The sequence below is a fragment of the Psychromonas sp. genome (assembly GCF_047632995.1).
Classification (GTDB): domain Bacteria; phylum Pseudomonadota; class Gammaproteobacteria; order Enterobacterales; family Psychromonadaceae; genus Psychromonas.
The window spans coordinates 1-41,524 of record NZ_JBLIEK010000027.1 but is presented as its reverse complement, the minus strand read 5'-3'; the positions used below and the strand labels follow the sequence as shown (position 1 = coordinate 41,524).

At 40.3% G+C, this 41,524-nt stretch carries 41 protein-coding genes and 3 tRNA genes; 30 read left to right on the top strand and 14 right to left on the bottom strand.

Annotation, left to right across the window (positions count from 1 at the left end; genetic code table 11):
* From ACJAT7_RS07055 to ACJAT7_RS07035, 5 genes are all read left to right on the top strand, one after another.
* Positions 1–923: helix-hairpin-helix domain-containing protein (locus ACJAT7_RS07055; RefSeq protein WP_415226093.1), on the top strand; the 923-nt coding region annotated here is incomplete at its 5' end.
* A gap of 132 nt (positions 924–1,055) precedes the next feature.
* A complete protein-coding gene (pgsA, locus tag ACJAT7_RS07050) occupies positions 1,056–1,604 on the top strand; it encodes a CDP-diacylglycerol--glycerol-3-phosphate 3-phosphatidyltransferase (RefSeq protein WP_415226092.1) in 549 nt (182 codons plus the stop codon).
* Positions 1,605–1,956: 352 nt separating this feature from the next.
* Positions 1,957–2,031: transfer RNA gene (locus ACJAT7_RS07045), tRNA-Gly, on the top strand.
* A gap of 102 nt (positions 2,032–2,133) precedes the next feature.
* Positions 2,134–2,207: transfer RNA gene (locus ACJAT7_RS07040), tRNA-Cys, on the top strand.
* A gap of 15 nt (positions 2,208–2,222) precedes the next feature.
* Positions 2,223–2,308: transfer RNA gene (locus ACJAT7_RS07035), tRNA-Leu, on the top strand.
* Between the two features lie 131 nt (positions 2,309–2,439).
* Here ACJAT7_RS07035 and arcA read toward each other — a convergent pair.
* On the bottom strand, positions 2,440–3,159 hold the full coding sequence (gene arcA / locus ACJAT7_RS07030; protein WP_415226091.1) for a two-component system response regulator ArcA: 720 nt from the start codon (positions 3,157–3,159) through the stop codon (positions 2,440–2,442).
* A 699-nt stretch (positions 3,160–3,858) separates the two neighbouring features.
* On the opposite strand from arcA, the gene thrA reads away from it, so the two are divergent.
* The 4 genes from thrA to tesB all read left to right on the top strand — a co-directional run bounded on the left by thrA (position 3,859) and on the right by tesB (position 9,563).
* Entirely contained in the window at positions 3,859–6,321 is a 2,463-nt protein-coding gene (thrA, locus tag ACJAT7_RS07025; protein WP_415226090.1) for a bifunctional aspartate kinase/homoserine dehydrogenase I, read from the top strand.
* Between the two features lie 78 nt (positions 6,322–6,399).
* The gene (gene thrB / locus ACJAT7_RS07020) at positions 6,400–7,356 is read left to right on the top strand and encodes a homoserine kinase (RefSeq protein WP_415226089.1); all 957 of its coding nucleotides are present in this window, start codon (positions 6,400–6,402) and stop codon (positions 7,354–7,356) included.
* Positions 7,353–8,630, top strand: coding sequence for a threonine synthase (gene thrC, locus ACJAT7_RS07015; protein ID WP_415226088.1), 1,278 nt, complete (start codon positions 7,353–7,355; stop codon positions 8,628–8,630). The genes thrB and thrC overlap by 4 nt, the downstream gene beginning before the upstream one ends.
* A 72-nt stretch (positions 8,631–8,702) precedes the next feature.
* A complete protein-coding gene (gene tesB / locus ACJAT7_RS07010; RefSeq protein WP_415226087.1) occupies positions 8,703–9,563 on the top strand; it encodes an acyl-CoA thioesterase II in 861 nt (286 codons plus the stop codon).
* Positions 9,564–9,633: 70 nt separating this feature from the next.
* Here the strand turns inward: tesB and grcA are convergent, their stop codons facing one another.
* On the bottom strand, positions 9,634–10,014 hold the full coding sequence (gene grcA, locus ACJAT7_RS07005; RefSeq protein ID WP_415226086.1) for an autonomous glycyl radical cofactor GrcA: 381 nt from the start codon (positions 10,012–10,014) through the stop codon (positions 9,634–9,636).
* 342 nt (positions 10,015–10,356) lie between these two features.
* Between grcA and ung the strand changes: the two genes are divergently transcribed.
* On the top strand, positions 10,357–11,007 hold the full coding sequence (ung, locus tag ACJAT7_RS07000; RefSeq protein ID WP_415226085.1) for a uracil-DNA glycosylase: 651 nt from the start codon (positions 10,357–10,359) through the stop codon (positions 11,005–11,007).
* A 148-nt stretch (positions 11,008–11,155) separates the two neighbouring features.
* Positions 11,156–11,695 (top strand): hemerythrin domain-containing protein, encoded by a 540-nt coding sequence (locus tag ACJAT7_RS06995; RefSeq protein ID WP_415226084.1) that lies wholly within the window; start codon positions 11,156–11,158, stop codon positions 11,693–11,695.
* Between the two features lie 302 nt (positions 11,696–11,997).
* Here ACJAT7_RS06995 and ruvX read toward each other — a convergent pair whose 3' ends face one another.
* From ruvX to rsmE, 4 genes are all read right to left on the bottom strand, one after another.
* On the bottom strand, positions 11,998–12,435 hold the full coding sequence (ruvX, locus tag ACJAT7_RS06990) for a Holliday junction resolvase RuvX (protein WP_415226083.1): 438 nt from the start codon (positions 12,433–12,435) through the stop codon (positions 11,998–12,000).
* Positions 12,436–12,526: 91 nt separating this feature from the next.
* Positions 12,527–13,165, bottom strand: coding sequence for a YqgE/AlgH family protein (locus tag ACJAT7_RS06985; protein ID WP_415226082.1), 639 nt, complete (start codon positions 13,163–13,165; stop codon positions 12,527–12,529).
* A gap of 69 nt (positions 13,166–13,234) precedes the next feature.
* A complete protein-coding gene (gene gshB, locus ACJAT7_RS06980; RefSeq protein ID WP_415226081.1) occupies positions 13,235–14,191 on the bottom strand; it encodes a glutathione synthase in 957 nt (318 codons plus the stop codon).
* A 28-nt stretch (positions 14,192–14,219) separates the two neighbouring features.
* Complete coding sequence (rsmE, locus tag ACJAT7_RS06975) at positions 14,220–14,948, bottom strand: 16S rRNA (uracil(1498)-N(3))-methyltransferase (protein WP_415226080.1); 729 nt, start codon at positions 14,946–14,948, stop codon at positions 14,220–14,222.
* A gap of 237 nt (positions 14,949–15,185) precedes the next feature.
* On the opposite strand from rsmE, the gene ACJAT7_RS06970 reads away from it, so the two are divergent.
* From ACJAT7_RS06970 to ACJAT7_RS06950, 5 genes are all read left to right on the top strand, one after another.
* Entirely contained in the window at positions 15,186–16,142 is a 957-nt protein-coding gene (locus ACJAT7_RS06970) for a methylenetetrahydrofolate reductase (protein WP_415226079.1), read from the top strand.
* Positions 16,143–16,180: 38 nt separating this feature from the next.
* The gene (locus ACJAT7_RS06965) at positions 16,181–16,957 is read left to right on the top strand and encodes a threonine/serine ThrE exporter family protein (RefSeq protein WP_415226078.1); all 777 of its coding nucleotides are present in this window, start codon (positions 16,181–16,183) and stop codon (positions 16,955–16,957) included.
* On the top strand, positions 16,945–17,082 hold the full coding sequence (locus ACJAT7_RS06960; protein WP_415226077.1) for a hypothetical protein: 138 nt from the start codon (positions 16,945–16,947) through the stop codon (positions 17,080–17,082). Before ACJAT7_RS06965 ends, ACJAT7_RS06960 begins: the two co-directional genes overlap by 13 nt.
* A 113-nt stretch (positions 17,083–17,195) precedes the next feature.
* Positions 17,196–17,660, top strand: a complete 465-nt coding sequence (locus tag ACJAT7_RS06955; protein ID WP_415226076.1) for a threonine/serine exporter family protein — start codon at positions 17,196–17,198, stop codon at positions 17,658–17,660.
* 54 nt (positions 17,661–17,714) lie between these two features.
* Positions 17,715–18,050 carry a PBPRA1643 family SWIM/SEC-C metal-binding motif protein gene (locus ACJAT7_RS06950; RefSeq protein ID WP_415226075.1) on the top strand — a complete coding sequence of 112 codons (336 nt, stop codon included), beginning with the start codon at positions 17,715–17,717 and terminating at the stop codon, positions 18,048–18,050.
* A gap of 101 nt (positions 18,051–18,151) precedes the next feature.
* Here the strand turns inward: ACJAT7_RS06950 and ACJAT7_RS06945 are convergent, their stop codons facing one another.
* Complete coding sequence (locus tag ACJAT7_RS06945) at positions 18,152–19,141, bottom strand: DUF2333 family protein (RefSeq protein WP_415226074.1); 990 nt, start codon at positions 19,139–19,141, stop codon at positions 18,152–18,154.
* A 206-nt stretch (positions 19,142–19,347) separates the two neighbouring features.
* Here ACJAT7_RS06945 and folA point away from each other — a divergent pair, with 206 nt between their 5' ends.
* Positions 19,348–19,839: a type 3 dihydrofolate reductase gene (gene folA / locus ACJAT7_RS06940; RefSeq protein WP_415226073.1), complete on the top strand. Its 492-nt coding sequence runs from the start codon at positions 19,348–19,350 to the stop codon at positions 19,837–19,839.
* 59 nt (positions 19,840–19,898) lie between these two features.
* On the opposite strand, the gene ACJAT7_RS06935 is transcribed toward folA, so the two are convergent.
* From ACJAT7_RS06935 to lptD, 5 genes are read right to left on the bottom strand one after another with little or no spacing between them, the layout of a single operon-like run.
* A complete protein-coding gene (locus tag ACJAT7_RS06935; protein ID WP_415226072.1) occupies positions 19,899–20,720 on the bottom strand; it encodes a symmetrical bis(5'-nucleosyl)-tetraphosphatase in 822 nt (273 codons plus the stop codon).
* A 5-nt stretch (positions 20,721–20,725) separates the two neighbouring features.
* Positions 20,726–21,535 (bottom strand): 16S rRNA (adenine(1518)-N(6)/adenine(1519)-N(6))-dimethyltransferase RsmA, encoded by an 810-nt coding sequence (rsmA, locus tag ACJAT7_RS06930; protein WP_415226071.1) that lies wholly within the window; start codon positions 21,533–21,535, stop codon positions 20,726–20,728.
* A 24-nt stretch (positions 21,536–21,559) separates the two neighbouring features.
* Positions 21,560–22,543, bottom strand: coding sequence for a 4-hydroxythreonine-4-phosphate dehydrogenase PdxA (pdxA, locus tag ACJAT7_RS06925; protein WP_415226070.1), 984 nt, complete (start codon positions 22,541–22,543; stop codon positions 21,560–21,562).
* The gene (gene surA / locus ACJAT7_RS06920; protein WP_415226069.1) at positions 22,543–23,862 is read right to left on the bottom strand and encodes a peptidylprolyl isomerase SurA; all 1,320 of its coding nucleotides are present in this window, start codon (positions 23,860–23,862) and stop codon (positions 22,543–22,545) included. The genes pdxA and surA overlap by 1 nt, the downstream gene beginning before the upstream one ends.
* 10 nt (positions 23,863–23,872) lie before the next feature.
* The gene (gene lptD / locus ACJAT7_RS06915) at positions 23,873–26,239 is read right to left on the bottom strand and encodes an LPS assembly protein LptD (protein ID WP_415226068.1); all 2,367 of its coding nucleotides are present in this window, start codon (positions 26,237–26,239) and stop codon (positions 23,873–23,875) included.
* Between the two features lie 225 nt (positions 26,240–26,464).
* Between lptD and djlA the strand changes: the two genes are divergently transcribed.
* From djlA to dapD, 3 genes are all read left to right on the top strand, one after another.
* Positions 26,465–27,271, top strand: a complete 807-nt coding sequence (gene djlA, locus ACJAT7_RS06910) for a co-chaperone DjlA (RefSeq protein WP_415226067.1) — start codon at positions 26,465–26,467, stop codon at positions 27,269–27,271.
* Positions 27,272–27,799, top strand: coding sequence for a DUF2937 family protein (locus ACJAT7_RS06905; RefSeq protein WP_415226066.1), 528 nt, complete (start codon positions 27,272–27,274; stop codon positions 27,797–27,799).
* A gap of 236 nt (positions 27,800–28,035) precedes the next feature.
* On the top strand, positions 28,036–29,064 hold the full coding sequence (gene dapD, locus ACJAT7_RS06900; RefSeq protein ID WP_415226065.1) for a 2,3,4,5-tetrahydropyridine-2,6-dicarboxylate N-succinyltransferase: 1,029 nt from the start codon (positions 28,036–28,038) through the stop codon (positions 29,062–29,064).
* A gap of 40 nt (positions 29,065–29,104) precedes the next feature.
* On the opposite strand, the gene ACJAT7_RS06895 is transcribed toward dapD, so the two are convergent.
* Positions 29,105–29,569 carry a DciA family protein gene (locus tag ACJAT7_RS06895; RefSeq protein ID WP_415226094.1) on the bottom strand — a complete coding sequence of 155 codons (465 nt, stop codon included), beginning with the start codon at positions 29,567–29,569 and terminating at the stop codon, positions 29,105–29,107.
* A gap of 19 nt (positions 29,570–29,588) precedes the next feature.
* Here ACJAT7_RS06895 and ACJAT7_RS06890 point away from each other — a divergent pair, with 19 nt between their 5' ends.
* The 3 genes from ACJAT7_RS06890 (at position 29,589) to ACJAT7_RS06880 (ending at position 34,166) form a co-directional block, all read left to right on the top strand.
* Positions 29,589–30,512, top strand: coding sequence for a M23 family metallopeptidase (locus ACJAT7_RS06890; RefSeq protein ID WP_415226064.1), 924 nt, complete (start codon positions 29,589–29,591; stop codon positions 30,510–30,512).
* A gap of 51 nt (positions 30,513–30,563) precedes the next feature.
* Positions 30,564–33,284: a preprotein translocase subunit SecA gene (secA, locus tag ACJAT7_RS06885; protein ID WP_415226063.1), complete on the top strand. Its 2,721-nt coding sequence runs from the start codon at positions 30,564–30,566 to the stop codon at positions 33,282–33,284.
* Between the two features lie 126 nt (positions 33,285–33,410).
* Positions 33,411–34,166, top strand: coding sequence for a DUF4197 domain-containing protein (locus ACJAT7_RS06880; protein WP_415226062.1), 756 nt, complete (start codon positions 33,411–33,413; stop codon positions 34,164–34,166).
* A 66-nt stretch (positions 34,167–34,232) separates the two neighbouring features.
* Here the strand turns inward: ACJAT7_RS06880 and suhB are convergent, their stop codons facing one another.
* Positions 34,233–35,021 carry an inositol-1-monophosphatase gene (gene suhB / locus ACJAT7_RS06875; protein ID WP_415226061.1) on the bottom strand — a complete coding sequence of 263 codons (789 nt, stop codon included), beginning with the start codon at positions 35,019–35,021 and terminating at the stop codon, positions 34,233–34,235.
* 418 nt (positions 35,022–35,439) lie between these two features.
* On the opposite strand from suhB, the gene trmJ reads away from it, so the two are divergent.
* From trmJ to hscA, 7 genes are all read left to right on the top strand, one after another.
* Positions 35,440–36,228 carry a tRNA (cytosine(32)/uridine(32)-2'-O)-methyltransferase TrmJ gene (gene trmJ / locus ACJAT7_RS06870; protein WP_415226060.1) on the top strand — a complete coding sequence of 263 codons (789 nt, stop codon included), beginning with the start codon at positions 35,440–35,442 and terminating at the stop codon, positions 36,226–36,228.
* 111 nt (positions 36,229–36,339) lie between these two features.
* Complete coding sequence (gene iscR / locus ACJAT7_RS06865; protein ID WP_415226059.1) at positions 36,340–36,816, top strand: Fe-S cluster assembly transcriptional regulator IscR; 477 nt, start codon at positions 36,340–36,342, stop codon at positions 36,814–36,816.
* 27 nt (positions 36,817–36,843) lie between these two features.
* The gene (locus tag ACJAT7_RS06860; RefSeq protein ID WP_415226058.1) at positions 36,844–38,058 is read left to right on the top strand and encodes an IscS subfamily cysteine desulfurase; all 1,215 of its coding nucleotides are present in this window, start codon (positions 36,844–36,846) and stop codon (positions 38,056–38,058) included.
* Between the two features lie 143 nt (positions 38,059–38,201).
* Positions 38,202–38,588, top strand: coding sequence for a Fe-S cluster assembly scaffold IscU (gene iscU, locus ACJAT7_RS06855; RefSeq protein ID WP_415226057.1), 387 nt, complete (start codon positions 38,202–38,204; stop codon positions 38,586–38,588).
* 95 nt (positions 38,589–38,683) lie between these two features.
* Positions 38,684–39,007 carry an iron-sulfur cluster assembly protein IscA gene (gene iscA / locus ACJAT7_RS06850; protein ID WP_415226056.1) on the top strand — a complete coding sequence of 108 codons (324 nt, stop codon included), beginning with the start codon at positions 38,684–38,686 and terminating at the stop codon, positions 39,005–39,007.
* 103 nt (positions 39,008–39,110) lie between these two features.
* Complete coding sequence (gene hscB / locus ACJAT7_RS06845) at positions 39,111–39,620, top strand: co-chaperone HscB (protein ID WP_415226055.1); 510 nt, start codon at positions 39,111–39,113, stop codon at positions 39,618–39,620.
* A gap of 15 nt (positions 39,621–39,635) precedes the next feature.
* On the top strand, positions 39,636–41,507 hold the full coding sequence (gene hscA, locus ACJAT7_RS06840) for a Fe-S protein assembly chaperone HscA (RefSeq protein WP_415226054.1): 1,872 nt from the start codon (positions 39,636–39,638) through the stop codon (positions 41,505–41,507).
* Positions 41,508–41,524 lie beyond the last annotated feature (17 nt).

Below are 41,524 nucleotides of genomic sequence, written 5' to 3'. Positions count from 1 at the left end.
TGTCTGGTCAAAACGGCAGGGCTGTCCCTAAAGAGATATTACTCAGCGATGATTTTTCTGAACGTTCTATTTTCACTGAGCTTTTTAGTGAATATTGTGGATATAAAGTTGCCTTAAAAATTGAGATGCGTGGAGAACGTACGAAATTCACTCAATTGGCAAAAGCGAATGCAAATATAGCGTTAACCACACATCTTGGTAATAAAAAAAACATATTGCATCGTTATCAATTGTTGGAAGAAAAATTAGAATTGACGCGGCCCATTAAGCGTATGGAGTGTTACGATATATCGCATATGATGGGGGAAAAAACAGTTGCATCTTGTGTGGTATTTAACCGTGAGGGAGCAAATAAATCTGCATATCGACGTTTTAATATTACAGGTATAACCCCTGGCGATGATTATGCGGCAATGGCGCAGGTCTTAGCGCGGCGTTTTAAAGATCTGCAAGCACCTGAAAACATACCGGATATTATATTTATTGACGGTGGCATAGGGCAACTAAGCCAAGCTGAGGCGATTGTTAGCTCGTTAGAGCATAACTTTAGCGGTCAATATCCTTTGTTGATCGGGATAGCAAAAGGCGTTGCCCGAAAAGCAGGCTTAGAAACATTAATCTTAGCCGATAGTCATGAAATATTAGAAATATCATCGGATTCGCCTGCATTACATCTGATTCAGCAAATACGTGATGAATCGCACCGTTTTGCAATTATGGGGCATCGCCAGCAACGCGATAAAAAGAGGCGAACCAGCAGCTTAGAAGGGATAGCGGGTGTGGGAGCAAAACGTCGGCAAGCACTGTTGAATAATTTTGGCGGTTTACAAGGTGTAAAATCTGCAACTGTTGATGAGTTGACAAAAATCACTGGTATCAGTTTTTCTTTAGCACAAAGCATATATGAAGCTTTACATCAGTAGAGATATTTAATAATAACCGAGTTAACTATTTGCATTATTAAACAATAAAATGCAAAAATAGATGACTACTTAAATCGTTGTGAAATAGATATTTTCCAGTGTCTTGGGTACCGGCCATCAAAGGACATTTTAATGCTAAACATCCCCAACATTTTAACGGGTTTTCGAATTTTCTTAATCCCAATCTTTGTACTGTTTTATTACCTACCTGTGTTATGGGCAAGTGCCGCCGCCGCGTTTATCTTTTGCTTAGCGGGCATTACGGATATTTTAGACGGTTATCTGGCTCGAAAACTCAACCAGCAAACTGCTTTTGGTGCGTTTTTAGATCCTGTTGCCGATAAAATTATGGTCTCCGTTTCATTGGTGATGATTGTTGAACATTATGCTGTTATTTGGATAACTATTCCTGCGATGATTATGATTTGCCGTGAAATCATCATTTCAGCGTTGCGAGAGTGGATGGCGGAGTTGGGGCAACGTGCGAGCGTTGCTGTCTCGTGGGTGGGTAAAATAAAAACGGTTGCACAAATGATGGCACTATTTTTACTGATTTGGCAGCACTCAATAGCGATGGAGCGGGTCGGATTTGCCTTTTTATATATAGCAACCGCATTAACACTTTGGTCTATGGTTGTGTACTTAAAAGCAGCTTGGCCTGCATTGAATGAAACTAGCTAGTTTTTTGTTGAATAAACAAACGCTTCGTTTGAAAATGCAGCGAACAGCATGAAACTAATAAAAAAGTTGTTAAAGAGTGTTGACTCAGTTCAGAAAACCATTAAAATGCGCACCCATCGAAAGGGGAAAAGTTTACTTCAAACCTTAAGATGTAGTTAAAAATTTGATGCGGTACTAGCTCAGTTCGTTGAGGGCAACTTTGACAAGAATTGACTGGAGTTACGAGTTTACTCGTGATTGTTAACCGTAAAAAATGTGATGCGGTATTCACTCAGTTCGTTGAGGACAACCTTGACAAGAATTGATAGGAGTTACGAGTTTATTCGTAATTGTTAACCGTAAAAAATGTGATGCGGTACTAGCTCAGTGGTAGAGCACAACCTTGCCAAGGTTGGGGTCAAGAGTTCGAATCTCTTGTACCGCTCCAAATTTGAAGTGATAGGTGTTCAATTTATTGAGCACGACCTTGACCATAATAGTCGGGGTCATGAGCTGTTTTTAGTCTCATGTACTGCTCCAATTAAATTATGGCGGAATGGCAGAATGGCCATGCAGTGGATTGCAAATCCATCCATCTCGGTTCGACTCCGGGTTCCGCCTCCAATTTATAAAAGTTTTGCCCGGATGGTGGAATCGGTAGACACAAGGGATTTAAAATCCCTCGCCTTATGGGTGTGCGAGTTCAAGTCTCGCTCCGGGCACCAATTTTAGAAAGCCTCAATATTTATATTGAGGCTTTTTTTTGCCTGAAATTTAGCGTGAGTGGAATTGAGAGCAATAAAAAAGGCACTATAAAAGTGCCTTGATGAATTACTTGATCTCTCTAAATTGAATGTTACTCAATTTCACCACAGAAACGGTAACCTTCACCATGAATGGTGGCGATGATCTCTGGCGTTTCAGGAATGCTTTCAAAGTGTTTACGGATACGACGAATTGTGACATCTACTGTGCGATCATGTGCTTTTAATTCTCTTCCCGTCATCTTCATCAACAGATCCGCACGTGTTTGAATTTTTCCTGGGTTTTCAATAAAATGCAGGATTGCTCTAAACTCGCTGCGCGGTAATTTAAAGAGATCGCCATTTGGGCTGATTAGTGAACGACTATCAATCTCAAGTGTCCAGCCATTAAATTTATAGTTTTCTACTTTTTGACGTTTCTCTTCAAAATGGAGATTATCCTGCATAGTACGCGTCAGTAAATTGCGGATGCGGATAGTTAATTCACGCGGATTGAATGGTTTGGTGATGTAATCATCTGCACCAATCTCTAACCCTAATATTTTATCCACTTCATTGTCACGACCCGTTAAGAAAATAAGCGCAATGTTTTTATTTTCACGCAACTCTCTGGCTAGTAATAAGCCATTTTTACCAGGTAGGTTGATATCCATAATAATAAGGTTGATATTGCTATTGTTTTTGATGACTTGCTGCATTTCATCACCGTCATTTGCCTCTAAAACGTTGTACCCTTCAGCTTCAAAGACACTTTTTAACGTATTTCGAGTGACTAATTCATCTTCAACAATAAGTATGTTTACTGTGGACATAGTGGATTCCTATTTTTTAATTCTGTACATCCCATCGTTTTAATAAGGGACGTTTTAAAAACGTAAAGTTAAAACAGATAAAAAGTTGCTATTTTGTTACGCCTGTTTCGCTCAAAACAGTTAACGTTTAATGTTTTTTATAAACAATTTATTTACATTTAGCTGTTTTTGGAGGAGAAACTCGCCGCAAATTATAAAAAACATTTATAAAGTACCTATAAAGGGATGTTGAGCGCGTGTTTACTCTTCTGCAATTATGCGAATCACTATAAATAATTAACATTCAGATAACAACTGTGATCTAAGCAAATAATCATAAATATAGATTGATCATTGATGTGCATCAACTGCTTGCTAGTGTAGGACGAGACTTTGCACTATCTGACTATTGTAAATGTAGTAATCATTGCATAAATTAGAAACGCACTAAGGTACTTTTGTGAATTAAAGTTGCATTACTAAACAGTCAATTGTTTCAGTCAAGATAAAGCTTTGTTATAATAACTTCCTAACTATTTCAAATAATGATTAAAGTAAAAACAACACTATGGTTTATCTCTTATCTCATCAATTTAACTTCTATTCAGACCCTTTTTATAAGAGGTTTTCATGTTTTTTTGAGTTTATGAAATAAATCATACTTTTTATGAACCCGCGTCTAACTGCGGGTTTTTTTGTATTACAGCAGGGATCGTTCAAATGCGCGTACTTAAATTTGGCGGCACATCATTAGCAAATGCCGAACGTTTTAATCAAGTTGCTGATATTGTTATCAATAATCAGCAACAATCACAAATTGCTCTGGTTTTATCAGCACCCGCGGGAGTCACCAATAATCTCGTTGCGGTTGTCCAAAAAACCTCTCATGGGTTATCTGCAGAAACTAATTTAGTTGATATTCAACGTATTTTTGCCGATTTGATTAAAGACCTAAAAAGCACTTATTCAGAATTTGCCGATGATCTGCTAAAAACAGTTTTTGAACAGGAATTATTGCATTTAAGTAATTTACTTGAGGGGGTGCGCTTGTTGGGACAGTGTCCAGCAAGTATTGAAGCGCAAATTTTGAGTAAGGGAGAGTTGCTAAGTATCACGTGTATGAAACAACTTTTAATTGCTAAAGGTCATCTGGTCGAGGTGATTAAACCGCAAGAAATGTTAATTGCCTACAAAGGCGGTTATCTTGAAGCGCAGATAGATATTGAGGTTTCGGCCGCCCTGTTTGCAAAACAGCCGCTTATTAAAAATGCGATTTATTTAATGCCAGGCTTTACAGCTGGAAATGAACAGGGAGAAACACTTGTGCTTGGGCGCAATGGCTCTGATTATTCTGCTGCAGTATTAGCGGCTTGTTTAAAAGCGGAATGTTGTGAAATTTGGACGGATGTAGATGGCGTTTATAGTTGCGATCCACGTTTAGTGAAAGATGCAAAATTACTGAATTCATTAAGCTATGCGGAAGCGATGGAGCTTTCCTATTTTGGTGCAAAGGTATTACACCCGAAAACAATCGCACCGATTGCACAGCACCATATCCCCTGTTTAATTAAAAATACGAATAAGCCACAAGCAAACGGCACGCTTATTGGCGTTGGAAATGACGATCAAAAATTAAAAGTAAAAGGTATCTCGGATCTCAAAGGTTTAACCATGTTAAGCATTTCAGGTGCTGGGATGAAAGGTATTGTTGGTATGGCTGGGCGTATCTTTACGACTATATCTCGTGCCAGTGTGTCTATTATTTTGATTACCCAATCTTCATCTGAATATAGTTTAAGCTTCTGTATTGCTTCAACTGATACACAAAAAGCACTAGATGCATTAAAGGAAGAGTTTGCTTTAGAATTTAAAAATAAGTTATTAGAGCCAATCGATTTAGTTGAAAAACGGGCCATTATCTCTTTGGTAGGGGATGGAATGAAAAAAGCAAAAGGCGTTGCCGCACGCTTCTTGAATGCGTTAACAGAAGCATCAATTAATATTACTGCGATTGCACAGGGGTCATCTGAACGTTCTATTTCGGTCGTTGTTTCTGAAGAAAAAGCCAAGCAAGCAGTTATCGCCTGCCATCATAAATTTTTTGGCAGTGTGCAATATATCGATATGTTTTTAATTGGCAGTGGCGGAGTTGGCGGGGCATTGGTTGATCAAGTTTACCGTCAGCAAGCGCGTTTAGCTGAGCGCAATATTCAAATCCGAGTGTGTGGTATTGCCAATAGCCGCGCGATGTTAATGAATGAACAAGGTATCGATTTATCAAACTGGCGCGATCTGTTAAAAGATGCAACAGAGACGTTATCACTGTCAGCTATGCAAGCACTAGTCAATGATTCACATATTATTAACCCTGTGATTGTTGATTGTACCAGTGATGATGCCATATCTGCGCGTTATATTGACTTTTTTGGGGCGGGTTTTCACGTGGTAACGGCCAATAAAAAAGCCAATACAAGTAGCATGGATTATTATCATCAACTGCGTTTAACAGCATTAATGCAACGCAGGAAATTCTTATATGATACAAATGTTGGCGCGGGTTTGCCGGTTATTGAAAACATGCAGAACCTGTTTAACGCTGGTGATCAGTTAGTTAAATTTAATGGTATTTTGTCGGGATCATTATCATTTATCTTTGGCAAATTAGATGAGGGTTTATCATTCTCTGATGTGACCTTCGAAGCACGTAAACTAAATTTTACTGAACCCGATCCGCGAGATGATCTGAGCGGCACTGATGTTGCGCGTAAATTACTGATTTTAGCTCGCGAAGCGGGTATGGATTTGTCACTTGAAGATGTTGAAATAGAGCAAGCATTGCCGCCTGGTTTTGACGATAGTGGTACGCCTGATGAATTTATGAGTCGTTTACCTGAAGCGGATGCGTATTTTAAAGAGCTGCAACAAAAGGCCACTGAAAAGGGCCAAGTATTACGTTATATTGGCAGTATTGAAGATGGTAAATGTAAATGCAGTATTAAAGCTGTCGATGCCGATGACCCGCTTAATAAAGTGAAAGATGGCGAAAATGCCTTGGCTTTTTACAGTCAGTATTACCAGCCAATCCCATTAGTATTGCGTGGTTATGGCGCGGGCACGGAAGTAACTGCCGCGGGCGTATTTGCTGATCTATTGCGGACATTAAACTGCAAGCAGGAATTATAGAATGTGCTGTATAAGCAATCTAGTCCGGCCATTTTTTGTATTACGTACAACTGAAAAATTCACAAACAGGAATTATAAATGAGTGTTGTAGCATATGCACCTGCCTCGACGGCCAATGTCAGTGTAGGTTTTGATGTATTAGGTGGTGCATTAGCACCAATCAGTGGTGAATTACTCGGTGATCGCGTCAAAATATCAACCGGTGATGATGATTTTTCGCTTGAGTGTATCGGTCGTTATGCAGATAAACTGCCAACAGATTCCCAAAGTAATATTGTCTACCAATGTTATTTAGGCTATAAATCTGCGTTAAGAAAACTTAATAAAGAGATTATGCCGATTAAGATGATCCTGGAGAAAAACTTACCTGTAGGCAGTGGTTTAGGCTCCAGTTCAAGCTCCATTGTTGCCGCGCTTGAAGCGCTTAACGCTTGGCATGATTACCTGCTTGATAAGACAACCATGTTGACCTTGATGGGAGAGATGGAAGGGCAGATCAGTGGTAGTGTCCATTATGATAATGTTGCGCCTTGCTACTTAGGTGGTATGCAGCTGATGATCAATGAAGGCGGTATTATCAGTCAAACCATTCCCTCTTTTAAAGAGTGGTACTGGGTGGTTGCTTATCCCGGTATCACCATTTCGACCTCTGCTGCGCGCGATATTTTACCTGCACAATACCGTTTAAGTGAAGCACTTACTTACGGCCGCCGCTTAGGTGCATTTGTACATGCAAGTCACAGCAACCAGCCCGAATTAGCGGCAAAAATGCTTAAAGATGTGATTGCTGAACCTTATCGTTCGCAGTTAATTCCTGGCTTTAAAGAAGCACGTACCTTTGCAGAGCAAAGCGGTGCGTTGGCGATGGGTATTTCAGGATCGGGTCCAACAGTCTTTGCTGTAGTGAGCGATCTTAAACAGGCAGAAGCACTACAAAATTGGTTAACGGAAAATTTCCTTCTCAATGAAGAGGGATTTTGTCATATTTGCCGTCTTGATGAACAAGGCGCACGCGTGTTAGGAACAGAACTATGAACTTATACAACATCATCGATCACAGCGAAAAAGTAAACTTTCAACAGGCTGTAAAACAAGGTTTAGGACGTGGGCAAGGGCTTTTTTTCCCTGAGGTAATCACGCCGCTTGAAAATATTGATGCACTATTAGAAATGAACTTAGTTGATCGCTCAACTGAAGTTTTATCACATTTAATAGGTGATGAACTAAGCAAGGACGATATTCATAGTATTGTAGAAAAAGCTTTCACATTTGCAGCGCCCGTTAAAAAAGTGACTGAGAAGATCAGTGCATTAGAGCTTTTCCATGGCCCGACTTTAGCGTTTAAAGATTTTGGTGGACGTTTCATGGCGCAATGTTTAGCGCAGTTTAAAGATGACGGGAAAATTACTATTTTAACGGCAACATCAGGAGATACAGGTGCTGCGGTTGCCCATGCTTTTTACAATATGGAAAATATTAATGTTGTTATCCTCTATCCGAAAGGAAAAATTAGTCCGTTACAAGAGAAACTATTTTGTACGCTAGGCGGTAATATCACAACCGTTGCGATTGAAGGTACATTTGATGATTGTCAGGCTATGGTTAAACAAGCATTTGATGATCAAGAATTAAAACAAGCGATTGGCCTAAACTCGGCAAATTCAATTAATATCAGCCGTTTATTAGCCCAAATTTGTTATTACTTTGAAGCGTTTGCGCAGTTAAGCGTTGAGCAACGTAAAAATTTGGTTGTTTCTGTACCAAGCGGTAATTTCGGTGATTTAACTGCTGGTTTATTAGCTAAATCTTTAGGTTTACCGATCAAACGGTTTATTGCTGCAACCAATGAAAACGATACAGTACCACGCTATCTGCGTGACGGTACCTGGACTCCTAAGACAACCATTGCGACGCTTTCAAACGCGATGGATGTGAGCCAGCCTAATAACTGGCCACGTATTGAAGAACTGTTTAAAGTCAAAGGCTGGTCTTTATCTGAACTGGGGTACGGAAAATTAAGCGATGCAGAAACTAAAGTTACTTTAGTCGAGCTAGATAAGCTAGGCTACTTATGTGAGCCTCATGGCGCAATTGCATACAGTGAATTAACAAAACAGTTGCAAGAGGATGAAACAGGCTTGTTCTTATGCACAGCGCATCCAGCTAAATTTAAAGAGAGTGTGGAAGATATTTTAGGGCGTAAAATTTTTATTCCTGAAGAGCTTGCTTCCCGTGCTGATTTAGCGCTGCTTTCAAAAGAATTTCCGGCTGATTTTGCAAAAGTACGTGAACTATTAATGTCGCTATAGACCTTGAAATAGGCGATAAGAAATATGCAAAGAATTGGGGCGTGAAATACGCTCCTTTTTTGGGAGCTTACAATGAGTAAAGTATTAAATGATCTTTTAAGTCAGCTTAGATTAGAGAAACTTGAAGAAAATTTATTCCGCGGTGAATGCCAGGATCTTGGTTTAGGCGTTGCTTTTGGTGGACAAGTGATGGCACAGGCACTTTCTGCCGCCAAAGAAACCGTACAGAATGAACAGCAAGTACACTCTTTTCACTCCTATTTTCTACGCCTAGGCCAAACTGACAGGCCAATTATTTATGATATTGAACGTATTCGTGACGGCCAAACACTTGCAACTCGGCGTATTAAAGCGATTCAAAATGGGCAGCCTATTTTTTACATGACCGCTTCTTTTAAAGCTAAAGAGACAGGTTTTGAGCATCAAAATAAAATGCCGAGTGCCCCCGATCCTGAAGATCTGATTTCTGAACAGGATATGGCATTGATGCATACCGAAATGTTGCCTATTTCAATTCGTGATAAACTGGTCGCTGAAAAACCGATTGAAATGCGGCCTGTTAGTTTTGTAAACCCAAGTGATCCCGAAATTGAACCCGCGAAACGTTTAGTCTGGCTTAAAGCAAATGGAAAAATGCCCGATGATTTACGTATTCACCGTTATTTATTAGCTTACGCTTCTGACTTTAACTTTTTGCTAACCGCATTGCAGCCTCATGGCGTCTCATATTTTAGCGAAGGTATGCAAGTGGTAACTGTGGATCATTCAATGTGGTTTCACCATGATTTCCGCTTGGATGAGTGGTTATTATATGCGATAGAAAGCACCGTTGCATCAGATGGCCGCGGGTTAGTAAGAGGGCAGTTTTTTACACGCGAAGGGAAATTGGTGGCATCAAGTATTCAAGAAGGTTTAATGAGAAAAAGATCTTAATGACATCGAACAACAATAAAAAAGGGAAGTTTAAAACTTCCCTTTTTTTGTTCTTATAAACTATCTGAAATCAGAGAGATTCAGTAAATGTACGTGTTAACACATCTTGCTGCTGCTCTGGAGTGAGAGAGTTAAAACGCACGGCATAACCAGAAACACGAATTGTTAATTGTGGATAATTTTCAGGGTGTTTGATTGCGTCTTCCAATGTTTCACGACGTAAAACATTAACGTTCAGATGCTGTCCACCTTCTTGTGCTGCAGGTACTTGAACGGCAACCTCTTTGTATTCGATAGCGCCTAAATCAGCGATAGATACAACTTGATCTTCAGCGTAAACATTATCTTTAACACATAAACAACGTGCTTGTGCATTTGCTTCATCTAATAACCAGAATGAGTTAAGTAGAGATGCATTTTCAGATTTAGTGATTTGGATTCCAAAAGCCATGGGAAGCTCCTTAATTAAGATTGATAATGAAAGTAACAAATTAGTAAATAACCAGCGTATTGTGCAGTGCTTAATTAACTTGAAATTATTATATGGGTTAAAACTATTGATGTAAATCAATTATCACATGTTTTTTTTATGGGTTAATTTTTATTTATTGATAATAATCAACAAACCCTTGTTTGACGGGGCTTTATCAGTATTTAAATTGTTTTATATCAATTCTCAATATTGCTTTTAGCGTCATTTTGGTTGTTGCGTAGATGTTAAATATTTTACATTAAATTAACATATGTTGAGTTTGAAATGTGTCCACAAGAAAAATTGATATAAGGAAAGTTAATGAGTTGGAATAAATTTATAGCGCAGCAGGCGAAGCTGGATTATTACAAAAACCTGCAACTATTTTTACAAGAGCAGGAAAGGGCAGGAAAAACTATCTATCCTCCCAAAGCGCTCCGTTTTCATGCTTTGGATTTAACGCCGCTGGAAAATGTCAAAGTAGTTATTTTAGGGCAAGACCCATACCATGGAGAGGGGCAGGCACACGGTTTATGCTTTTCTGTTCCAGAGGGAATAAAAACACCCCCTTCATTACGTAATATTTATAAAGAATTATCACTCACTATCCCCGGATATGAGATACCTGAATCGGGAAATTTAGAGCATTGGGCGAAACAAGGAGTTTTACTCTTAAATGCTGTATTAACGGTCGAGAAAGGCGCTGCTGGTAGTCACGCTTCTAAGGGGTGGGAGATTTTTACTGATAATGTTATTAGCGAGATTAATAATAGGGAAGAGGATGTTATTTTTTTATTATGGGGTAGTTATGCACATAAAAAGGGAAGGTTGATCGACGCACAAAAACATACTGTTTTAAAATCTACCCATCCATCTCCTTTATCTGCATACCGCGGTTTTTTGGGATGTGGACATTTTATGCGAGTAAATCAGTTATTGAGTGAAAAAGGGAGAGCAGTTATTAATTGGTGAGCTATTATTTAGGAGGTTTAGCTGTAATTAGTGTGATGTTAAAAGTTTGTTACTAATAATTACCGGGTTATGTGATTTGGTACAGCGGTTTATTTATAGCAACTGGTTATACTGTTTGTTCTTTTTTATTATTTACAGAGTATTTATTATGTTATCGATTATCCATAATGATCATGCCAATATGAATCTTCTTTTGACACTTTTAAGGAAAAAGATTCAACAGTTAGAAAATGATGAGAAGATCGATTACCGTCTAATTAAAACGATTATCTCTTATCTAAGAAATTATTCAGATAAATACCATCATCCAATGGAAGATCTTATTTATGATTATTATCTAAAATATAGAGTTGTAGCGGATGAAATGGCCTTTCGTTTGTCTCAAGAGCATACATTAATAAATAAAGCGACGGTTGAGTTGGATGAATTATTAGATATGATTTTGCTTGATGCTATTGTGTCCAAAGAGCAATGTATTGAAAAATTACGTAATTTTGTAGATCTTAATGCTGCTCACCTGCTATTTGAAGAGCAGGAAGTTCTACCTTTAATAAAAGAAAGTTTGTCGCCTGATGACTGGTCTAATTTAGAACAGCAATGGAAGCATAAAGAGTATAAAGATCCTTTGTTTGGTGAAAATGTTTCAGATCAATACCGCACATTAGCAAATCATATTAAGAAAGTGTAATTTGTGATTCTCTATCTGCTTGATTAAGAAAGGGGCTATGCAACCACTTGATTGAGCTTCTTATTTTAAAAGCAAAAAAAAGCCCTCTTAAAAAGAGGGCAAAGGGTACTGCTACTAATCGTTACCAAGTGCTAGCTTTATAAGGCTAACGCTATCTATTATCTGTGTAAGTTGCTTAGTGACTCGCTATTTTTCTTTTCATCTTTAGTCACTTATTTAGTGAATTGAGAATAGCTTATCTAAAAAATTAATTCTATTACACTCTATTACACGGGAAGGTAATTGTTAGCTGGTATATATTTTTATCCGTAATAACTTTCCATCCAACTTTCTAAAATCAACGCGGCAGAAACACTGTCTATTTTTCCTTTATCGAGCGCTTTATAGCCCCCGTTTGCAAATATAAATTCTTTAGCGCTGGCTGTCGTAAGGCGTTCATCTTGAAGTGCTACTTTCACACCAAAGCGGCCATTTAAACGATTAGCAAATTTTTTAGCACGTTGAGTTATCATTTGTTCTGTTCCATCCATATTGAGTGGTAAACCGATAACAACTAAATCTGGATTCCAATCATTAATTACTTTTTCGATAATATTCCAGTTGGGAATGCCGTCTGTCGCTTTGATGGCAGCTAGTGGTTGCGCTGTTGCGGTGATCATCTGCCCTGTTGCCACCCCGATACTTTTGGTTCCAAAATCAAAACCGAGCAGTGTTGTGGGGATTTTTATTTTCTCTGTCATATCTGCGCTAGTTGCCTTGTTAAATTTATTATCTCTGTTAGCTATAATTTCAATACGTGTTGGCGCAGCCTAAATAGGCTGCGCTTTTGCATTATGCGTGACCGGCGCTTGTTGAAAGTTGCTCTGGATTGATACCCAGACGATGCAGTGATTCCCGCCAGCGTTTTTCAGCAGGAATATTAAAGATGATATCATTTTCACTTTTGATAGTGAGCCAATGGTTATCCTTTATCTCTTCTTCTAATTGCCCTGCATCCCAACTTGCGTAACCTAATGTGACCATATATTTTTCAGGCGCATTATCGGTCCCGAGCGTTGATAAAATGGCATTAGAATTAGACATCATAAGTTGCTCATTTAATTGTGTACTTTGAGAATTATCAGCCAGTGGAGAGTGTAAAACAAAACCACGTTCAAGTTCTAATGGCCCCCCTAAAAACACAGGATCCAGCAAGGGCGGGTTAGGTTGATGAGAGATAGTTTCAACATTATTTAATAGTTCTTGTAGCGTCAATTTAACGGGGAAATTAATAATAAAACCCATCGCTCCTTTGTCATCATGCTCACAGAGATAGACAACTGAACGTTTAAAGTAGGGATCTGTTAAAGAGGGCATCGCAATCAAGAAGTGATTCTTTAGCGTACTTAGCACTTCAGCTTTACTACTCACGTCTGTTTCGCTGTGGATAGTAGGGTTATTATTTTGTATCTTAATTTTTGCATTTTTCATGCGATACTCCCTATTTTGCTCAGTGAATCGCTGTCGCCACACTATCAAGTATGGCAACGATTAGGGATATTAGCGCGTTTTTATGATCCGTTTTTCAATCGCATCCATCAATTTTCCGCTGATATTTGTTCCATAAGCATTATCAATCTCCTGAATGCAAGTCGGGCTAGTGACGTTGATTTCAGTCACTTTATCACCGATAACATCAAGTCCAACAAAAATCAGCCCTTTCTCTTTCAGTTTTGGGCCGATAGCATTAGCAATATGCCAATCACTTGTTGAAAGAGGTTGCGCGACACCACGGCCACCTGCTGCTAGATTTCCACGTGTTTCTCCTTGCGCAGGAATGCGCGCAAGTGCATAGGGCATAGGCTCACCGTCGACGATTAAAATACGCTTATCGCCCTCTTTTATTTCAGGAATAAAGGTCTGAGCCATACAATAACGTTGCTGATGGTCCGTCAATGTTTCTATAATCACGCCAATATTAACATCGTTTTCTTTAATACGGAAAATAGATGCGCCGCCCATGCCGTCAAGAGGTTTCAAAATAACATCTTTATGTTTAGCGTGAAAATCACGGATTTTTTGACTGTTGCGTGTCACCAGTGTTGGCGGTGTAAACTCACTAAACCAGGCTGTGAATAGCTTTTCGTTTGCATCACGTAAACTTTGCGGTTTATTAACGATTAAACAACCTTCATTCTCTGCGCGCTCAAGCAGATAGGTCGCATAGATATATTCGGTATCAAAAGGGGGATCTTTGCGCATCAGCACTGCATCTAAATCGGAAAGAGGATGATCTGTTGTCTCTTGAAGTTGATACCAATTCTTTGGATCACGCTGTACGGTTAACTTTTTACTGCTGGCAAAACAGCGTCCATTATCTAGATATAGATCTTTCATCTCTAAATAATAAAGCTCCCAGCCACGCGATTGTGCTTCTAATAACATGGCAAAACTAGAGTCTTTATGAATTTTAACTTCTGAGATTGGATCCATGACAATACCAATTTTAATGGTCATTTTGTTTCCTTTATTGCTATCTGTTGAGTTATGCAAGATCACCAAAACGGCATTGAAGTGCTGCGATGGCAGTCAAAGCTGCTGTTTCTGTGCGTAAAATACGCGGACCCAATAATGTTTCTGTGAAGTTGAGTGCTTCAGTTAGATTGATTTCATCATCTGTCAGTCCACCTTCAGGACCGATTAATAAACGTATTTTATTTATTTCAGCAGGTAATGTACTTATTGAATATTGTGCACGCGGATGCAGGGTGAGTTTAGTTACTTTCTCAGTACTCGCGCACCAAATAGGTAAAGACTCTGTGGCGTGGATTATCGGTACAATATTACGCCCTGATTGTTCGCAGGCGGCAATTGCGATTTTCTGCCACTGTTGCCGTTTTTTGGCCATCCGCTCGGCATTTATTTTGACACCGCACCGTTCACTGATCAACGGGGTGATTTCATTTACGCCTAACTCCACCGCTTTTTGAATAACAAATTCCATGCGATCACCACGTGAAATTACTTGCCCTAAATGCAGGTGCAGGGGACTTTCATTATCGGTTTCCTGAAATTCATTAATCAGCGCGCTGCAGGCTCGCTTCTTCACATCACTGAGAGTTGCTAAATATTGGCCACCTGATCCGTTAAATAAGATTATTTCGGCACCTGCTTTTAAGCGTAAAACATTAATATGCTGGGTGGCATCGTCTCCAAGTAAAATCTCAGTAGAAAGGGTTAGCGTTTGTGGGTCGTAAAATCGAGGGTTACTCATAAATATTAAATTTTGGTTGTGAATAATGGGGCTAAGTATAACGCGAAAACTTTATAGAAAACTATTGCTTAGTTTTGTTTGTATACCCAAACCACCACAAGATGTTAATTCAGCTCTTCGCTGACTATTGCATTGGGTATATAAACCTCAATTTGTAAATCTGCTGATTTCTTTTAGCGGGTAGATATGCGACAATTTTGCGTCAATATTTTAGCTTGCCAGTTTAGGAAAACCCTTATGTATAAGTCGATATTAAAAAGTAAATCCACCGATCCCAAACAAGGGGTTTATTTCATCGGAACGACCCCCCCTAAGCAAGATACTGATATTGAGTTAGTGGCAGGTATCGCCGATAAGTTATTAGAGAGACTGAGCAGCATCGATTATGATGGTTTGATTGTTTATGATATCCAAGATGAAACTTCACGTATTGATAAACCGCGTCCTTTTCCCTTCAAATATACGCACGATGCGCGTTTATATTCAAAACTATTGCATGATAAATCAGCGAAACCGGTGATCACCTATAAAAGTGTATCACAAGGATCCACTGCTGATTTTGCTCGTTGGTTATCTGATGCCTGGCACCAGTACTCAGTGCGCGATATTGTGCTGGTTGGTAGTCCCTCTTCAGAAGGGGAAATTAAACTTTCTTTGCCGCAGGCGTATCAAACATTAAGGGATCATAAATTAGATTTTCATCTCGGCGGAGTAACTATCGCTGAACGTCATATCAGCAAAGGAGATGAGCATTTACGTCTGCGTGCTAAAGAGTTGCAGGGCTGTGAGTTTTTTATCTCACAAGCTGTTTACAACGCACAAGCAACCATTGATCTATTAACGCGTTATGCGTTGGAATGTAAAAGCCAGGGGGTTAAACCCAAGCGTGTTATTTTAACTTTTTCGCCATGCGGCAGCGCAAAAACCTTAGCATTTATTGAGTGGTTGGGGATCTCTGTGCCAGAGGCGACCAGCCTACGTATTTTACAATCTGAAAATCCACTCAAAGAGTCGCTGCAAATCAGCCGTAATAATTTTGAGCAGATTCTGCAGTCGTGTTTACCGTTAGACATCCCACTGGGGTTAAATATTGAAAGTTTAACTAACCGTAAAGAGGAGATCGATGCTGCTATTTTATTATTTAAATTATTAAAAGCGACATTAGATTTGAAATTGGCGGAATCACAGCTATAACTGTTTTGTTCAATAAGTTCCCCATATAAGGTAAGCAAATGGGCTTAAGTCATGAAGCACAAAGCGAATTAACGCGAATTTCCGTAAAAGCGGGGCAAATCCTGCTTCAGCATGGCGCTGAGAGTCGTCTTGTTGAACAAACAACGCAGCGCATTGGTATGGCACTCGGCGCGCAAAGTATTGAGCTGTCTGTCAGCAGTGATGCGATCGTGATCACCAGTTTATTTGATGGAAATTGTGTTACTACCACGCGTCGTTGTTATGATCGCGGCATAAACATGTATATGGTCTGCGAGGTACAGCGGATATGCGTGATGGTAGAAAAACAGTTATTGGATGCAAAGCAGGTAAAATATCGCTTAAATCGTTTAGTACCTTTTAAATACAACCGCTGGTTAGTGGTCTTGATGATAGGTTTTTCATGTTCGAGCTTCAGCCATTTTTTCGGTGGCGATCTGCCTGTGTATATTACCACTTTTTTCGCCTCTGCCGCCGCGATGATTTTACGTCAAGAACTTGCTCACCGTCAGCATAATCCTTTTGTTAATTTTGCACTCTCTGCTTTTCTTGCTACATCGATTGCCAGTATTGGCGTGCTCTACAATTTTGGTGAAAAACCGCAGATTGCAATGGCTGCCTGCGTTTTATTATTGGTACCGGGATTTCCATTAATTAATGCGGTTTCAGATATGCTTAAAGGACATATTAATACCGGCATTGCACGCTGGGTTTTTGCTACGCTGTTAACTATCAGTGTGTCGATTGGTATTGTTGGTTCAATGGCACTGACGAGGGCTGCTGGATGGATAATTTAATAGAATTAATTAAACTGTTAGTGATTGACGCCTGGTTCGCATGGATCCCCGTCTTGTTAGGCTCTTTGTTGTCAGATATGGCGTTTTGCGGTGTTTCAGCAAAACCGATAGCGGGGGGCTGTTGATATGGAACTATTAAAATTATTACTTATTGACGCTTGGTTTGCATGGATCCCTGTCTTGTCAGGTATAGCGTTTTGCGGTATTTCAGCAAAACCGATAGCGGGGGGCTGTTGATATGGAACTATTAAAATTATTACTTATTGACGCTTGGTTTGCATGGATCCCCGCTGTCGGATTTGCGATGGTATTTAATGTGCCTAAAAAAATGTTAATTTATTGTGCTATCGGTGGGGCATTCGCACATAGTTTCCGATATTTATTGATGCAGTTTGGTCTGCCGATTGAGTGGGCAACGTTAGCGGCTTCTAGCAGCATGGGATTTTTAGGCTTGTATTGGTCTCGTAAGCGTCTGATACCACGTCCTGTTTTTACCGTCGCTTCTGTGATCCCTATGATTCCGGGGAGTTTTGCATTTACCACTGTGGTTGGCATAGTAGAATTAAACTCTGGTGGTTATAATATGGCGTTGGTTCAGCTGGTGGTGGAAAATGGCCTACGTACCCTATTTATTCTAGGCGCGCTTAGTTTTGGCTTGGCATTACCCTCAATATTAATTTACCGTGGCCGCCCGATTGTTTAAAAAATTTTTTAGTGTAAGCTTCGCGCAATTAATTTTCACAAATAAGGTTTTATAATGTCAGATAAATTTTTCTTCAAAGGGAAGAAAGAGAAAAAACCAAAACATTCAAGTTATGGATTTAATACTAACCGAGCGGTAAAAGCGGGCACAGAAGAGGCGCCACTGGCATTAGTCGTAAACAGTGAAGAAAGAAAAACTGAGGTTGAACAGATTGTGCAAGAAAACGGCCTATTTGCAAATATCGAAGTGAATGGCGAAGTGGCAGAGAAGATCAGTGAACTTGAGGGGATTTTAAATAAACCTAAAACGACAACGTTTGCTAAAAAGCCCAGTCGTAATGATCCCTGTAGTTGTGGCAGTGGCAAAAAATATAAAAAGTGCTGTGGGTAGTTGGTGCTTTGCATTTAAAAAAACCGTTAACAAGTTAACGGCTTCTGCATTCATAAGAACTCAGAAACGTTAACTGTTAACGGTTTTTTCCTTTTATATATCTAGCCCTGTTCTAATAAACTGCGCAGATCAATCAGTGCGGCATTGGCACGCGAAACATAGTTTGCCATCACCAATGAGTGATTTGCCAACAGGCCAAAACCACTGCCATTTAATATCATGGGGGACCAAATTGTCTCTTGGGTGGCTTCTAAATCGCGAATAATCTGTTTCAAACTTACCCGTGCATTTTTCTTTTCTAAGACATCGGCAAAATCAACTTCGACCGCTTTTAAAAAATGCAGAATGGCCCACGTTGCGCCACGGCTTTCATAAAAAACATTATCGATTTCCAGCCAGGATGTTTTTACCTGCGACTCATCCGCTGTTTCAGTTGCTTGCTGCGCAGTTGGATCGCCCGCTAACTCTAAGTTGTAACGGTCATTGCCAACACTTGCGCTTAAGCGCTGAGAAATAGATCCCAGCCGTTTTTCTATTTCACGTAACCAATCACTTAAATTATCTGCCCGAGTATAAAATTGTGCATCTTTTTCATCTGTTGCGACTAATCGGCCGCGGTAGCGTTTTAAAGCGATAACAGCATCCGCATATTCACCCTCTGCGCTTGGTAAAGCCCAGTTTTTATGCGATATATTAACTTTGGTTTGTGCTGTTTCTAAATCTTTGTCACCGCTGGATTGTGACTGAGAGCGACTGAAGTCTAAGCGCATTACCAGAGCTAAATCGCGAACTTGCTCTAATACACCATATTCAAAAGAGGGCATATTATCCATAAATAGTGCGGGAGGGGTAATATCATTTGCTAAAAAACCACCCGGTTTTTCAGTTAACCAGTTGGTCATATCAATCAAGGTCGTAGTAGTGGTATACCCCGGTACTATTTGCTGATTATTTGCTTGTGCTTCTGCGATTGCTTTTGTGCGAACATCGTAACTTGAGGGCATCCATCCCCAGTAAAGTGATACTACCCATAACAGAAATAGGACAACCGACAGGCCGGCTATAATCCCTTTTTTTAGTGAAATTGCCATGTTTAATTCCTAATAAAGAATGAGCAGAAACGCATAGAAAAACGCACGACCATCATCATAACAAATGGTAAATATTTTTCGCATTTTTTATAGCATTTTTTATAGCATTTTTTGAATATAAACAGAGAGATGAGAAGGTTAATCAGGCTTATTTTATGATAATCTTGCCCACAAATTAATAAAATAGTTAACAAAATAGGAACGCTATGAAAATTTCTATGATTGCAGCAATGGCTGAAGATCGTGTTATTGGTTTAGATAATAAGATGCCCTGGCATCTCCCGGGGGATCTTAAGTTTTTTAAACGTGTCACCCTAGGTAAGCCCGTTATTATGGGGCGTAAAACATACCAGTCAATTGGTCGCCCGTTACCAGGTCGCGTCAATATCGTTTTAACGCGGGATAAAAATTTACAGATTGAAGGTGTCAGCTGTGTGCAGACAGTGCCGCAAGCACTGGATCTTGTAAAAGATGAGCCAGAGGTGATGGTGATTGGTGGGGCGACTATTTATGAACAATTTTTGCATCAAGCCAGCCGTTTATATCTGACTTTTATAGATTTAAAAAGTGACGGTGATACAAAATTTCCTGATTATCAGGCGGTTGCTAACTGGCATGAAATTGAGCGTGAAGCACATCTTGCGGATAATGAAAATGCACATAATTATCAATTTGTCACATTAGAGCGGTTGGAATAAATAAGCAAGTAATGTTAAATAAGCGCCTGAATATCTTCAGGCGGAATAAGCTGGCGGTTTTACGCGCTAGGAACAGGGCAAGCAAGTGAAAACAGTTCTTTATCCTGCCAGCGCAGCATAGTTAAACTGTTGCCCCATACATAACCTGTATCTAGGCCGTAAATACCCGATTTGTTTACATTTCCGAGCAGTGCAGCCCAGTGGCCAAAGAGAATATCGCTACTGCGATCCAGCCCTTCAATTTCAAACCAGGGTCTGAGCGTGGATCTGTCTGTCTGCTCCGGAGAGAGTTTGTTTTTAAACTCTAAAGAGCCATCTAAAAAGCAGTAGCGCATCCGTGTAAATACATTAATTATAAAACGTAAACGATTCATGCCCTGCAATTCGTCATACCAATATTGCGGATAATCACCGTACATATTTTTCAGTAATTCCCTAAAGTTATCACCTTGTAACTCAAGCTCTACTTCTTTGGCATATTTTTCGGCTTGCTGGATAGTCCATTGTGGAGAGATACCCGCATGCGTCATCACAAAATTAAATTCAGGATGACGAAGAAATAGCGGTTGAAATCGTAACCATTTTAATAACTCATCACAATCAGGCGCGTTCAATAAAGGGCTGAGCAGATATTCTTCTTTATTAGGATGAATACCTTGATGAATAGCAAGCAGATGGAGATCATGATTACCTAATACTATTTTAGCGCTATCACCTAAATCCTTGACAAAGCGCAGTGTTTCCAGTGATTTTGGGCCTCTAGCAACGAGATCGCCGGTTAGCCACAGCTCATCTTGCTGCGGGCAAAAATCAGCCAATTCAAGCAGCAGCTGTAATTCATCACAGCAGCCATGGACATCACCAACAATATAGGTTGCCACTTATATTACTCCTCCTTCAAATCATAAACATAGTTTGCTACTTTGACATACTCTTGCACTGAAATATTTTCAGCTCGCTTGCCAATATCAATACCTATCTCCTGCAGTTGCTCCGCTGATAGTAAATCTCTCCAGCTATTACGTATTGTTTTACGGCGCTGATTAAAAGCCATCGAGCAGACCTGATTTAATACTTTGAGACTTTTTGCAACAAATGGCGGCGTATCATACGGCTCTAAACGAACGACTGCTGAGTCAACTTTAGGTGCGGGTATAAATGCTGTCGGCGGCACCTCTAATACAGGAATGACTTTGCAGTAATATTGTGCCATTACACTTAAGCGGCCATAAGCTTTACAATCAGGACCCGCACAAAGACGATTTACCACCTCTTTCTGCAGCATAAAATGCATATCAGAGATTTTATCCGCATACTCAAAAAGATGAAACATCAGTGGCGTCGATATATTGTAAGGTAAATTGCCAAATACGCGTAACTGTTTACCTGAATTTACCAATTGTCCGAAATCGAACTGCATCGCATCGGCTTGGGTGATCTTGAGCTTATCCGCTAAGGTCGGGTGTTTTGCTAAACGCTCCGCAAGATCTCTATCAAGCTCCACCACATTTAAGCAATTTACTTTGCTGGCAACTGGCTCGGTTAACGCGCCTAGTCCGGGACCTATTTCGACAATATTATCATCGAATTGCGGGGCGATCGCTGCAACAATCGAGTCAATAATATAATGATCGTGTAAGAAATTTTGTCCAAAACGTTTACGAGCGGTGTGGCCTAAGTGTGTTTTATCATTCATTTTATTTTGCCCTATTTCTTACTATTAATTTGTGCTGTTGATCATGGTAATAGCTTCATTAACTGCGCACAGCAAGCTACCTGGATCCGCGTTTCCTGTGCCAGCCAAGTCTAATGCTGTGCCGTGGTCAACTGATGTGCGGATGAATGGCAGTCCTAATGTGATATTAACTGACTTTCCAAATCCTTTATATTTTAAAACAGGTAATCCCTGATCGTGATACATAGCGAGTACCGCATCTGCATCTTTAAGATATTTTTCTTGAAATAGCGTATCGGCAGGTAACGGGCCAATCAAGTCAATTTTCTGTTGTCGTAATTTTTCCAGGGCGGGCTCTATGGTATCAATCTCTTCGCGACCCATATGTCCCCCTTCACCTGCATGAGGATTTAAACCACAAACATAAATACGGGGATGTTTGATGGCGTATTTCACCTGTAATTCTCTATTTAAAATATGAATGATTTCAAATAGACGCTGCTGAGTAATCGCTTTAGATACTTCAACTAAAGGTAGGTGAGTGGTCACTAATGCGACGCGCAGTCCAGTTGTCGCGAGCATCATCACAACGAGATCAACGCCGGCTTGCTGCGCAAAAAATTCGGTGTGGCCGCTAAAAGCAACCCCTGCATCATTAATAACTCCCTTATGCACAGGCGCGGTAACCACTGCTGAAAATTCACCGGATAAGCAGCCTTGGCTGGCAAATGTCAGTGTATCTAATACAAACTGCGCATTGGCTTGATTTAACTTGCCTGGCTGCACTGGCGCCCGTAAAGGAATATGCGCAATGATTAATGTACCTGGCTTGCAAACTTGCGCTGATTTTGTAGGATCATAATCAATGAATGTTATTTTTTCATTGAGTAATGCCGCGCGCTCTGCCAATAATGTTTTATCACTGCAAATAACCAGTTGCATCGGCCACTGCTGCCGCGCAAGTTGTAAAATAAGATCTGGACCAATACCACTGGGCTCACCTGCTGTGATAACTAAACGCTTCACCATTACTGTGCCTGCATAATATAATTAGGGTTATTAATTTTAATATATGCTTCTTGACGAATTTCATTCATCCAAGCATAAACTTCTGCGGGAAAACGTTGTTTAAATAAAATGGCGAACGCTTTTTGCTTAGTTGCTTGCGCAGTTGTGTCAGATTCACGTTTATCCATCACTTGCAGAAGATGCCAGCCATGCATGGTGTGGAACGGTTGGCTTATCTCGCCAACGGGAAGAGAGAGTGCCATGTCTCTAAATTCAGGTACATACATATTGGGATCTGCCCAGCCAAGGTTACCACCTTTTACCGCGGAGCCGGGATCTTGTGAATGTGCGTTAGCTAATTCAGCAAAGGTTTGTGTGCCATCTACTATCGCTTGGCGGTAATCTTTTAACATTTTTTGCGCTTTCTGATCGCTAAGAATAATATTCGACTTGATTAATATATGACGCGCATTAACTTCAACTGTTATTACATTTTGCGATCCTTTTTTATCAAGTATTTTGATAATATGTAAACCGACGCTGCTGCGAATTGGGCCAATAACATCGCCTTTTTTAGTGTTTACATCATCAAATGAATCCGCTATCAATGAGGGAATTTCATCTATGGTACGCCAGCCCCAGTCACCACCTTCAAGTGATCTTGGCCCTTGAGAATATTTTATAGCTAATGCGGAGATCTCTTCTCCTTGTTTAATTTTAGTTAGCAGATCATTTGCTTGTTTATCGATAGCTTGCTGCTCCGCAATGGGGCTGTCACTATTTACTTTTAATAGAATATGAGCAAATTTAAACTGGGTTGTTTGGTGGCCCTCTTCATTCAAGCGCTTAACCATCTGTTCTACTTCTTGATCTGAAATATTGATACGACGGCGTACTTGTACTTGGCGAATTTCATTGATGGTTAATTCATCACGTATGCTATCAACAAAAGCGTTGTAGCTTTTCCCCTCTTTTTCAAGTTGTGCCTGGTACTGCTGCAGCGTCATCCCTTTATCTGCTACGATTTGCTGCAAGGCTTGATTAAGCTGCGCGTCATCGATGCGCAAACCAATCTGCTGGGCAATTTGCAGCTGCAGACGGTCACCGATCAGCTTATCAAGGAGTTGTTTTTGCAGGGAATCATCTTCAGGTAAGGTTTTGCCGCTCTCCTGGTAGCGATTTTTTATCTCTTCATGCATACGCGTGATATCGCTTGTTAAAATAACTTCTTGATTAACAACCGCTTCTATTTTATCTAATGGTTTACTCTGTGCAAGAACTGGAGGCGCTATCAAAGTAGCGCAAACCAAGGGCAGAAGAATATGCTTTATTAATTTCATTTATTTTCCATTATTGTAAGTAAAAAGGGCGACCGTAATCGAAAGTACCTTGTTCAACAGCGCTAAATCCGACGCCACCTAACCCCATTAGTTCAAAAGTAATGCCGTAACTATCCTCTGTTTCATAATCTTCGCTAATCGAATCCAGCGAACCATCGTACGCCAACATATGTTTATCGTAGCTCAGACCAACTGACCAGCAGCATGATTGGTACTTCAAACCGATAATGCTTTCATAGGCATGCTTATATTCAAGATCATAATAATAGCTGGCAAACGAGGTCCATTGGCTGTTAATCGACCAATTCACTTTACTGCCAAGCTGGTTAACTAAATCCTCTTCATTGCCATTTTCTGCAATTGCGACATAGCGATAGTTTAACTGCGCATAGGTATTATATTGCCAGCGTTTTTCAAAGGTAGTGTTTGCTCTATTGAGTCGGTCGCTATCATTATCGTATTCTAACCCCGCATGAAAGAAATATTGGTCTGCAAAATTGACATCAAACTCCCCGATAATCGAAGAGCGGCTCGCTGTTTCAGTTTCGGCTGTATATTGTGGCAACTGTGTCTCTGAGGGGGTGAGATAGTAATTTTGGCCCACTGCAAAGCGCATTCGTTCGCGTCCTTGTGCATTTAAGAAACTACTCGAAATGCCTAACGTTACCTGATTTGCATCGGCAATACGATCATAACCGGAAAAACGGTTATCACGAAACAGGCCATAATAATCTTGCTGCATAGTGGTCGTATCATAAAGGCCAATATTTGTTTGATCTGTATAAGGCACATAGAGGTATTGTATTTGTGGCACTAATGTTTGCTTATATTGATTGTTAAAGATTGAAAAATCACGTTCAAAGTTAACACCTGAATGAATTTTAAAAGAGGGGAGATAACGACTGACACTTTCATCTAAATCGGCATACCAACTTTTTTTATTAGACTCAGGTAAAGTTTGATCATAAAGAGTGACCATATATTTAAGCTCTGTATTGATAAACAGAGAGTTGTAGTAAAGGGGCAATGAGATCTTAGGCTGCAGGTGAATACGGGTGCCGGTATAGACATCTTCGTCGTCATGATCAAATTTAGATATTTCACTGTACCAGTCTAATTGCAGACTTTGCCAATTTATCGGCTGATAAGCACTAAAAGCAATTTTCGGCATCACTTTATGCGGCGTATCTTCAGCATATAAAATCTGAAAATCACGCACTTCTAATTCACTGTTCCAGTTTTGCTCCCGATAGCTTAGTTTTGCTGTTTGTAATAGTTGGTTATCGCTGTGTGTGCCATATACTGTGTTGATATCACTGAAATAATAATTATCACTGACCTTGGAATAGTCAGTCGTTAAATTCCAGTTTGTGGAAAAATTCACATTATGATCCCAGTGAAAAAGATAGCGATTGTCATTGCGTATCTTATCATCGCTAAGATATTCCGCTTGAATTTGACCTGAGCCTGCATCAAAAAGATAACGGTATTGAGTTGCCAGTAACGTGCCGCGCTCTGCCATATATGTTGGCGTAATGGTGGCATCCATATTTTCAGCAATATTGATATATAAAGGCTGGGTAATAGTGAAGCCGTTAGTGGAGTCAGATAGGTTAAAGCTTGGGAATAAAAGACCAGTTTTACGTCTGTCTGTGAGCGGATAAGTTACGTATGGAAAGTAAAAAACAGGCACATCTTTTATCTTTAAGACCGCATTATAGGCACTGCCCACTTCTTCTGTTTTATCTATATAAAGCGTGGTTGAATCGAGCGTCCAGGTATTATCACCGGGTGGGCAAGCACTGTAAGTTGAGGAATTAAACTCATAAAGATCTAAGCCATTATCATAAATAGTCGTCGCATCGCCGCGTCCGCCACGGCCATGAAATTGATAGTCTGCTTGATATAATGTTGTCTGCTGGTTATTTAGTTGGGTTGCAATGGTGTCCGAATGAAGGGTCAGCTCGCCGCTGACAAATTTTACATTACCCTCAGCGACTGCTCTATCCTCATTTTTAAAATAGGTTAACTTATCGGCGGCTAAGAATTTATTGCCCTGCGTGAGGTTTACATCATCCTGATAAATAAGTTTATTGGCAAAACCAGTTAATGATCGCGCATCTATATTAACCGGCACTTGGTTGATTGGTAAGGTGTTGCTGTCGGCAACAACTGGCGGTACATTTATGTAACACTGATTAAAGAAAAATTCGCTGGAACGCGGCGTGTTTCCTAACTCTTCCGGTGTTATTTCCGCAGGGGGGACTGCTACAGAGTCACTCTCGGTCATTTTATTTGTTTCTGATTTTGCTATTTCATCTGCACAAAGAACAGAAAATGGGAATAGAATTAGTAATAGTGGAAACAACTTTAACATTTACAACTCACAAAGGTTGCTTAGAAACTGAAAGCGCTAAGCTAAAAGAAAGAAAATTATAGCTCGCTATAATAGAACAAACTTATCTCTGCTCCAATCATTGTTCTTTATAAATAGGTTATATTTGTCGATTTAGGGGAAAAAATTGGTAAAAATGAGAATAGTTAGTCAAAATAACTGAAATATTGATTCTTACTCACTCTAATTAATAAGGTTTTTACAGTTATGCGTATTTGGGGAAAAATACTCGGTGGCTTTTTTGGCTTTATGTTTGGTCATGTTTTTGGCATGTTGCTGGGTATTTGGCTAGGTCACCGTTTTGATCGCGCCACGGCGATTAATTTTAATAGCCAGAATAATTTATTCGGAAATACAATCAGTAGCCAAGAAAGGCAAAAACTCTTTTTTGATAGCACATTTTCAGTGATGGGGCACATTGCCAAAGCCAAAGGGCAAGTGACGCAAACGGATATTCAAGTAGCCAATGCGTACATGGATCAGATGCGTCTTCAAGGTGCGTCACGCGTTCGAGCGCAAGCTTCATTTGCATCAGGCAAAGAAGCTGATTTTCCGCTTCAGCAAACGCTATCCGATTTTGCACAACAGATACGTGGGGATCGCAACTTATTGCAGATGTTTTTAGGCATCCAAGTACAAGTTGCCTATTCGGATGGTGAGCTGCACAGCAAAGAAAAAGAGATCTTATACAGTATTGCTGAACACTTAGATTTTTCGCGCTTTGAATTAGACCGGTTACTGCAGATGATTGAAGGGCAGCAGCACTTCCATCAGGGCAAGCCGCGTCCGCAACAACAAACAAGTGATGCAGATTGTTACAATGTGTTAGCTATCGATAAGAGTGTTTCAGATAAAGAGATTAAACGTGCTTACCGAAAACTGATGAGCCAACATCACCCCGATAAATTAGCGTCGAAAGGGTTACCAGAAGAGATGATGGTTTTGGCAAAAGAAAAAGCCCAAGATATTCAGAGTGCCTATGAGACACTGCGCAAATCGCGGGGGTTTAAATAAATGCTAATCAAACTTGCTCAGCGTTATAGCCTAAAGTTGGTTTTTGCACTGACTTTACTATTGGGTTTGCAACTACCCAACTTTTTGCAGCAATATGAAACCCGCTTAGATGCGCATTATATAGAAGCAAAAGATCAATTGAATCAATATCAGATTCTTGCCGATCTCTATTTTTCTGGCGATTTACAGGCATTGATAATGAAACATAAAAACAGTGATGCGCTATTGTTTAGCGCTGAAGCGCGGGTGATAGAAAAATTAGTGAGTCGTTTTAAACAGTTACAAAGCCAGCAACGCGCCTTACAAGGACCATTAATTTCTCGTTTGTATTTTTTATTGGGCGAATTTAATAGCCCCCTATTAAGAGAAACGCAAGAAAATTATAATGCCGAAATTGTACTAAACAAAAATTCAATTATCGTCGGGTTAGTGTCGGCACTGCTTTCCACGCTGCTTTTAGAATTGTTGTTTTTACTTATGGCGTATAGCTGTTCCTTACCAACAAGTAAAAAACAGCAAGTGAAGTAGCTCGGCAATCAATATGGCGTGACGGTATCTGCTAAGGGCATCGCTGTGACCTGTGTTTTCGCTATTTTCAGTTATATCCTAGAAAATAAGAGAATATAATTATTTATCTCTTTAAATATGTGATCTGCTTCTTTATTATGGAGCCAAATAAAACCTTATTTGTTATATCGCCAGTTCACTGTAAAACGCATTTTGGCGATGCATCTTACCTAGACTTTTAAATCGGAGCTTAATTCATGTCTACATTTGCACTTGCTTTTGGCAGCGCTACTAAAAACCGCGATAATAAAATTATTGAAGCATTTTTCCCTAACCCTCTATTAAATCCAAGTGATGATCTTGTTGCTGTTATTGCAGCTTTAGCCGGTTATAAGCAAGGTAATCAAGTAATTGAAATTACTGCTGAGTTAGCAGAGCAACTGGCTGCTGCATTTAATGGTGCGCATGATACGGCCAATGCTGATTTTGCAACGGCAGCGGCTAACTCTAGCCAACCGCTTGTACTTGTTATTTTAGAAACAGATGCAGCGCCTAAAAGCGTGGCTGAAGGTTACCTTAAATTACAACTTATCTCGCACCGTTTAGTAAAACCACACGGCTTAGTGTTAGATGGGATTTTTGGCGTACTACACAATATTGCCTGGACTAACAAAGGCGCGATTGATTTACCTGAACTTGCTGAACGTCAGATTGAAGCGCGCTTAAAGGGTGAAACCATCAGCGTAGATTGTGTTGATAAGTTTCCTAAAATGGTTGATTACATTGTACCCTCAGGTGTACGTATCGCAGATACCTCACGCGTACGTTTGGGCGCACATGTTGGTGAAGGCACAACCGTGATGCATGAAGGTTTTATCAACTTTAATGCCGGCACTGTGGGTGTCAGCATGGTTGAAGGTCGTATCTCTGCGGGCGTTATGGTGGGTGAAGGCAGTGATATCGGCGGCGGCGCCTCTATTATGGGGACATTAAGCGGCGGCGGAAAAATGGTTATTGCTATTGGTGAAAATAGCCTGTTGGGTGCAAATGCCGGTCTTGGCATTCCACTGGGCAACCGCTGTACGATTGAGTCGGGTTTATATGTAACTGCAGGGTCTAAAATCAAACTACTTGATAAAGAAGGCAAAGAAGCTGGCTTTGCAAAAGCGCGTGAATTGGCAAATAAAGATGATCTGCTTTTCCGTCGTAACTCCATGACCGGACAAATTGAATGCTTAGTGAACAAAAGTGCTATTGAATTAAATAGCATGTTGCATTCAAACTAAATGTGATTTTTTAATCGAGAGGGAGATTGAACCTCCCTTTCTATTCTTTTTTTACATATTTTGCCAATGAACGCAAAGCTGCCTGCAAATCAGGATCCGCATCTTCTGCTAATGCCAAAAATGATTGTGCGACATCATTGGGCATTTTACTGGCGCGTTTAATTACCTTTTTCCTGCTTTTTTTATCTTTAGGTGTTAGCTGTTTTAGTGTTGGATTCACTTTTATTTTTATATTCAGCAGTCCGGGAACTTCTTGTCGCAACAGTGTAAGTAGCTCACTTTGCATAAATTTCAAGCGGATTAGCCAGATTGCATCAGGGATTTCTATAAGCAAGCTCCCATTTTGTAAATTTCCTATCCTGCAATCTTGTATATGATGTTGTTTCAAATATCTTTGTAGTAGACTATCCAGCTTCGTGAACAGGGCCGCATCATGCTGCAATCCTATTTTTTTCAATAGAGAAGAAACGGGTTTAGGTTGTCGGGTTCTATTCATTAATTTCATCAACAGTGAATACAGAATTATGAGTATAACGGTTATCTATTCAAGAGAGGAAACAGATCACTCGTTTTCGCTTACAAAAAATAAATTTCTATTTATCTCTCTTCTTTTTGCCTCTTTGCTAGTCTGTTGCGCTTGGTTTATACAAGCTCATTATCAAAGTGAACTCAAGCAATTCAAAACAACGACTCTACATGATAGAGATATCAGTAAAGATCAATATCTGCAACTTATTAAAGCGCAAAGCGATGAACAATTAACTGTTCTGGCTAATAAAGTTGGCAATTTGCAGGCGCAGATAAATCGCTTAAATGCATTAGGTCAGCGCGTTATTGAACAGTCTAACTTACCCAAAAAAGAGTTTGATTTTGAGTCTGCGCTGTCAATGGGCGGGGCTGCTATGCAAGAATCTGACGTTGATTTTCAATTTGGTAGTTTGTTAACTCATATTGAAAATCTTGATGATAATTTCAAAAAAAAACAAAAACAATTAATCCACCTTGAAATCGCATTAAACAATCTCCATCTTATTGATCAGCTGTATATTTCAGGACGGCCGACAAAGGGCAAAGGCTCATGGTTATCCTCTCCATTTGGAACGCGTAAAGATCCCTTTTCAGGGCGATTAACTCGTCATAAAGGTGTTGATTTCGCCGGTTTTATAGGCATGCCAATTATATCAACTGCCGCAGGTGTTGTAACAGAATCAGGAAAAAGAGGCGGTTACGGCCGTATGGTTGAAATCGAACATGGCAATGGCTTGGTAACACGTTATGCGCATACCAAATCAGTAAATGTTGCGATTGGAGACGTTGTCAAAAAGGGGCAGATAATTGCTATTATGGGGAACTCGGGCCGTTCAACAGGACCGCATGTGCATTATGAAGTTTTAAAAAACGGTAAGCAAATAAATCCCAATTATTATCTGCTGCGAAAAGCGGGTTAACAGCAATTATATTTTATAATTAATTTAATTTTTAACTACGAGAAAAGCAAAATGATCACACAGCTAATAACAAAAATAATAGGCAGTCGTAATGACCGTTACTTAAAACAACTTCGTAAAGTCGTTAGTGAAATAAATAAACTAGAGCCTGAAATGCGTACTCTTTCAGATCAGCAATTAAAGGCTAAAACGGCTGAGTTTCAAGAGCGTATCGCATCGGGTGAAAGCATAGATTCAATTCTTGTTGAAGCATTTGCAGTGGTACGAAGCGCCTCTGAACGTGTCTTTGGGATGCGTCATTTTGATGTGCAGTTAATGGGCGGCATAACTTTAAATGAAAACAAAATTGCAGAAATGCGTACCGGTGAAGGTAAAACATTAACGGCAACGCTACCTGCATACTTAAATGCATTAGCGGGTAAAGGTGTGCATATTATTACCGTCAATGATTACTTGGCGCGTCGTGATGCAGAATGGAATGCACAGCTCTTTGAGTTTTTAGGCTTGACTGTGGGTATCAACCTGTCGGGTATGCAAGGGGAAGAAAAACGAGCCGCCTATGCTGCTGATATCACTTACGGTACAAACAACGAATTTGGTTTCGATTATTTACGTGACAATATGGCATTTGAAGCCCAGCAACGGGTGATGAAGCCACTGCATTACGCCATTGTCGATGAAGTTGATTCAATTTTAATTGATGAAGCCAGAACACCTCTGATTATTTCAGGTCCAACCGACGGTGATGCGACTCTCTACACTAAATTAAACACGGTTATTCCGATGTTAACGCTACAGGATAAAGAGGATACGGAAGACTATATTGGAGATGGTGATTATACTGTTGATGAAAAAAGCAGGCAGGCGCTATTAACGGAACGCGGTCAGGAAAAAGTAGAGCGGATCCTGCAAGAACGCGGCTTGCTTGACGAGAATCAATCACTGTACGCCGCTGCAAGTATCAGTATATTACATCATGTAAATGCCGCGCTGCGTGCCCATACTTTATTTGAAAAGGATGTGGATTACATCGTTAGTGAAAAAGGCGAAGTGGTGATCGTTGATGAACATACTGGTCGAACTATGCCGGGACGCCGTTGGTCAGAAGGTCTGCACCAAGCAGTGGAAGCAAAAGAGGGGGTTGATATTCAAAATGAGAATCAAACCTTAGCGTCAATTACTTTCCAAAACTTTTTCCGTTTATATGAAAAATTAGCGGGTATGACAGGTACGGCTGATACCGAAGCATTTGAGTTTCAATCCATTTATGGTTTAGAAACCATTGTTCTGCCAACCAATAAACCTATGATTCGTAAAGATTGCGGGGATCTGGTTTATCTGACCGAAGATGAAAAATACCAGGCTATTATTGTTGATATCAAAAAACGTGCGGAGTGCCGTCAACCTATGTTGGTCGGTACTGTTTCGATTGAAAATTCGGAACTGTTATCGGACTTATTAAATAAAGCAAATATTAAACACAGTGTGTTAAATGCAAAATTCCATGAAAAAGAAGCGGATATTATTGCCCAAGCGGGGGCATTAGGCTCAGTCACAATCGCAACTAATATGGCGGGACGCGGAACAGATATTGTGTTGGGCGGTCACTTACAGTCGCGTCTTGATAAACTCGGCGAACTCAGTGCCGAGCAGATTGCAGCGGAAACTGCACTCTGGAAAGAAGATAATCAAAAGGTACTCGATGCGGGTGGTTTATATATTATCGGTACGGAGCGCCATGAATCTCGTCGTATCGATAATCAGCTGCGCGGTCGTTCTGGCCGTCAAGGCGATCCAGGTGAAACGCGCTTTTATCTGTCGATGGAAGATTCTCTAATGCGTATTTTCGCATCAGAAAAAGTATCTAACATGATGAAAAAACTTGGCATGGAAAATGGCGAGGCTATTGAGCATCCTTGGGTATCGCGTGCCATTGAAAATGCACAGCGTAAAGTTGAAGGCCGTAACTTCGATATGCGCAAATCATTACTGGATTATGATGATGTTGCCAATGAACAGCGTAAAGTAATTTACCAGCAACGCAATGGTGTCATGGACAGTGAAGATATAGAGGATACAATCGATAATATTTGGGATGATGTATTTAATGCCTGTGTTAATGAATATGTGCCGCAACACTCACTCACAGAGCAATGGGATTTAGAAGGGTTAGAGCGTCGCCTAAAATCAGACTTCTTAATTGAACTGCCCGTACAGCAGTGGCTGGTTGATGATGCCAATCTGCAGGAAGAAACCATTCGCAAAAATATTCTTAGCCATGCCATAGAAACCTATGCCGCTAAAAAAGAACTGGTTGGACACTCAATTATCGCTGGTTTTGAAAAATCAGTCATGTTGCAAACAATTGATACTTTGTGGAAAGAGCACCTTGCTTCAATGGATCATCTGCGCCAGGGCATTCACTTGCGCGGTTATGCACAAAAAGATCCGAAGCAAGAATATAAGCGCGAGTCTTTTGAGATGTTCTTAGAGATGCTTGAAACCTTAAAACATGATGTAGTGATGGTCCTCTCTAAAGTACAGGTACAAAGCAGAGAAGAGGTTGATCAAATGGCAGAGCAACGCCGTCAAGCTGAAGAAAGAGCAAAAAACGAGATGCGCCACGCACAAGCTGCTCATGGTGAAGTAAAGGATGATAGTAAAAGTGGTCAGGAGAGTTTTGTACGTCAAGAGCGTAAAGTCGGGCGTAATGAACCTTGCCCTTGTGGTTCGGGTAAAAAATTCAAACAGTGTCATGGTAAAATAGGTTAATTTAACCTATTTAGTTACAGATGCAAAAAAGGGCTGTTTAATAAAAACAGCCCTTTTTTTTCATTTGTTTTTATCGTTTAAGTGAACTATAAAAGAAAGATCTATTCTCACCAGTAAGGGATTTATATGAAATATTATCATTCTATTATCTGTTCACTTTTTTTGTTTTTTTCTGTCAGTCAAGTAAATGCAGAGAGTAGCTGGTGGGAAAAGACTTTCGATCTGTTTTCGCCACAACAATCTGCAACAACTCAAGAGCCCGCCGCTGTGGGTAACGTTGCCAGTAATTTTGATTTAAACGCTGCATTTAAAGAAGCATTACAGATAGGGGCAACGAATGTTGTCAGTCAATTAGGTAGAACTGATGGTTTTAATGCAGATAGTGCTATCCATATACCGCTACCTGAACAATTACAATCAGTAAAAGAGATACTATCAAGAGTAGGTATGGCAAGTATAGTTGATGATCTTGAACTAAAACTGAATCGCGCGGCTGAAAGTGCAACACCTCAAGCTAAAGCGTTATTTTTATCGTCCATCAAAGCGATGACATTTGATGATGTTAAGGCTATTTATGCTGGCTCGGAAGATTCTGCAACGCAATATTTCAAGACTAAAATGAGCCAGCCTTTAAGCGCTAAGATGCGTCCGATTGTGCAGCAGAGTCTATCGCAAGTAGGCGCGGTAAAAGCTTACGATCGGATGATGGGGAAATATGCTGATTTACCCTTTGTATCTGATGTAAAAGTGAATTTAACTGATCATGTAGTTGAAAATGGGATAAACGGAATATTTTATTATTTAGCAAAAGAAGAGTCTGCTATTCGACAAGATCCGCTTAAACAAACCTCTACCTTGCTAAAGAAGGTGTTTGGACAATAAGTAGATATAATAAAACGCAAATACGGAGCGTATTTGCGTTTAAGAAGGGATGTTGTTAGAAAGAGATTAAACGTTGTGTTTACGAATAACCGTTAACATCTCTTTTAATAATTTTGGATTAGCAGCAACAACGTTACCCGATTTCATGTAATCGTTTCCGCCGTTAAAATCGGTCATCATTGCACCCGACTCTTTTATTAATAATTCACCTGCGGCGATATCCCAAGGTTTTAAACCGAATTCCCAGAAGCCGTCCATACGACCCGCTGCGACATAAGCAAGATCAAGTGCTGCAGAGCCGCTACGGCGCATATCAGCAACATCTAAAAAGAAATCTTTAAAGATATTAAGGTATATATCAGTGAGATGTTTCTGTTTGAATGGGAAACCTGTGGCCAGTAATGTACCCGCTAGTTTATTTACACTGTTGGTACGTGTGCGGTAACCGTTGATTTGTGAGCTTTGACCTTTAACTGCAGAGAATAGTTCGTTACGAATTGGGTCAAATACGATACCCACTTCTGTGCGACCTTTAATTTTTAATGCAATTGATACGCTAAAATGCGGGATGCCGTGAATAAAGTTGGTTGTTCCATCTAGTGGATCAATAATCCATTGGTAATCCTTATCTTTACCCTCATCAATGCCGGACTCTTCAGCAATAATGCAGTGGTCTGGGTATGATTTGCGTAACGTACCAATGATTGCAATTTCAGCTTCTTTATCGACGCTGCTGACATAATCATGCAATGATTTTTCTTCAACTTCAACTGACTCTAGATTTTCGTAGCCTTTAATGATTACTTTACCTGCATTGCGGGCAGCACGAATTGCAATATTTAACATTGGATGCATTGGATCACCATTAGATTTTAAAAGAACATTGATACCAAACTAGATAAATATCTGATCAGTCTTGCTTGTTAAAATTAACGATAACTTCGTTGTTTTCAATCCCAATAGCCAGCTATTGCTCAATCAAACGTCTTGCTCTCATTAATTTTTCCTACGCAATACTAAATTATCTACTTATCTAGTTTGGTATGAAGGGAGATTCCCTCGGCGCAAAATTGTACAGAGTTCACATGGTTCTGTAAATATGAATATGAACTAATAGGTGAAATTTATGGAAATGTAATTCAGCGGCTTGTTTGTACCCAAATCACCTGAAAATGGATATTCCAGTAGTTTGGGTATAGAGGTCTATTTTTTTGTATTTCAATTAGTGCTAAACTTTGCTCTCTAAATTTTAGCTCAAATATAAGGAATACAAATGCTAGATAACGTGCGCATCATACTTATTGGTACTTCTCATCCCGGAAATATAGGTAGTGCCGCAAGGGCGATGAAAACCATGGGCCTGTCAAATCTAGTGCTTGTATCACCTGAGTGTAGCGTTGATGGTAAATCTATCGCGCTTTCAGCGGGTGCAACTGATGTATTAAAAAATCATCGCGTTTGTACAACATTAGATGAAGCAATTGCAGATTGCGGTTTAGTAATTGGTGCAAGCGCTCGCCCGCGCACCTTAGATTGGCCGATGCTCGACCCTCGAGAGATGGGCGAAAAAGCGGTTGTCGAAGGCCAAAAGCACCCTGTCGCCTTAGTGTTTGGACGCGAAAACAGTGGGTTGAGTAATGATGAGCTGCAAAAGTGCCATTTTCATGTGTTTATCCCGGCAAATCCGGACTACAGTTCGCTTAATTTAGCGATGGCAGTGCAAACTTTGACCTATGAAATTCGCATGGCATTTTTAGCTGAGAAAGCGTATCCACAGCAACAAGAGGAGTATCCGCTCAGCGAAGAGATTGAAAGTATGTTTACTCATCTTGAACAGACACTAATAGATACGCGTTTTATTGTGCCAGCTCATCCCGGTCTGGTGATGACCAAACTACGTCGATTTTTCAATCGTGCCCGTCCAGAAATTAAAGAGTTACGTATGTGGCGCGGTGTTTTGAGCAGTATTCAAAAATCACTTATTACAGCAAACGGGCAGCTGAAAAATGAACCTGTTGCTAATGAATTAGTTGAAAATGAAGCGGAGATAAATAAAAAATAAAACCTACTAAACTCTGTGGTTTTTTAGTTGACTAATTTTGTCAGGTATTTATACTTAATAGTAGAAAGTTCATGGAAAGTTATCTATTTCCCACTATATAAGTGAAGCATTATGAAATTAACTTCAAAAGGTCGCTATGCGGTCACTGCGATGTTAGATGTCGCCATCAAAGAGCACTCTGGCCCTGTTCCCTTAGCTGATATCTCTGAGCGCCAGGGGATCTCGCTTTCATACTTAGAGCAACTGTTTTCTAAATTGCGTAAAAAAGAGCTGGTCAGCAGTGTACGTGGCCCTGGAGGCGGTTATAAGCTCGGTAAACTGCGTAGTGAAATTTCAGTGGCAATGATTATTGATGCTGTCAATGAGTCAGTAAATATTAGAAAATGCACTGGTGTCGGTGGCTGTAGAGAAGATGGTACACAATGCTTAACGCATTCGTTGTGGGCGCAACTCAGTGATCGTATCAGCACCTTTTTAGATAATATAACCCTTGAAGAGTTAATGTCCTCAGATCATGTGCAAAATGTTTCTGAAATTCAAAATAATAAATATAACCAGACTGCTCAACTTAACGTTAAATCCCAATAAATTTAACGGATAGCAGAGGAGAAAAGAATGAAATTACCGATTTATCTTGATTACTCATCAACAACACCCGTAGATCCTCGTGTTGCTGATAAATTAATGCAGTTTTTAACAATGGATGGCGAATTTGGTAATCCAGCGTCGCGCTCGCATCGTTTTGGTTGGCAGGCGGAAGAAGCGGTTGATATTGCCCGTGAGCAAATTGCCGATTTAATCAATGCAGATCCCCGTGAAATTATCTTCACATCCGGGGCAACTGAGTCTGACAACCTTGCCATTAAAGGTGCTGCGCATTTTTACGGCAAAAAAGGCAAACATATTATTACCGCTAAAACAGAACACAAAGCGGTGTTAGATCCTTGTCGCCAATTAGAGCGTGAAGGCTATGAAGTGACTTACCTTGATCCACAATCTGATGGCATAGTGACACCTGCGCAGTTAAAAGAAGCGTTACGTGAAGATACGATTCTTGTGAGTCTAATGCATGTTAATAATGAAATTGGCGTTATCCAAGATATCGCCGCATACGGTGAATTATGCCGTGCTAATAAAACCATATTGCATGTAGATGCGGCGCAAAGTGCCGGCAAAGTTGATATTGATGTCCAGAAAATGAAAGTTGATTTGGTCTCGTTTTCTGCGCATAAAGTATATGGCCCTAAAGGGATTGGCGCATTATATGTGTGTCGTAAACCGCGTGTCCGTTTAGAAGCGCAGATGCATGGCGGAGGGCATGAAAGAGGAATGCGCAGTGGCACATTGGCAACCCATCAAATCGCAGCCATGGGTGAGGCTTTCCGCATTGCAAAAGAAGAGATGCATGCTGAAAATGAACGTGTTCTCGCTTTACGCACGCGTTTATTAGAGGGCGTAAGTGATATGGAAGAGGTCTATATCAACGGCTCAATGGAGCACCGTGTTGCGGGTAATATAAATATCAGTTTTAACTATGTTGAAGGTGAGTCGCTAGTGATGGCGTTAAAAGACTTAGCTGTTTCGTCGGGCAGTGCCTGTACCTCTGCCAGTCTAGAGCCTTCTTATGTATTGCGTGCGCTTGGTCGTGATGATGAGTTGGCACACAGTTCAATTCGTTTCAGCATCGGGCGTTTTACCACTTCCGAGGAAATTGATTACGCAATAAAAATAATTCGTCAAAACATTGGCCGCTTACGTGATATGTCTCCGCTTTGGGATATGTATAAAGAGGGAATTGACATTAGCAGTATTGACTGGTCTCACAACTAATCACGCTATTTTTAGTACAAGTTAATTTTAACAGTGAGCTTGAAGATTTATAAATTTCGCACTTAGATAGAAAAGGCGAATGTAAAGATAACGAGTTAGATAGCACGTAAACAAGTAGATAAAAGATTAAAAGGATAAATATCATGGCTTATAGCGAAAAAGTAATCGACCATTATGAAAATCCACGTAATGTTGGTTCATTTGATAAAGATGATACAAGTGTAGCAACGGGTATGGTTGGTGCGCCGGCATGTGGTGACGTAATGAAACTGCAGCTTAAAATCAATGAAAATGGCATGATTGAAGATGCAAAATTTAAAACCTACGGTTGTGGCAGCGCAATTGCTTCAAGCTCATTAGTGACTGAGTGGGTAAAGGGTAAAACTATTGAGCAAGCAAGTACCATTACCAACACGCAAATATCAGCTGAGCTGGCTTTACCGCCAGTGAAAATTCACTGTTCTATTCTGGCTGAAGATGCGATTAAAGCCGCTATTGAGGATTACAAAAGCAAACATCCTGGCAAGTAATAGATGGGATGCGGATTACCGCCCTGTTTGTTGCGCAAGCAATAAACAGGGAAAGCACTTTTAAATATAATTGAAATAAGTAATTGGAGTTGATTTTGGCAATTACAATGACAGAGCCCGCTGCAAAACATGTTGCCTCTTTTCTTGCTAATCGTGGTAAAGGCATAGGTTTGCGTTTAGGCGTTAAAACATCAGGTTGTTCAGGAATGGCATATGTACTTGAATTTGTTGATGTACTTAATGATGATGATGAGGTGTTTAGCGATAAAGGCGTTAAAATTATCGTCGATAAAAAAAGTCTTGTTTACCTTGATGGTACAGAATTAGATTTTGTTAAAGAGGGCCTTAATGAAGGTTTTGAATTTAACAACCCGAATATTGATGGTGAGTGCGGCTGTGGAGAGAGTTTTAGTGTTTAAACACTAAAACTCACAATTTACATCTTTAATAATGACGCCTTTTATCTTGTGAATTTGTTAGGATAAGGGTGTTTTTTATTTTATTATCTGTTAGGAAACTGTTTTGAACTACTTCGAACTATTCTCACTCCCTGCTACATTTTCAGTTGACCAAACGCGTTTATCTGCAACTTATCGTGAACTTCAAAAACAATATCACCCGGATAAATTCGCCGTGCACTCAGACAGTGAACAGTTGATTTCGATGCAAAAAAGTAGCGAAATTAATGATGCTTACCAGACCTTAAAAAACAGCTGGTCACGTGCGCAATACCTGCTTTTATTGGCCGGTCTTGATATTTCATCAGAGCACACAACACTGCGTGATACAAACTTCTTAATACAGCAGATGCAGTGGCGAGAAACGATTGCCGAATTTACAGAAGATGATGAAGATAAGATCGCGCTTTTTTGCAATCAGATAGAGCAGCAAGTGATCGACTTAGAAGCGCAGATAGCATCACAATTGCTCTCTAATGAATTGCAAGCAGCGGCGGACAGTGTCCGTAAGTTGAAATTCATGCTTAAACTGCAAATAGAACTAGCATTACGCGAAGAAAAATTATTCGACTAATTAGGAATATAAAGGATGGCATTACTTCAAATTGCAGAGCCAGGTTTATCTGCGGCACCTCATCAAAAAAAATTAGCCGTGGGTATTGATTTAGGCACAACTAACTCTTTAGTTGCCACTGTGCGCAGCGGTAAAGCGTCAACCATAGTGGATAATCAGCAGCAAGATATACTGCCATCGGTGGTGCATTATGGCGAGCGTAATGAACAGGGCGATCTGTCTATTAGTGTTGGCCGAGATGCGCAGCAGTATTTATTAAGCGATCCATTAAATACACTGGCATCGGTTAAACGTTTAATTGGCAAAGCATTACAGGATTTAGACCGCACGCATCTGCCTTATCAGCTCAGCGCGCATCAAAGTGGATTGGCGCAAATTGAAACACGTGTCGGGCCGATTAATGCGGTGCAGGCATCAAGTGAAATATTAAAAGCATTAAGTTTACGCGCAACCCAAACACTGCAGGGCGAATTAGACGGTGTGGTTATCACTGTGCCGGCCTATTTTGACGATGCACAGCGCCAGGGCACTAAAGATGCGGCGCGACTGGCCGGTTTACATGTATTGCGTTTACTTAATGAGCCCACCGCTGCGGCCATCGCTTATGGGTTGGATACAGGCCAGGAAGGGGTGATTGCGGTTTATGATTTAGGCGGTGGCACTTTTGATATCTCTATTTTACGTCTCCATAAAGGTATTTTTGAAGTTCTGGCAACAGGCGGTGATACTGCCTTAGGCGGGGATGATTTTGACCTCTGTATTGTTAATTGGATAAGAGAAGAAGCTAACATTGATGGCGAGATCAGCGCACAACTGCAGCAGGAGTTATTAAAGGTTGCACGTGATGCCAAAGAAAAACTCAGTGATCAACAACAAGTCAATATTGAATTAAAGCATCTGCAATGGTCGGGCACCTTGGATAGAGACCATTTTGAAATGCTGATTAAAAAGTTATTAGCAAAAACCTTGCGAGCTTGTAAACGCGCAATCAAAGACGCACAGATAAACCTTGATGAAATAGTTGAAGTGGTAATGGTCGGCGGATCTACACGTATGCCTGTGGTCAGATCTGTCGTGAGCGATTTGTTTAAGCGTGATGTGTTAACCAGTATCGATCCTGATAAAGTGGTTGCGATTGGCGCGGCTATTCAAGCGGATATTTTAGTGGGTAATAAACCCGATGTTGACATGCTTTTACTCGATGTTCTGCCGCTCTCATTAGGGCTTGAAACTATGGGCGGCCTGGTTGAAAAAGTGATCCCTCGCAATACCACTATCCCGGTTGCGCGCGCACAAGAGTTCACTACCTTTAAAGATGGTCAGACCGCAATGCTTATTCATGTGTTGCAGGGAGAGCGGGAAATGGTTGTCGATTGCCGCTCACTGGCGCGTTTTGTACTTACAGATATTCCGCCAATGGCTGCGGGCGCCGCACATATTCGCGTTACCTTTCAAGTTGATGCGGATGGTCTGTTAAGTGTTAGCGCCATGGAAAAATCATCTGGCGTGCAGGCTCATATCGAAGTTAAACCCTCATACGGTTTAAGCGATAAGGAAGTGATGACAATGCTTTCAGATTCTATGACCTTTGCCGAAAAAGATCTTCAAGCGAGGATGTTGGTTGAGCAGCAAGTCGAAGTAAAACGTGTGGTCGAAAACCTTGAAGCCGCATTGCATAAAGACGGTACTTTGCTGCTTACCGATGATGAATATCAAACGATTAGGGCTAATATTAAAGAGTTGGTTGATATTGGACAAAGCGATAATATTAATGCAATTAAAGATGCTCTTGAAGTGATCGATAAATTAACGGCTCATTATGCCTCACTGCGAATGGATGCCTCAATAAAACAAGCATTAACAGGTAAATCTGTTGATAAAATATAAAATTTTAATTTACAAGG

Coding starts and splice junctions, on each gene's coding strand:
- pgsA (WP_415226092.1), top strand. CDS start 1,056: ATGCTAAACATCCCCAACATTTTAACGGGTTTTCGAATTTTCTTAATC.
- arcA (WP_415226091.1), bottom strand. CDS start 3,159: ATGTCCACAGTAAACATACTTATTGTTGAAGATGAATTAGTCACTCGA.
- thrA (WP_415226090.1), top strand. CDS start 3,859: ATGCGCGTACTTAAATTTGGCGGCACATCATTAGCAAATGCCGAACGT.
- thrB (WP_415226089.1), top strand. CDS start 6,400: ATGAGTGTTGTAGCATATGCACCTGCCTCGACGGCCAATGTCAGTGTA.
- thrC (WP_415226088.1), top strand. CDS start 7,353: ATGAACTTATACAACATCATCGATCACAGCGAAAAAGTAAACTTTCAA.
- tesB (WP_415226087.1), top strand. CDS start 8,703: ATGAGTAAAGTATTAAATGATCTTTTAAGTCAGCTTAGATTAGAGAAA.
- grcA (WP_415226086.1), bottom strand. CDS start 10,014: ATGGCTTTTGGAATCCAAATCACTAAATCTGAAAATGCATCTCTACTT.
- ung (WP_415226085.1), top strand. CDS start 10,357: ATGAGTTGGAATAAATTTATAGCGCAGCAGGCGAAGCTGGATTATTAC.
- ACJAT7_RS06995 (WP_415226084.1), top strand. CDS start 11,156: ATGTTATCGATTATCCATAATGATCATGCCAATATGAATCTTCTTTTG.
- ruvX (WP_415226083.1), bottom strand. CDS start 12,435: ATGACAGAGAAAATAAAAATCCCCACAACACTGCTCGGTTTTGATTTT.
- ACJAT7_RS06985 (WP_415226082.1), bottom strand. CDS start 13,165: ATGAAAAATGCAAAAATTAAGATACAAAATAATAACCCTACTATCCAC.
- gshB (WP_415226081.1), bottom strand. CDS start 14,191: ATGACCATTAAAATTGGTATTGTCATGGATCCAATCTCAGAAGTTAAA.
- rsmE (WP_415226080.1), bottom strand. CDS start 14,948: ATGAGTAACCCTCGATTTTACGACCCACAAACGCTAACCCTTTCTACT.
- ACJAT7_RS06970 (WP_415226079.1), top strand. CDS start 15,186: ATGTATAAGTCGATATTAAAAAGTAAATCCACCGATCCCAAACAAGGG.
- ACJAT7_RS06965 (WP_415226078.1), top strand. CDS start 16,181: ATGGGCTTAAGTCATGAAGCACAAAGCGAATTAACGCGAATTTCCGTA.
- ACJAT7_RS06960 (WP_415226077.1), top strand. CDS start 16,945: ATGGATAATTTAATAGAATTAATTAAACTGTTAGTGATTGACGCCTGG.
- ACJAT7_RS06955 (WP_415226076.1), top strand. CDS start 17,196: ATGGAACTATTAAAATTATTACTTATTGACGCTTGGTTTGCATGGATC.
- ACJAT7_RS06950 (WP_415226075.1), top strand. CDS start 17,715: ATGTCAGATAAATTTTTCTTCAAAGGGAAGAAAGAGAAAAAACCAAAA.
- ACJAT7_RS06945 (WP_415226074.1), bottom strand. CDS start 19,141: ATGGCAATTTCACTAAAAAAAGGGATTATAGCCGGCCTGTCGGTTGTC.
- folA (WP_415226073.1), top strand. CDS start 19,348: ATGAAAATTTCTATGATTGCAGCAATGGCTGAAGATCGTGTTATTGGT.
- rsmA (WP_415226071.1), bottom strand. CDS start 21,535: ATGAATGATAAAACACACTTAGGCCACACCGCTCGTAAACGTTTTGGA.
- pdxA (WP_415226070.1), bottom strand. CDS start 22,543: ATGGTGAAGCGTTTAGTTATCACAGCAGGTGAGCCCAGTGGTATTGGT.
- surA (WP_415226069.1), bottom strand. CDS start 23,862: ATGAAATTAATAAAGCATATTCTTCTGCCCTTGGTTTGCGCTACTTTG.
- lptD (WP_415226068.1), bottom strand. CDS start 26,239: ATGTTAAAGTTGTTTCCACTATTACTAATTCTATTCCCATTTTCTGTT.
- djlA (WP_415226067.1), top strand. CDS start 26,465: ATGCGTATTTGGGGAAAAATACTCGGTGGCTTTTTTGGCTTTATGTTT.
- ACJAT7_RS06905 (WP_415226066.1), top strand. CDS start 27,272: ATGCTAATCAAACTTGCTCAGCGTTATAGCCTAAAGTTGGTTTTTGCA.
- dapD (WP_415226065.1), top strand. CDS start 28,036: ATGTCTACATTTGCACTTGCTTTTGGCAGCGCTACTAAAAACCGCGAT.
- ACJAT7_RS06895 (WP_415226094.1), bottom strand. CDS start 29,569: ATGAAATTAATGAATAGAACCCGACAACCTAAACCCGTTTCTTCTCTA.
- ACJAT7_RS06890 (WP_415226064.1), top strand. CDS start 29,589: ATGAGTATAACGGTTATCTATTCAAGAGAGGAAACAGATCACTCGTTT.
- secA (WP_415226063.1), top strand. CDS start 30,564: ATGATCACACAGCTAATAACAAAAATAATAGGCAGTCGTAATGACCGT.
- ACJAT7_RS06880 (WP_415226062.1), top strand. CDS start 33,411: ATGAAATATTATCATTCTATTATCTGTTCACTTTTTTTGTTTTTTTCT.
- suhB (WP_415226061.1), bottom strand. CDS start 35,021: ATGCATCCAATGTTAAATATTGCAATTCGTGCTGCCCGCAATGCAGGT.
- trmJ (WP_415226060.1), top strand. CDS start 35,440: ATGCTAGATAACGTGCGCATCATACTTATTGGTACTTCTCATCCCGGA.
- iscR (WP_415226059.1), top strand. CDS start 36,340: ATGAAATTAACTTCAAAAGGTCGCTATGCGGTCACTGCGATGTTAGAT.
- ACJAT7_RS06860 (WP_415226058.1), top strand. CDS start 36,844: ATGAAATTACCGATTTATCTTGATTACTCATCAACAACACCCGTAGAT.
- iscU (WP_415226057.1), top strand. CDS start 38,202: ATGGCTTATAGCGAAAAAGTAATCGACCATTATGAAAATCCACGTAAT.
- hscA (WP_415226054.1), top strand. CDS start 39,636: ATGGCATTACTTCAAATTGCAGAGCCAGGTTTATCTGCGGCACCTCAT.